The 57,671-nt window shown below is 66.1% G+C and carries 50 protein-coding genes and 4 tRNA genes (2 of these 54 only partly in view); 23 read left to right on the forward strand and 31 right to left on the reverse strand.

The window, feature by feature from the left end:
- From ACWDTD_RS12965 to ACWDTD_RS13010, 10 genes are all read right to left on the reverse strand, one after another.
- Window positions 1-294: the 5' end (the start) of an undecaprenyl-diphosphate phosphatase gene (locus ACWDTD_RS12965; protein WP_449747506.1), read on the reverse strand. The gene continues 591 nt to the left of window position 1, outside the view; 294 of the gene's 885 nt are visible here — the first part of the coding sequence; the start codon lies at window positions 292-294; its stop codon lies beyond the left edge, outside the window.
- Window positions 295-393: 99 nt separating this feature from the next.
- A complete protein-coding gene (locus ACWDTD_RS12970; RefSeq protein WP_449747507.1) occupies window positions 394-816 on the reverse strand; it encodes a DUF4233 domain-containing protein in 423 nt (140 codons plus the stop codon).
- The gene (folC, locus tag ACWDTD_RS12975) at window positions 813-2,264 is read right to left on the reverse strand and encodes a bifunctional tetrahydrofolate synthase/dihydrofolate synthase (protein ID WP_449747571.1); all 1,452 of its coding nucleotides are present in this window, start codon (window positions 2,262-2,264) and stop codon (window positions 813-815) included. The genes ACWDTD_RS12970 and folC overlap by 4 nt, the downstream gene beginning before the upstream one ends.
- A gap of 116 nt (window positions 2,265-2,380) precedes the next feature.
- On the reverse strand, window positions 2,381-5,026 hold the full coding sequence (locus tag ACWDTD_RS12980) for a valine--tRNA ligase (RefSeq protein WP_449747508.1): 2,646 nt from the start codon (window positions 5,024-5,026) through the stop codon (window positions 2,381-2,383).
- Window positions 5,023-5,655: a molybdenum cofactor guanylyltransferase gene (locus ACWDTD_RS12985; protein ID WP_449747509.1), complete on the reverse strand. Its 633-nt coding sequence runs from the start codon at window positions 5,653-5,655 to the stop codon at window positions 5,023-5,025. Before ACWDTD_RS12985 ends, ACWDTD_RS12980 begins: the two co-directional genes overlap by 4 nt.
- Before the next feature lie 66 nt (window positions 5,656-5,721).
- Complete coding sequence (clpX, locus tag ACWDTD_RS12990) at window positions 5,722-7,002, reverse strand: ATP-dependent Clp protease ATP-binding subunit ClpX (protein ID WP_449747510.1); 1,281 nt, start codon at window positions 7,000-7,002, stop codon at window positions 5,722-5,724.
- A gap of 190 nt (window positions 7,003-7,192) precedes the next feature.
- A complete protein-coding gene (locus ACWDTD_RS12995) occupies window positions 7,193-7,888 on the reverse strand; it encodes an ATP-dependent Clp protease proteolytic subunit (RefSeq protein WP_449747511.1) in 696 nt (231 codons plus the stop codon).
- A 59-nt stretch (window positions 7,889-7,947) separates the two neighbouring features.
- Complete coding sequence (locus ACWDTD_RS13000; RefSeq protein WP_449747512.1) at window positions 7,948-8,559, reverse strand: ATP-dependent Clp protease proteolytic subunit; 612 nt, start codon at window positions 8,557-8,559, stop codon at window positions 7,948-7,950.
- 163 nt (window positions 8,560-8,722) lie between these two features.
- Window positions 8,723-10,108, reverse strand: coding sequence for a trigger factor (tig, locus tag ACWDTD_RS13005; RefSeq protein WP_449747513.1), 1,386 nt, complete (start codon window positions 10,106-10,108; stop codon window positions 8,723-8,725).
- Window positions 10,109-10,211: 103 nt separating this feature from the next.
- Window positions 10,212-10,285: transfer RNA gene (locus tag ACWDTD_RS13010), tRNA-Pro, on the reverse strand.
- Between the two features lie 200 nt (window positions 10,286-10,485).
- Between ACWDTD_RS13010 and ACWDTD_RS13015 the strand changes: the two genes are divergently transcribed.
- Window positions 10,486-10,556, forward strand: a tRNA-Gly gene (locus tag ACWDTD_RS13015).
- 216 nt (window positions 10,557-10,772) lie between these two features.
- Window positions 10,773-11,375: a hypothetical protein gene (locus ACWDTD_RS13020; RefSeq protein WP_449747514.1), complete on the forward strand. Its 603-nt coding sequence runs from the start codon at window positions 10,773-10,775 to the stop codon at window positions 11,373-11,375.
- Window positions 11,376-11,438: 63 nt separating this feature from the next.
- On the opposite strand, the gene ACWDTD_RS13025 is transcribed toward ACWDTD_RS13020, so the two are convergent.
- A complete protein-coding gene (locus ACWDTD_RS13025; RefSeq protein ID WP_449747515.1) occupies window positions 11,439-11,654 on the reverse strand; it encodes a hypothetical protein in 216 nt (71 codons plus the stop codon).
- A 226-nt stretch (window positions 11,655-11,880) separates the two neighbouring features.
- Between ACWDTD_RS13025 and ACWDTD_RS13030 the strand changes: the two genes are divergently transcribed.
- Complete coding sequence (locus ACWDTD_RS13030) at window positions 11,881-12,588, forward strand: L,D-transpeptidase (protein WP_449747516.1); 708 nt, start codon at window positions 11,881-11,883, stop codon at window positions 12,586-12,588.
- Between the two features lie 231 nt (window positions 12,589-12,819).
- Window positions 12,820-15,333 (forward strand): glycogen/starch/alpha-glucan phosphorylase, encoded by a 2,514-nt coding sequence (locus ACWDTD_RS13035; RefSeq protein WP_449747517.1) that lies wholly within the window; start codon window positions 12,820-12,822, stop codon window positions 15,331-15,333.
- Between the two features lie 10 nt (window positions 15,334-15,343).
- Here ACWDTD_RS13035 and sthA read toward each other — a convergent pair whose 3' ends face one another.
- Window positions 15,344-16,789: a Si-specific NAD(P)(+) transhydrogenase gene (gene sthA, locus ACWDTD_RS13040; protein ID WP_449747518.1), complete on the reverse strand. Its 1,446-nt coding sequence runs from the start codon at window positions 16,787-16,789 to the stop codon at window positions 15,344-15,346.
- A gap of 60 nt (window positions 16,790-16,849) precedes the next feature.
- Window positions 16,850-17,752: a PE-PPE domain-containing protein gene (locus tag ACWDTD_RS13045; RefSeq protein ID WP_449747519.1), complete on the reverse strand. Its 903-nt coding sequence runs from the start codon at window positions 17,750-17,752 to the stop codon at window positions 16,850-16,852.
- Between the two features lie 224 nt (window positions 17,753-17,976).
- Here ACWDTD_RS13045 and ACWDTD_RS13050 point away from each other — a divergent pair, with 224 nt between their 5' ends.
- On the forward strand, window positions 17,977-18,117 hold the full coding sequence (locus ACWDTD_RS13050; RefSeq protein ID WP_449747520.1) for a hypothetical protein: 141 nt from the start codon (window positions 17,977-17,979) through the stop codon (window positions 18,115-18,117).
- Window positions 18,118-18,145: 28 nt separating this feature from the next.
- Here the strand turns inward: ACWDTD_RS13050 and ACWDTD_RS13055 are convergent, their stop codons facing one another.
- Together ACWDTD_RS13055 and ACWDTD_RS13060 are read right to left on the reverse strand one after the other, a co-directional pair.
- Entirely contained in the window at window positions 18,146-18,949 is an 804-nt protein-coding gene (locus tag ACWDTD_RS13055; protein ID WP_449747521.1) for an Fpg/Nei family DNA glycosylase, read from the reverse strand.
- Window positions 18,950-18,985: 36 nt separating this feature from the next.
- Window positions 18,986-19,459 carry a ribose-5-phosphate isomerase gene (locus ACWDTD_RS13060; RefSeq protein WP_449747522.1) on the reverse strand — a complete coding sequence of 158 codons (474 nt, stop codon included), beginning with the start codon at window positions 19,457-19,459 and terminating at the stop codon, window positions 18,986-18,988.
- Window positions 19,460-19,481: 22 nt separating this feature from the next.
- Between ACWDTD_RS13060 and ACWDTD_RS13065 the strand changes: the two genes are divergently transcribed.
- Window positions 19,482-20,489, forward strand: a complete 1,008-nt coding sequence (locus tag ACWDTD_RS13065; protein WP_449747523.1) for a M48 family metallopeptidase — start codon at window positions 19,482-19,484, stop codon at window positions 20,487-20,489.
- 48 nt (window positions 20,490-20,537) lie between these two features.
- Here ACWDTD_RS13065 and ACWDTD_RS13070 read toward each other — a convergent pair whose 3' ends face one another.
- Window positions 20,538-21,143, reverse strand: a complete 606-nt coding sequence (locus tag ACWDTD_RS13070) for a DsbA family oxidoreductase (protein ID WP_449747524.1) — start codon at window positions 21,141-21,143, stop codon at window positions 20,538-20,540.
- 150 nt (window positions 21,144-21,293) lie between these two features.
- Between ACWDTD_RS13070 and pepN the strand changes: the two genes are divergently transcribed.
- Window positions 21,294-23,867, forward strand: coding sequence for an aminopeptidase N (pepN, locus tag ACWDTD_RS13075; RefSeq protein ID WP_449747525.1), 2,574 nt, complete (start codon window positions 21,294-21,296; stop codon window positions 23,865-23,867).
- A 444-nt stretch (window positions 23,868-24,311) separates the two neighbouring features.
- Here pepN and ACWDTD_RS13080 read toward each other — a convergent pair whose 3' ends face one another.
- From ACWDTD_RS13080 to ACWDTD_RS13090, 3 genes are all read right to left on the reverse strand, one after another.
- Entirely contained in the window at window positions 24,312-24,809 is a 498-nt protein-coding gene (locus ACWDTD_RS13080) for a DUF5130 family protein (RefSeq protein ID WP_449747526.1), read from the reverse strand.
- Window positions 24,796-25,044, reverse strand: coding sequence for an aa3-type cytochrome oxidase subunit CtaJ (gene ctaJ / locus ACWDTD_RS13085; RefSeq protein WP_449747527.1), 249 nt, complete (start codon window positions 25,042-25,044; stop codon window positions 24,796-24,798). Before ctaJ ends, ACWDTD_RS13080 begins: the two co-directional genes overlap by 14 nt.
- Before the next feature lie 145 nt (window positions 25,045-25,189).
- Window positions 25,190-25,825, reverse strand: coding sequence for an HNH endonuclease (locus tag ACWDTD_RS13090; RefSeq protein ID WP_449747528.1), 636 nt, complete (start codon window positions 25,823-25,825; stop codon window positions 25,190-25,192).
- Window positions 25,826-26,033: 208 nt separating this feature from the next.
- Between ACWDTD_RS13090 and ACWDTD_RS13095 the strand changes: the two genes are divergently transcribed.
- Window positions 26,034-26,474 carry a globin gene (locus tag ACWDTD_RS13095; RefSeq protein WP_449747529.1) on the forward strand — a complete coding sequence of 147 codons (441 nt, stop codon included), beginning with the start codon at window positions 26,034-26,036 and terminating at the stop codon, window positions 26,472-26,474.
- A gap of 79 nt (window positions 26,475-26,553) precedes the next feature.
- Window positions 26,554-28,314 (forward strand): glycoside hydrolase family 13 protein, encoded by a 1,761-nt coding sequence (locus ACWDTD_RS13100; protein WP_449747572.1) that lies wholly within the window; start codon window positions 26,554-26,556, stop codon window positions 28,312-28,314.
- Window positions 28,315-28,342: 28 nt separating this feature from the next.
- Here the strand turns inward: ACWDTD_RS13100 and ACWDTD_RS13105 are convergent, their stop codons facing one another.
- The 4 genes from ACWDTD_RS13105 to ettA all read right to left on the reverse strand — a co-directional run bounded on the left by ACWDTD_RS13105 (window position 28,343) and on the right by ettA (window position 36,083).
- On the reverse strand, window positions 28,343-29,038 hold the full coding sequence (locus ACWDTD_RS13105; protein WP_449747530.1) for a hypothetical protein: 696 nt from the start codon (window positions 29,036-29,038) through the stop codon (window positions 28,343-28,345).
- A complete protein-coding gene (locus tag ACWDTD_RS13110) occupies window positions 29,035-29,499 on the reverse strand; it encodes an acyl-CoA thioesterase (protein ID WP_449747573.1) in 465 nt (154 codons plus the stop codon). The genes ACWDTD_RS13105 and ACWDTD_RS13110 overlap by 4 nt, the downstream gene beginning before the upstream one ends.
- A 28-nt stretch (window positions 29,500-29,527) precedes the next feature.
- Complete coding sequence (locus tag ACWDTD_RS13115; RefSeq protein ID WP_449747574.1) at window positions 29,528-34,288, reverse strand: NAD-glutamate dehydrogenase; 4,761 nt, start codon at window positions 34,286-34,288, stop codon at window positions 29,528-29,530.
- A 121-nt stretch (window positions 34,289-34,409) separates the two neighbouring features.
- Window positions 34,410-36,083 (reverse strand): energy-dependent translational throttle protein EttA, encoded by a 1,674-nt coding sequence (ettA, locus tag ACWDTD_RS13120; RefSeq protein WP_449747531.1) that lies wholly within the window; start codon window positions 36,081-36,083, stop codon window positions 34,410-34,412.
- Between the two features lie 198 nt (window positions 36,084-36,281).
- On the opposite strand from ettA, the gene ACWDTD_RS13125 reads away from it, so the two are divergent.
- Window positions 36,282-37,169, forward strand: a complete 888-nt coding sequence (locus ACWDTD_RS13125; RefSeq protein WP_449747532.1) for a formylglycine-generating enzyme family protein — start codon at window positions 36,282-36,284, stop codon at window positions 37,167-37,169.
- Window positions 37,170-37,201: 32 nt separating this feature from the next.
- On the opposite strand, the gene ACWDTD_RS13130 is transcribed toward ACWDTD_RS13125, so the two are convergent.
- The gene (locus tag ACWDTD_RS13130) at window positions 37,202-37,639 is read right to left on the reverse strand and encodes a single-stranded DNA-binding protein (RefSeq protein ID WP_449747533.1); all 438 of its coding nucleotides are present in this window, start codon (window positions 37,637-37,639) and stop codon (window positions 37,202-37,204) included.
- A 157-nt stretch (window positions 37,640-37,796) separates the two neighbouring features.
- On the opposite strand from ACWDTD_RS13130, the gene ACWDTD_RS13135 reads away from it, so the two are divergent.
- From ACWDTD_RS13135 to ACWDTD_RS13145, 3 genes are all read left to right on the forward strand, one after another.
- Window positions 37,797-37,870: transfer RNA gene (locus ACWDTD_RS13135), tRNA-Arg, on the forward strand.
- A gap of 271 nt (window positions 37,871-38,141) precedes the next feature.
- A complete protein-coding gene (locus ACWDTD_RS13140) occupies window positions 38,142-38,528 on the forward strand; it encodes a hypothetical protein (RefSeq protein ID WP_449747534.1) in 387 nt (128 codons plus the stop codon).
- Entirely contained in the window at window positions 38,528-40,381 is a 1,854-nt protein-coding gene (locus tag ACWDTD_RS13145; RefSeq protein ID WP_449747535.1) for a WXG100 family type VII secretion target, read from the forward strand. Before ACWDTD_RS13140 ends, ACWDTD_RS13145 begins: the two co-directional genes overlap by 1 nt.
- Here ACWDTD_RS13145 and ACWDTD_RS13150 read toward each other — a convergent pair.
- Entirely contained in the window at window positions 40,368-41,648 is a 1,281-nt protein-coding gene (locus ACWDTD_RS13150) for a uracil-xanthine permease family protein (RefSeq protein ID WP_449747536.1), read from the reverse strand. The genes ACWDTD_RS13145 and ACWDTD_RS13150 overlap by 14 nt on opposite strands.
- Window positions 41,649-42,061: 413 nt before the next feature.
- On the opposite strand from ACWDTD_RS13150, the gene ACWDTD_RS13155 reads away from it, so the two are divergent.
- The 3 genes from ACWDTD_RS13155 to cmrA all read left to right on the forward strand — a co-directional run bounded on the left by ACWDTD_RS13155 (window position 42,062) and on the right by cmrA (window position 45,621).
- A complete protein-coding gene (locus ACWDTD_RS13155) occupies window positions 42,062-42,616 on the forward strand; it encodes a PadR family transcriptional regulator (protein ID WP_449747537.1) in 555 nt (184 codons plus the stop codon).
- A gap of 73 nt (window positions 42,617-42,689) precedes the next feature.
- Entirely contained in the window at window positions 42,690-44,768 is a 2,079-nt protein-coding gene (locus ACWDTD_RS13160) for an oxidoreductase (protein WP_449747538.1), read from the forward strand.
- A gap of 43 nt (window positions 44,769-44,811) precedes the next feature.
- Window positions 44,812-45,621 (forward strand): mycolate reductase, encoded by an 810-nt coding sequence (gene cmrA / locus ACWDTD_RS13165; RefSeq protein WP_449747539.1) that lies wholly within the window; start codon window positions 44,812-44,814, stop codon window positions 45,619-45,621.
- A 15-nt stretch (window positions 45,622-45,636) separates the two neighbouring features.
- On the opposite strand, the gene ACWDTD_RS13170 is transcribed toward cmrA, so the two are convergent.
- Complete coding sequence (locus tag ACWDTD_RS13170) at window positions 45,637-47,184, reverse strand: helicase HerA-like domain-containing protein (RefSeq protein ID WP_449747540.1); 1,548 nt, start codon at window positions 47,182-47,184, stop codon at window positions 45,637-45,639.
- Window positions 47,185-47,229: 45 nt separating this feature from the next.
- Between ACWDTD_RS13170 and orn the strand changes: the two genes are divergently transcribed.
- From orn to ACWDTD_RS13185, 3 genes are all read left to right on the forward strand, one after another.
- A complete protein-coding gene (orn, locus tag ACWDTD_RS13175) occupies window positions 47,230-47,829 on the forward strand; it encodes an oligoribonuclease (protein ID WP_449747541.1) in 600 nt (199 codons plus the stop codon).
- Window positions 47,830-47,932: 103 nt separating this feature from the next.
- Window positions 47,933-48,005 (forward strand) — tRNA-His (locus ACWDTD_RS13180).
- Window positions 48,006-48,172: 167 nt separating this feature from the next.
- Window positions 48,173-48,334: a hypothetical protein gene (locus ACWDTD_RS13185; protein ID WP_449747542.1), complete on the forward strand. Its 162-nt coding sequence runs from the start codon at window positions 48,173-48,175 to the stop codon at window positions 48,332-48,334.
- Window positions 48,335-48,337: 3 nt separating this feature from the next.
- Here the strand turns inward: ACWDTD_RS13185 and ACWDTD_RS13190 are convergent, their stop codons facing one another.
- Window positions 48,338-49,081: an SDR family oxidoreductase gene (locus ACWDTD_RS13190; protein WP_449747543.1), complete on the reverse strand. Its 744-nt coding sequence runs from the start codon at window positions 49,079-49,081 to the stop codon at window positions 48,338-48,340.
- A gap of 188 nt (window positions 49,082-49,269) precedes the next feature.
- On the opposite strand from ACWDTD_RS13190, the gene ACWDTD_RS13195 reads away from it, so the two are divergent.
- Window positions 49,270-50,103, forward strand: a complete 834-nt coding sequence (locus ACWDTD_RS13195) for a helix-turn-helix transcriptional regulator (protein ID WP_449747544.1) — start codon at window positions 49,270-49,272, stop codon at window positions 50,101-50,103.
- A 46-nt stretch (window positions 50,104-50,149) separates the two neighbouring features.
- The gene (locus ACWDTD_RS13200; protein ID WP_449747545.1) at window positions 50,150-50,797 is read left to right on the forward strand and encodes a TetR/AcrR family transcriptional regulator; all 648 of its coding nucleotides are present in this window, start codon (window positions 50,150-50,152) and stop codon (window positions 50,795-50,797) included.
- Between the two features lie 20 nt (window positions 50,798-50,817).
- Here the strand turns inward: ACWDTD_RS13200 and ACWDTD_RS13205 are convergent, their stop codons facing one another.
- The 4 genes from ACWDTD_RS13205 to ACWDTD_RS13220 all read right to left on the reverse strand — a co-directional run bounded on the left by ACWDTD_RS13205 (window position 50,818) and on the right by ACWDTD_RS13220 (window position 56,521).
- Window positions 50,818-52,284: a DUF4185 domain-containing protein gene (locus ACWDTD_RS13205; RefSeq protein WP_449747575.1), complete on the reverse strand. Its 1,467-nt coding sequence runs from the start codon at window positions 52,282-52,284 to the stop codon at window positions 50,818-50,820.
- Window positions 52,285-52,392: 108 nt separating this feature from the next.
- Window positions 52,393-53,535, reverse strand: coding sequence for an acyl-CoA dehydrogenase family protein (locus ACWDTD_RS13210; protein ID WP_449747546.1), 1,143 nt, complete (start codon window positions 53,533-53,535; stop codon window positions 52,393-52,395).
- A 108-nt stretch (window positions 53,536-53,643) separates the two neighbouring features.
- Window positions 53,644-54,849, reverse strand: a complete 1,206-nt coding sequence (locus tag ACWDTD_RS13215) for a L,D-transpeptidase (protein ID WP_449747547.1) — start codon at window positions 54,847-54,849, stop codon at window positions 53,644-53,646.
- Window positions 54,850-55,231: 382 nt separating this feature from the next.
- A complete protein-coding gene (locus ACWDTD_RS13220) occupies window positions 55,232-56,521 on the reverse strand; it encodes a hypothetical protein (protein WP_449747548.1) in 1,290 nt (429 codons plus the stop codon).
- A gap of 323 nt (window positions 56,522-56,844) precedes the next feature.
- On the opposite strand from ACWDTD_RS13220, the gene ACWDTD_RS13225 reads away from it, so the two are divergent.
- Together ACWDTD_RS13225 and ACWDTD_RS13230 are read left to right on the forward strand one after the other, a co-directional pair.
- Window positions 56,845-57,081: a helix-turn-helix transcriptional regulator gene (locus ACWDTD_RS13225; RefSeq protein ID WP_449747549.1), complete on the forward strand. Its 237-nt coding sequence runs from the start codon at window positions 56,845-56,847 to the stop codon at window positions 57,079-57,081.
- Window positions 57,082-57,115: 34 nt separating this feature from the next.
- Window positions 57,116-57,671, forward strand: partial view of a hypothetical protein gene (locus ACWDTD_RS13230; RefSeq protein ID WP_449747550.1) — the start only. 2,522 nt of this gene lie beyond the right edge of the window; the window shows 556 of its 3,078 coding nt (coding positions 1-556); the start codon lies at window positions 57,116-57,118; its stop codon lies off the right edge, out of view.

Consider the following 57,671-nt stretch of genomic DNA (forward strand, 5'->3'; position numbering starts at 1 on the left):
GTCGGTGTCGACGCGCCGGCGGCGCACCGATGAGATCAGCCCGGTGACGATCCGCACCCAGTCGCGCCAGTAGAAGATGATCAGCGCAACGGCCGTGGCCACGTGCAACGCCACGACGAACGCCAGGAACGGCGTGTGACCGGCAGTGGCGGACTCGGTGACGAGTCGTTCCCAGTTCCCCCCGAGCCACGCCGGAACGAGAATCGAGTGACCGAGACTGGACACGGGGAACAGTTCGGTGACGCCCTGCAGCAGGCCCATCACCACCGCCTGCGGATAGGTGAGGTCACTCATACGGCTACTCGACTCGCGATCACGCCCGCCACTGTAGCGAATCCCGTTGTGCCGCATGAACTCCGACAAACCGCATGTTGCCGGGCAAAACCGGCACGCTCAGCCGTCGATGGGTTGCTGTCCGGGTAACTGGCCGCGCTCGATCCGCCGTTCCACGTCGATCTTGATGTAGCGGATGTAGAGCCAGACGAACAGGAAGATCACACCGATCACCGCGATGGACCAGTGGAACACTCCCCCGGCGATCACCAGGATCTGTAGGCCGAGGTCGAGTCGCAGCGCTCCCGGCCGGCCCTGCCGCCCGGCCGCGAGGATCAGCAGCACGGTCACCACGGCGAGGTAGCTTCCCGACACCCAGGTGATGCCGTTGCCCACCCGCGCCACGATGGGAAACGTCAGGATCATCACGATGACCTCGAGGATCAGGGTGCCGGCCATCACGCCGCGCAAACCTTTCCACGGGTCGTTGACCGGCGGGGTGAATCGCTGTGGCGCCGTGGCGTTCTCGTCGGGAGAGCTCATGCGGGGTCCTTCCCGAACAGGGTGCGCCCGGCACCGGCGGTCACCACCGAACCGGTGATCACCACGCCCGCACCCGACACCGGTTCGCCGTCGGATTCCTCGGCCAGGCCGATCGCGGTCGCCACCGCATCGGGCAGGAACGGTTCCACCGCGACCCGCTCCTCACCGAACACCTCTCGGGCGATCTCGGCCAGCGTCTCGGTGTCCAGTGCGCGCGGCGACCCGTTGTTGGTGATGACCACCTGGTCGAGCACCGGTTCGAGTTCGGCGAGCACGCCCTCGGCGTCCTTGTCGCCGAGTACACCGACCACCCCGACAAGCCGGCGGAAGTCGAATTCCTCCGCGAGTGCCCGCGCCAACGCGCGGGCACCGTGCGGATTGTGCGCGGCGTCGACGAACACCGACGGGGCGCTGCGCACCCGTTCGAGGCGCCCCGGACTGGTGACCGATGCAAATCCCGTGCGCACCGCATCGACGTCGAGTTGCCGGTCGGGTCCGGCGCCGAAGAACGCCTCCACCGCGGCCAGCGCGAGCGCGGCATTGGCCGCCTGGTGCTCGCCGTGCAACGGAAGGAAGATCTCGTCGTACACGCCGCCGAGTCCCTGGATGCGTAGCAGTTGTCCACCGACCGCGGTGATCGTGTCGAGAACCGCGAACTCCGAATCCGCGCGCGCGACGATGGTGCCCTTGTCGACGGTTTCGCGCAGCAGTACATCCATCACCTCGGGCGGCTGCGGCGCCAGGATGGTCACCGGGTCGGTCACCACCAGATCGTCCTTGGCGCGCTTGATGATCCCGGCCTTCTCCCCCGCGATGGCGGCCAGCGAATCACCCAGATAATCGGCGTGGTCCATGGCGATCGGGGTGATCACGGCCACCGTCGCGTCAACCACGTTGGTGGCGTCCCAGCGTCCACCCATCCCGGTCTCGACCACGGCCACGTCGACCGGGGCCTCGGCGAAGTAGGCGTAGGCGATCGCGGTGAGCACTTCGAACTTGCTCATCCGCGGTCCGCCCGCGGCCGTCGACGAATCGTCGACCATCGTGATGTACGGCTCGAGGTCACGATAGGTGTCGACGTAGGCCCGCGCGCCGATCGGATGGCCGTCCACCGCGATCCGCTCGGTGACGCGTTGCAGATGCGGACTGGTGTATCGGCCGGTGCGCCGATGCAGCGCGGTCAGCAGGGCGTCGATCATCCGGGTGACCGAGGTCTTGCCGTTGGTGCCGGCCACGTGAATGGCCGGGTAGGCGTGCTGCGGCGATCCGAGCAGATCCATGAGCGCCGAGATTCGGGTGAGTGACGGTTCGATGCGCGTCTCGGGCCACCGCGTGTCGAGTTCGGCCTCGAGGTCGGCGAGTTCGGCCAGATCGGCCGGACCGTCGGTCACCAGCAGGGGCGGCTCGCCTTGCGGGTCGTCGTCGGTCAGCAGCGAGGCCAGATCCATCGGATCGGGCTCCACGTCGTTGCCCTCGAACCCGGCGATGTCCTCGGCGGTGAAGATCGGCCCGTCGTCGTCGTCCGGATCGGAGAAGTCCCGATCGTTGTCGGTGTTGTCGTCGGTCACGATCCGCCCAACGCGGCCAGCTTGGCACCGAGCCGTTCGACCTCTTCGGTCGCGACCTGCTGGCGGTCACGAATCTTGGCGACCACCTGATCGGGCGCCTTGGCCAGGAACTGCTCGTTACCGAGCTTCGCGGTGGTCTGCGCGAGTTCCTTCTCCGCGGCGGCGAGATCCTTGGCGGCGCGTTTGCGTTCGGCCTCCACATCCACACTGCCGGAGGTGTCGATGCGGACGGTCACCGTCGCCGCCGACAACCGGACGTCGACGGTGGCGGTTGCCGCAAACCCCTCGCCCGCCGGGTCGAGGCGCGCCAGCGAATCCAGGTATGCCCTCGACGCGGTGAGTCCGGCGGCCTCGAGGCCGTCGATCTCGGCGCTGACCCGCTGGCCGGGACGCAGCCCCTGATCGCTGCGGAACCGGCGCACCTCGGTGACGAGCCGCTGCAGGTCGTCGATGTGGGTGACGGCGGCGGGATCGGCGCGCACACCCGAGGGTTGCGGCCAGGCGGCGATCACCAGCGACTCACCGCCGGTCAACGCCTTCCACAGCACCTCCGTGACGAACGGCATCACCGGCGAAAGCGCCCGCAGCAGCGGATCGAGCACCGCACCGAGAACGAGTCGTGTTGTGTGCGCACGTGTTTCGTCATCCTCGGCGAACTGCACCTTGGCCAGTTCGAGATACCAGTCACAGAACTCGTCCCAAGCGAAGTGGTAGAGCGCCTCGCATGCCTTGGAGAATTCGTAGGAGTCGAAACCCGCATCCACCTCGGCGAGCACCTCGTCGAGGCGCTGCAGAATCCAGCGGTCGGCCACGGTGAGTTCGGCCGCCTGCGGCAACTCCCCGGTGGTGGCGCCGTTCATCATCGCGAAGCGGGTGGCGTTGAACAGCTTGGTCGCGAAGTTGCGTGACGACGAGGCGTGGTCCTCGCCCACCGAGAGGTCGGCGCCCGGGTTCGCGCCGCGGGCCAGGGTGAAGCGCAACGCGTCGGCCCCGAAGCGCTCGACCCAGTCGAGCGGGTCGATGCCGTTGCCCCGCGATTTCGACATCTTGCGTCCGTGTTCGTCACGCACGAGGCCGTGCAGGAGCAAATTGTGGAACGGGACCTCATTGCCCGGTGCCATCCGCTTGCCGACGAAGGTGCCGAACATCATCATGCGCGCCACCCAGAAGAACAGGATGTCGTAGCCGGTGACGAGAACCGATGTGGGATAGAACTTTTCGAGGTCGGGGGTCTCATCCGGCCAGCCGAGCGTGGAGAACGGCCACAGTCCCGAGGAGAACCACGTGTCGAGCACGTCGGTTTCCTGCGTGTACCCGGCGGGCGCTTCCTCGCCGGGGCCCAGGCACACCACCTCACCGTCGGGGCCGTACCAGATGGGGATGCGGTGTCCCCACCACAACTGTCGCGAGATGCACCAGTCGTGCATGTCGTCGACCCACGCGAACCAGCGCGGTTCCATCGACGTGGGGTGGATGACGGTCGATCCGTCGCGCACCGCATCGCCTGCGGCCTTCGCCAGTGACTCCACCTGCACCCACCACTGCATCGAGAGGCGGGGTTCGATCGGTTCACCGGTGCGCTCGGAATGTCCGACGCTGTGCAGGTAGGGCCGGATCTCCTTGACGATCCGCCCCTGCTCGGCCAGCGCCTCACGGATCTTGACGCGCGCCTCGAAGCGGTCCATACCGTCGAACACGGTGCCGGTGCCGGCGATGCGCGCCGACTCGTCGAGGATCGTGGGCATCGCCAGTCCGTGCCGCTGACCGATCGCGAAGTCATTGGGGTCGTGGGCGGGCGTGATCTTGACCGCTCCGCTGCCGAACTCGGGGTCGACGTAGTCGTCGGCGATGACCGGGATCGTGCGGTCGACGAAGGGATGGTCGAGTTCGGTGCCGATCAGGTGCGCATAGCGCTCGTCGTCGGGGTGGACGGCGATCGCGGTGTCGCCGAGCATCGTCTCGAGCCGGGTGGTGGCCACCACGATGTGCGGTTGCGCGTCGTCGAGCGAACCGTAGCGGAAGCTGACCAGTTCACCTTCAACATCGGCGTAGCTGACCTCGATGTCGCTCACCGCCGTCTTCAGCACCGGCGACCAGTTGACGAGTCGTTCGGCCCGATAGATCAGGCCCTCGTCGTAGAGCTGTTTGAACACGGTCTGCACCGCACGGGAGAGGCCCTCGTCCATGGTGAAGCGTTCGCGGGTCCAGTCGACGCTGTCGCCGAGGCGCCGCATCTGTTCACCGATGTTGCCGCTGATCTCGGCCTTCTCGGTCCACACCCGCTCGATGAACACGTCACGGCCGAGGTCGTCGCGGGTGAGACCCTCGTCGGCCAGCTTGCGCTCCACCATCGTCTGCATCGCGATCGCGGCGTGGTCCATGCCGGGCAGCCACAGCACCTCGAATCCCCGCATGCGGGCGCGCCGGCTGAGGGTGTCCATCAGGACGTGCTCGTAGGCGTGCCCCATGTGCAGCGAACCGTTGACGTTCGGCGGCGGGATGACGATCGAGAATGCGGGTTTGTCGCTGGTGGCGTCGGCGGTGAAGTAACCCGCGTCCACCCAGTCCTGATACAACCGGGATTCGTGTTCGGCCGGATCCCAGGACTTCGGCAGCGACGAGGTCGAGTCGGGAGTGATCACCCCACAATCTTAGGGAACGCCGGTGCCGCGACCCGTAGCCGGTGGACGTCCTCGGGGGCGTTGACGTTGGTCAGCCAGTCCGGCTCACTCACCGCGACCCGGTGGGTGGCCAGCGCATCGAGTGCCGCGGTCATCCGGCGCTCGCCGGAGTCCACCAATCGCGTGACCACCGACGCATCCGAGGTGCGGTAGATGCCGGCCATCGGATGGTCCCGGCCGGCCTCACGTGCCACCACCACTCCGGTGGACTCGGTGACCCCGCGTGCGAGTTCGTCGATGAGTTCCGGGGAGATCAGCGGCATGTCGGTGGCGCAGACGAACGCCAGTGCCCGACCGGCACCGTGGGCCGCGTGCAGCCCCGCGGCGAGCCCGGCCAGCGGGCCGGCGCCCAGTTCCTCGTCGGTGACCCAGATCGCCTCGGGCCCACCGGTCCCCTTCAGCAATCGGTAGGCGGGTGACGATTCGGCAGCCACCACGAAGACGGGATCACAGCGCTGGGCGAGTACTCCGACGATTCGGGCGAGCATCGGTTCGCCGTCCCAGTCCATTGCCGCCTTGTCGGAACCCATGCGGCGCGAACGCCCGCCCGCCAGCACGATTCCCGCCATCTGCCCGTGTGTGTCAGTCATACGACCAGTGTCGGTGACAGCACCGCATTGGGGCGTCGGGTTGACGAAATCCGGCGTGGGCGCCGGTCAGGCGCTCTTGTCGCGGCGCTCGCTGGAACTGTCGGTGCGCGGCACGATGGTCGGCAACACATTGTCGTTGACGGTCTCGGCCGTCACGACGACCTTCTCGACGTCGTCGCGGCTCGGGATGTCGTACATCACCGGCAGCAGAACCTCTTCCATGATGGCGCGCAGCCCGCGTGCACCGGTACCGCGGTGGATGGCCTGATCGGCGATCGCCTCGAGTGCGTCGTGGGAGAACTCGAGTTCCACGTTGTCCATCTCGAACAGCTTGGTGTACTGCTTCACCAGCGCATTCTTGGGCGTGGACAGGATGCTGACCAGCGACTCCTTGTCCAGGTTGGTCACCGAGGCCACCACCGGCAGGCGGCCGATGAACTCGGGGATCAACCCGAACTTGATCAGGTCCTCGGGCATCACGTCGGCGAAGTGGTCGGTGGTGTCCACGTCGTCGCGGCTGGCGACCTCGTTGCCGAAACCGATGCCGCGCTTGCCGATTCGTTCGGAGATGATCTTCTCGAGGCCCGCGAACGCACCCGCCACGATGAACAGCACGTTGGTGGTGTCGATCTGGATGAACTCCTGATGCGGATGCTTGCGCCCACCCTGCGGCGGCACCGACGCCTGGGTGCCCTCGAGGATCTTCAGCAGCGCCTGCTGCACACCCTCGCCCGACACGTCGCGCGTGATCGACGGGTTCTCGCTCTTCCGGGCGATCTTGTCGACCTCGTCGATGTAGATGATGCCGGTCTCGGCGCGTTTCACGTCGTAGTCGGCGGCCTGGATCAGCTTCAGCAGGATGTTCTCCACATCCTCGCCGACGTAGCCGGCCTCGGTGAGGGCGGTGGCGTCGGCGATCGCGAACGGCACGTTGAGCATCTTCGCGAGGGTCTGCGCCAGGTAGGTCTTGCCGCAGCCGGTGGGGCCGAGCATCAGGATGTTCGACTTCGCGAGTTCGACCGTCTCGCCGGTCCGCGAGTCTTTCTTCTCCCCCGCCTGAATCCGCTTGTAGTGGTTGTAGACCGCCACCGCGAGTGTCCGCTTGGCGGTGTCCTGTCCGATCACGTAGTTCTCGAGGAAGTCGCGGATCTCCGCGGGCTTCGGGAGTTCGTCGAGTTTCACATCGCCGTTCTCGGCGAGCTCTTCCTCGATGATCTCGTTGCACAGGTCGATGCACTCGTCGCAGATGTACACGCCGGGACCGGCGATGAGCTTCTTGACCTGCTTCTGGCTCTTACCGCAGAACGAGCACTTGAGCAGATCGCCACCGTCTCCGATTCGCGCCATCTCGTGCTGTACCTACTTCCTCGTTGTGTCGTGTTTCCGTTGTGGTCACCCGGACGTCGCCGCAACAGAAGCCTTCGGCGGGCTGACGGACAAGGCGAACTCACCCGTATGTGACACGACCGATAGTCCGACGGTACCCGGGCGTCGGGAGAACTTCGACCGGTAAAGACAAATGTCGCGGGCGTGTCGCCTATTTCTTGAGCGACTTCTTCCGATACTCGAACACCTCGTCCACGATGCCGTATTCCTTGGCGGCGTCGGCGGTGAGAATGTTGTCGCGGTCGGTGTCCTTGCGGATCTTGTCCGGCGCCTGTCCCGTGTGATGGGCCAGGATCTCGTCGAGCCGATTGCGGATCCGCTCGATCTCGGCGGCCTGGATCTCCAGGTCGGACACCTGTCCCTGATAGGCCCCGCCGGTGCGCGGCTGATGGATCAGGATGGTGGCGTTGGGCAGCGCCGCACGCTTGCCCGGAGTGCCACCGGCCAGCAGGATCGCGGCGGCCGACGCGGCCCCACCCAGGCACACCGTGACGATGTCGCAGTGCACGTACTGCATCGTGTCGTAGATGGCGAGCATGTCGGGCACGCTGCCGCCGGGCGAGTTGATGTACATGGTGATGTCACGGTCGGGGTCCTGCGACTCGAGCACCAGCAGCTGCGCCATGACGTCGTTGGCGACGGTCTGATCGATCGGGGTGCCGACGAAGACGATGCGCTCTTCGAACAGCTTCGCGTACGGGTCGTACTGGCGCTGACCGTTCGGGGTGTGCTCGATGAATTGGGGAAGGATGTAGCGGGCCTCGATCCCCTTGACCGCGAGGGCGGCCGCGGGGATTCCGGCGGCGACGTCGGCGGGCAGCGAGTTGAGGAAGCTGGCGGGGGTCATGGCATGCTCCGTGAGGTTGGTGCGAGCGGGGACAACGGACGACCGGGCGGGTTCACGCATCACGCGGGGGTCACCGCCGTCGGACGTGTGATCACGTGATCGACGATCCCGTAGTCCTTCGCCTCGGCCGCGGTGAACCACTTGTCGCGGTCGGCGTCGGCCTCGATCTTCTCCAGCGGCTGGCCGGTGTGTTCGGCGTTGAGCCGGTTCATCTCCTTCTTGGTGGCCGCGAACTGCTCGGCCTGGATGGCGATGTCGGCTGCGGTGCCGCCGATACCCGCCGACGGCTGGTGCATCATGATGCGCGCGTGCGGCAACGCGTGACGCTTACCCGGGGCTCCGGCGGCCAGCAGGAACTGTCCCATCGACGCGGCCATGCCCATCGCGAAAGTCGCCACATCGCATTCGGCGAGTTCCATCGTGTCGAAGATGGCCATGCCCGCGGTGACCGATCCGCCCGGCGAGTTGATGTAGAGGTTGATGTCGCGGGTCGGGTCTTCGGCCGACAGCAGCAGGATCTGTGCGCACAGCCGGTTGGCGATGTCGTCGTCGACCTGGGTGCCGAGGAAGATGATGCGTTCACGCAGCAGCCGCTCGAACACCGAGTCGCTCAGGTTCAGCCCGGCGACTCCTGAACTCATCGAGGGTGTGTGGATGGTCGGCTTGCTCACGGTTCCCGCCTTGTCTGTGGTCGTCGTCTTGTCCTCACCGACACTAACCAATCGGTCGCGGCAGACACTCCCGAGGACACGCTGCTTCGCTGAGAGCAGAACAGCCGGACCCGGGACGGCCCGGATCCGGCTGTGCTGAGGTGTCCTTCGCGATGCCCCGGGGTCAGACGTCCTTGCTGTCGTCGGTGTCCGTGTCGGCCTCGGCGGCCTCGTCGGCGTCGACCTCGTCGGCGGTACCGAAGAACTCGGTGGTCGAGACGGGGTCACCGTTGGAGTCGGTGACGGTCACCTCGCCGACGATGCTCGCGAGCGCCTTGCCGCGCCGGACGTCGGCGTACACCGCGCCCACCTGATTGGCCTGGGTGAGCTGCTGGATGAACTCCTGCGGTGCCATCCCGTAGCGCTGCGCCTGGAACAGGATCTGCTGGGTGAGCTCATCCTGGCTGACCTCGGTGTCCTGCTGTTCGGCGATCGCATCGAGCAGCAGTTGGGTGCGTACCGACTTCTCCGCGGACTCGCGCGCATCGGCCTCGAACTTCTCGCGGGTGGTGCCCTGGGCCTCGAGGAGCTGGGCGAGCACGGCCTCGTCGTGGCCGATGCTGTGCAGCACCTGTTCGAGCTGACCGTCGACCTCGGCGGCGACGACGTTCTCGGGCAGCGGGATGTCGACGGTGTCGAGCAGCTTCTCGAGCACGGCGTCACGGATCGCGTTGGCCTGCTCGGCCTTCTTCGACTGCTCGACACGCTCGGCGATCGACTCGCGCAGTTCGTCGACGGTGTCGAACTCGCTGGCCATCTGGGCGAACTCGTCGTCGAGGTCGGGCAGCTCGCGCTCCTTGACCGAGTTCACCGTGACGGTGACGTCGGCGTCCTCGCCGGCGTGGTCCCCCGCGACGAGCTTGGTGCTGAACACCTTGGTGTCGCCGGTGGTCATGCCGACCAGCGCCTCATCGAGGCCGTCGATGAGCTGTCCGGAGCCCACCTCGTGCGACAACCCCTCGGTCGACGCCTCCTCGACGGGTTCGCCGTCGACGCTGGCGGCGAGGTCGATGGAGACATGGTCGCCGTCCTGCGCGCCGCGTTCGACACCGGTGAGGGTGCCGAACCGGGCGCGCAGCCCCTCGAGTTGCTCGTCGATGGCGGTCTCGTCATCGGCCAGCGCGTCCACCTCGACGGCGAGCGTCGAATAGTCGGGAAGCTCGATCTCGGGCCGGACGTCGACCTCTGCGGTGAAGGTGATGCTCTCGCCGTACTTGAGCTCGGAGAGGTCGATCTCGGGCTGACCGATCGCCTTGGTGTCGGTTTCGGCGACGGCCTCCGAGTACTTACCCGGCAGCGCCTCGTTGACAACCTGGGCGAGGATCGAATCGCGCCCCACCCGGGCCTCGATCAGTTTTGCCGGAGCCTTGCCCGGGCGGAAACCCGGAATCCGGATCTGCTGGGCCAGCGACCGGTACGCCCGGTCGAAATCGCCCGAAAGTTCGTCGAAGGGGACCTCGACATTGAGCTTCACCCGGGTCGGGCTCAGTTGCTCGACGGTGCTCTTCACGCCTGAATGCTCCTTATATCTGCTTGTCGTGACGTCTACGGTGTCCGAGTGTCGTCAGACGCCCGCGCGATCCCGTGACGTACGGACGGCTTTCCATCTCGAGTCGGGATGACAGGATTTGAACCTGCGACCCTCCGCTCCCAAAGCGGATGCGCTACCAAGCTGCGCCACATCCCGGCGGGCCCACCAGGTCTCCGAGCGCGTCGAGATCAGCGCACGAACAGGGCCAACGAACGATAGTACGTGGCGGCGCCCGTACCACCGAATTCGCCTCCGCCGTTTCACCGGCCCGATCCCGCGAAACGGCCGCGGCAGCGATTTCGGATCCGACGCACTCACCGGGTACAGTCACATGCGCTGCGCCGCGAGGCGCGCACGCGGGTGTAGCTCAATGGTAGAGCCCTAGTCTTCCAAACTAGCTACGCGGGTTCGATTCCCGTCACCCGCTCGCTCGGGACGCCAGGCCAGAGAATCCTTCTCGGCCTGGCGTTTTCGATTCCGGCCCCGGTTGCCGATCTTCTCCTCACCCGCCACGCGAGTACCGGACGCCGGCCTGCGGGCTCGCTCCGCGCCACATCGAGTAGAGATCCACTCGTGTATGAGACCGCCATCGGGGCCGACCATCGTGTCGAATCCGATTCGTCGAACACGCAAGGAGTCGATCATGAGCAGCGGGATCAAACGTCGTACCCGGGCACCACGGGTGCGCGCGTCGATGGAATTCGGCACGGGCCACGCCCTGCAACTCCTCGAGTTCGATTCGGGGATGCGGGCCACCGTGGAGATGGGGCAGGCCGTCGAACAGATCCCGGCACGGCCGAGCCAGATCGCCCCTCCGACAGACGTGGCATCCGAGGAGGCAGGCGAACGCACGGGCAGCGACGGTGACGGCATCGGCGTCTTCACTTCCGGCGAACAGCAGTGGTTTCGCAACACCTTCTGCAACGGTTCGCAGTCGTGCGTTCAGGGCTGGGACTGGGCTGTGTGCGGAACGCAGTGGGGGGTCAACGCCGCCACCGGTATCGCCATGGTCGGTTCGGAGGGAACACGGAACGCGACCTTCACCGTCAGCATGTGGGAGTGCGTGTGCGTGGGACCGTTCTGCATCGGCGGGCACGACTGCTACTGGGTTGAACAGTGGAAGGGCCTGGTCATCCCCGGCCATTGGCTCTCACTGCGTACCACCGCCTCGGATGCGTCCTACCTGCGGTGGGACCTGACCGGGGCGGGTGGCAACACACAGGTGAGCCTCTGCGCGCAGTACTGACGCGACCCACATCCCACGGTGGTGTGATCCAGGCCACAATCGGCGTAATCTCGGGTCATGTCGTCAAGTCACATCAAGAGTCAGCGCAAGTGCCCGACCTGCGGCGCCCACATGTTCGTCCGCAAGGACGTCGTGCGATCCGATGAAGGACACCAGCGGATCGACGTGATGCTCGTCTGTCGCGACGAGTCGTGCGCCGAACCCGCGGTCCACCTCCGCACGGAGCATCCGCAACCCGCATGAGTGGCGGTCACGCCGCGACGAGATCACCGGGTTCATCGATTCCACTGTGACGGTTGTCACATCAATTCGCGATACACGACGCCACCTTTGGTTTTGAGATTCCGCAGCGCCGATGTGCGACAGCGATCTCCGCGAGAGGACTCCCGGTCTTTGGACCGAAGGCAACGGTTGTGTAACGATGGGATCGCGGCGCAGCATGAGCGCGCGCCCGCTAATGTCCCGACAGCCTCCTTGTCCCGACAGCGAAGGTCCGAGAACTTCCGTGCTGAACATCAACCCGTCACACCGCAACCGTCGTGGGATCGCCCGTCGTTTCGTCGCGACCGTGATCAGCGTTGTGGCCGTCGCACTGGCGCTGCCCGCCATCGCCCAGGCCACTCCGGTCACCGTCATCCCGGGTCTGCCCCCCGTCGAGGTGCCCAACGTGCCGGGTCTGCCGACCCCGCCCACCCCGACCCCGCCGACGACCCCCAAGCCGACGCCGAAGCCGCAGCCGCCGGCCACCACCGAGGAGACCCCGGGCGTCCCGGCGATCCCGAACGTCAAGACCTCGACCGGCTGGATCGCGCTGGCCTCCGACAAGGACCACACCATCTACTGGTGGAAGGACGGCAAGTTCGTCAAGTCGATGCCGATCTCGATGGGCTCCGATGCGCATCCGACCCCCAACGGCGTCTACTACACCCGCGAGAAGTACCAGCACATCGTGATGGACTCCTCCACCTACGGCGTGCCGGTTGATTCCCCCGAGGGTTATCGCACCGACGTCTACTGGGCGACCCGCATGTCGTCGGACGGCATCTTCATCCATGCCGCACCGTGGTCGGTGGCCCAGCAGGGTAAGAGCAACGTGAGCCACGGCTGCATCAACGTCAGCACCGAGAACGGCCAGTGGGTGTACAACACCATCCCGCAGGGCAGCCCGATCGTGGTGCGCGGCACGGTCGGCGGTCGGTACGACGGCAACTGACGCCTCCGCACATTCGACGTCACCCCGTCGGCCGATTCGGCCGGCGGGGTGACGCCTTTCTGTCCCCTGTCCAGGGGTCGCACATCACCCCGGATTCACTGTGTGAGCTGCCGGTATCCACACATTCGGTTGCAGTTAACGTCGGCGACGCCGACCGCACGCCGCCTGTAATACGAGAGTGACAAACTTGCCTGTCCGCAGACCCACGTCGGGTCGGCCCGCGACCAGGAGATGCCAGTGACCGACACCGCTCGCCCCATTGCCGAGGACGCCACCGTGACCGGCCCGACCGGTCAGACGCGCACCGGAATGACGGTGGCGGCGCTCAAAGCCGCCGTTTCCGATCACCTCACCTACTCCATCGCCCGCCCCGCGGCGGTCCTCGGCCCCGAACACTATTACCGCGCTTTGTCACTCGCGGTTCGCGATCGCATGCAGCAGCGGTGGATGTCGACAACGCAGGACTGGCTCGACCTGTCGAACAAGGTGACCTGCTACCTGTCGGCGGAGTTCCTGATGGGTCCGCAGCTCGGCAACAACCTCCTCAACCTCAACATCGAGGACGAAGCCCGGGCGGCGCTGGCCGATCTCGGCCAGGACCTCGACGAGGTGATCGCCTGCGAACCCGAGCCCGGGCTGGGTAACGGCGGCCTCGGTCGGCTGGCCGCCTGCTATCTCGATTCACTGGCCACGCTGGAACGGCCGTCCATCGGCTACGGCATCCGCTATGAGTTCGGCATCTTCAAGCAGGAGATCAGCGACGGCTGGCAGATCGAGAAGACCGACAACTGGCTGGCGCACGGTAACCCCTGGGAGATCGAGAAACCCGATGCCAGCTACTTCGTCAACTGGGGTGGGCACACCGAGCAGTACGAAGATGTGTCGGGCAAGCTCCGGGTGCGCTGGGTGCCCGGGCGCGTGCTCAAAGGCACTTCGTTCGACACTCCGGTACAGGGCTACGGCGTCAACACGTGCAACACCCTCACCCTGTGGAGTGCCCGCGCCGTCGAATCCTTCGCCCTCGACGCCTTCAACACCGGCGACTTCTACAAGGCCGTCGACGACGAGGTGGTGTCGGAGACCGTCTCGAAGGTGCTCTACCCCAACGACGAACCCGAGGCGGGTAAACGGCTCCGGCTGTTGCAGCAGTACTTCTTCGTGACGTGCTCGCTGCAGGACATTCTGCGCATCCACATCGAACGTGCTCACCTCACCCTCGCCGACCTTCCGAACAAGTGGGCCATCCAGCTCAACGACACCCACCCGTCGATCGCGGTGGCCGAGCTGATGCGACTGCTCATCGATGAGCACAAACTGCCGTGGGACGAGGCCTGGGATCTGACCGTCGCCACCTTCGGCTACACCAACCACACGCTGTTGCCGGAGGCATTGGAAACCTGGTCGCTGCGGATCTTCGCCGAGGCGTTGCCGCGACATCTGGAACTGATCTACGAGATCAACGACCGGTTCCTCGCCGAGGTCCGCGAGAGGTTCCCCGACGACGAGGACAGGGTCCGCCGGATGTCGCTGATCGGCGAAGAGGGCGGCAAGAGCGTCCGGATGGCGCATCTGGCCACCGTCGGCAGTCATGCGGTCAACGGGGTCGCAGAGTTGCATTCGGAGCTGCTCAAGCAGAGCGTTCTTCACGACTTCTACGAGATGTGGCCCGAGCGGTTCGGCAACGTCACCAACGGCGTGACGCCGCGGCGATTCCTGGCCCTGTCGAACCCGGGTCTGCGTGAACTGCTCGACGAGACCATCGGCGAGGGCTGGCTGACCGACCTGGATCGGCTGCGCGGTCTCGAAACCCATGCCGACGATCCGTCGTTCCGCGAGCGTTGGCGTGCGGTGAAGCGCGACAACAAGGGGCGGCTGGCCGAGTACGTCCACGGTGTCACCGGCATCGAGCTCGATCCCACCTGGATGTTCGACGTCCAGGTCAAGCGCATCCACGAGTACAAACGACAGCACCTCAACGCGCTGCACATCGTCAGCATGTATCAGCAGCTCAAGAACAACCCGGGCATGACGATCCCGCCGCGGGTGTACATCTTCGGCGGCAAAGCGGCACCGGGATACTTCTTCGCGAAGCGGATGATCAAGTTGATCACCGCCATCGGCGACACCGTGAACTCCGATCCGGTGGTGAACAGGTACATGAAGGTGGTGTTCCTACCCAACTTCAACGTGCAGAACGCCCACCTCGTCTACCCGGCCGCCAACCTGTCCGAACAGATCTCCACGGCAGGTAAGGAGGCCTCGGGCACCGGCAACATGAAGTTCATGATCAACGGCGCACTGACCATCGGCACGCTCGACGGTGCCAACGTGGAGATCCGTGAGGAAGCCGGCGCGGAGAACTTCTTCCTGTTCGGGCTGACCGAGGATCAGGTGGAGAGCGTCAAGCGCGACGGGTATCGGCCGATGTCGTACATCGAGAGCGATCCCGAACTGGCGTCGGTACTCGAGTTGATCGCCTCGGGTCACTTCACCCACGGCGACACCGAGATCCTGCGCCCCGTCGTCGACAACCTCGTCTTCGACGACCCGTTCCTGGTGCTCGCCGACTACCGCTCCTACATGGAGTCCCAGGCCGCGGTCGGCGAGGCCTGGCTCGACCACGACCGCTGGTCGAGGATGTCGATCCTCAATTCGGCGCGCAGCGGCAAGTTCTCGTCGGATCGTGCCATCGCCGAGTACTGCACGGACATCTGGAATGTCACTCCGATGAACGTGACCCTGTAGAACAGGGCCGCTAGACCGGCGCCCCGGCGTCGAGACCCAGTTGCTTGCCCTCGGCGCGTACCCGCGCGATCGCCCGCATCTTGTTCGACGCGTCGAGGGCGGCCACCTTGTAGCCCTCGGCCAGGGTGGGATAGTTGAACACCGCATCCACCAGGTAGTCGACGGTGCCGCCCAGGCCCATCACGGTCTGACCGATGTGGACGAGTTCGGCGGCATTGCTGCCGAAGGCGTGCACACCGAGGAGCGTGCGGTCTTCGGCGTGCACGAGCAGCTTGAGCATGCCGTAGGAGTCGCCCATGATCGCGCCGCGGGCAAGTTCACGGTAGCGGGCGACGCCCACCTCGAACGGGATGTTGTCGGCGGTGAGCTGATCCTCGGTGCGGCCGACGAAACTGATCTCGGGGATCGCGTAGATGCCGATCGGCTGCATCGTCATGTCGGTGTCCCCCACCGGTTCGCCGAAGGCATGGTAGGCGGCGCGCCGCCCCTGTTCCATCGACGTCGCCGCCAGCGCCGGAAAACCGATGATGTCGCCGACGGCATAGATGTGCTCCACGTCGGTGCGGAAGTTCTCGTCGACGCTGAGCCGACCGCGCTTGTCGGCCACCAGACCGGCAGCCTCGACCTTGAGTTCGTCGGAAACACCTTGTCGCCCAGCCGAATACAGCACCGTGTCGGCGGGGATCTTCTTGCCCGACGCCAAGATGGTCAGCGTCCCGGAGGGATGGGTCTCCACGGTGTTGACCTGCTCGCCGAAGCGGAAGGTCACCCCGCGCTCACGTAGCTGATACTGCAGCGCCTCCACGATCTCCCGGTCGCAGAAGTCGAGCATTGCCGGACGCTGTTCGATCACGGTCACCTTGGTGCCCAGTGCGGCAAACATGGAGGCGTATTCGATGCCGATCACACCGGCCCCCACCACCACCATCGAACTCGGTACGCGGTCGAGATCGAGAATCTGGTCGGAATCGACCACCGTGACACCGTCGAACTCGACGGTCGAGGGCCGGGCGGGCCGGGTTCCCACCGCCACGACGAACTTGTCGGCTCGGACACGTTTGAGGTCGCCGGTCGCGTCCTCGATCGCGATCTCGTGCGGATCGACGAAGAACGCACTGCCGATGAGCATGGTGACGTTGTTGCGCGCCAACTGATTCTGGATGATGTCGATTTCCTTGCCGACCACGTGCATGGTCCGCGCCGACAGGTCACCGACCGTGATGTCGGACTTCACCCGGTACGACTGCCCGTACATATCCCGCTGATTGAGGCCGGTCAGATACAGTACGGCCTCCCGGAGCGTCTTCGACGGGATGGTGCCGGTATTGATACACACCCCGCCCACCATGTCGCGACGTTCCACGATCGCCGCCCTCTTGCCGAGCTTCGCGGCAGCGATGGCCGCCTTCTGCCCGGCCGGTCCGGACCCGATGACAACGATGTCGAAATGATCCACGTGCACGTCTTTCCGCTGGAGTTCACCGATGGCCGCCCATCGGGCCTAGATCAGTGTCGCTCAGCGGGGAGTTTCGCACGACTCGAGACGCGAATATCCGTCGAACGTCGCGATCACCTGCAACCAGCGCGCAAGCGCCTGACAGCCCGTGGTGTCGGGATCGGTCACCGACCGCCGATACGGCTCGGACCGATAGGAGGTGTGCCGTCCGCCGGACGGATTGCGTATCACCAGACTGCGCCAGACGATCAGCGCGGGCAGATACCGGCGCGCGGACCAATAGGCCGCACGCAGTCTGGTGGCGTCGCGACGCCACTGGGCCGGCGAGATCGAGGTTCGAGCGGCGTTCTGAAAAGCGTTGTCGCGCAGCGTCTGCCACATGTGGCGAAGCCACGCGACCGGACTGTGGAATTCCATTGCCCCGGTCAGATCGGCGACGTCGCGGATGAGTGAGTCGGGTTCTGCATTGCAGATCATGTCGTCGGCGGTACCCACCCACCAGGCCGGCACCGACGACGGGAGCGACGGTCCCGCGCCGGCCACGCCCCATCCATCACATCCCGGTACCACGCCCGGGGGCTGGTGGGGGTCGGCCACGAATCCGAAGGCGCACAGCCTGTGCAGGCCAGGGTCGGCACGTGCGGACAGGTTGTGCGCGAAGGTGCGCACCACCACCGCGCCCTGGGAGTATCCGATCAGCACCACCGGCCCCTCGGTCGCGGCGAAGGCATCCGCCAGCCGACTCACGCCGATCTCGACGCTGCGTGCGTAACTGATCCCGATGCGTTGCGGCGCCGGCCCGTAACTGGCGGGGTATCCGACCCAGCGCGCGACGAACCGCTCATCGAGGTCGGCGGTCACCGACTCGAGCATGCCGGTCACCTCGGTGCGGGTGTCCCCGTCGAACGACTCGCCGGTGCCGCCCACGGCAAGCACGGTGATCGGGGCGGAGTCCGTGGGCATGAGCCCATTGTGGGTGGGCGCGGATGAGAGCGCCTGCGCACAACGCTGAACGTTGGCTGTGATCTGCGCCGAATGCGCGCTCAGCACGCAACAAAACGTTGGCCGAATCACATCCGACCAGGTTGATTAACACAAATGTAACGCGAACAATGGATTGAGACGGGGTTCCACTGAGCGGACCTCGACACAGCAAGACGAACGAAACCGAGAAAGCAGCAGTACCCATGTCTTTCGCACGCATCCGTGCACGCCTCATTCCCTCCGCACTCCAGCGCCGCCACCTCTACAGCCGCATCAACCGTCTCCCGGCCGGCACTCAGCGCGACGAGTTGCTCATCATGGCGCAGCGCGCCGAGAGCCACTGACCTCACCTTCGGCGCAACGGCGCCGCGTTCATCGCTGGCAGACCGGGCACCAGTACAGGTTGCGCCCCTCGAGATCGGCGACGGCCACGGGCGTGCCGCAGATGCGGCACGGCTCCCCCGCCCTCCGGTACACGTAGGTACGCGGCCGGTTCGGCGCATACGAACCCGGGCCGTGGTCGTCCTCGGGTCGCACCACATGAATGCGTCCGCGACGCACGCCCACCCGCATGAGTTCGACGAGATCGCACCAGATCGCATCGAACTCGTCGCGGGCGATTGTGCGGCCCGGTCGCATCGGGTCGATACCCGCGCGGAAGAGCACCTCGGCGCGGTAGACGTTGCCGACGCCGGCGATCACCTTCTGATCCATCAGCAGCGCACCCACCGGACGTCGTGACCGGGCGATCGCCTGCCAGGCGCGCTCCGGGTCCGCGTCGCTGCGCAACGGGTCGGGTCCCAGGCGCGCGGTGAGTGCGTCGAGGTCGGCGGGCGTGTAGAGCTCGCAGGCGGTCGGGCCCCGCAGGTCGACGCCGTACTCATCTCCCTCGATGCGTAGCCGCACCGCACCGACGGGCTCGGGCATCGGCACCGGCAGCTCCGTGAACGTGCCGTACAGACCGAGGTGCACGTGCACCAACTGGTGCCGGCGCCCGTCCCGGTAACGCTGCACGAGGTGCTTGCCCCACGCATCAGCGCCGGCGAAGATCATCCCGTCGATGAGGGCGGCGCCGTCGGCGAACCGTCCCTGAGGGCTGCTCGTGCGCACCCGTCGACCCCCGAACAACCGCTGCTGGCGCCGCGCGATGCGGTGCAGGGTGTGACCTTCGGGCACGGTGGCGGATCAAACCAGGACGGATTAGACCGCCGGTCAGGATTCCGGAAGGGCGGGTGCGACCCCGGTCTTCTCGTAATCGGCGAGGATGTCGATGCGCCGCTGGTGACGCGCCTCCCCCGACCACGGCGTGGTCACGAAGGCATCGACGATGGCGAGCGCCTCCTCGGTGGTGTGCATACGGCCGCCGATGCCGATCAGCTGTGCGTTGTTGTGCTGGCGCGCAAGCTGTGCGGTCTCCACGCTCCACGCGAGTGCGCAGCGCGCACCCTTGACCTTGTTGGCCGCGATCTGTTCACCATTCCCGCTGCCGCCCAGCACGATTCCCAGACTGCCCGGATCGTCGACAGTCCGTTGTGCGGCCGCGATGCAGAACGCCGGATAGTCGTCGAGGGCGTCGTAGACGTGGGCACCGCAGTCGATCACCTCGTGACCCGAACGGGTGAGATGGTCGGCGATCTGGGCCTTGAGTTCGAAACCGGCATGATCTCCACCGAGATAGACGCGCATGGCGTCACTATAGATTGGTGGCGTGGACGCCTCCTCGCCGATCCCCAATGTTCCCGGTGTGGCCGACGCCGACGACCCGGCCGCGCCGCCGTTCGACCCGAACCGACGGTGGCTCGCACCGGCCCGCTACGCGTCGAAACCGCGGTTGCACCCGTGGGAGATCCCGCTGCTGGTGCTGTTGATCCTGTTGACCGTCGTGGGATACGCGGTGATCGTGTTGCTGGTCATGCAGGGCAGCCTCAGTCAGTACGTGCTGCTGGTGCTGGCCCTGCCGCTGCTGTTGTTCCTCATCCGTGGCATCACCTACGCCTCGCCGCGGGTCAACGGCGTGCAGATGACTCCGACGCAGTTCCCCGAGGGCTACCGCATGGTGGTCGACGCGGCTGCGCGCTACGGACTCGAGTACGTACCCGACGCCTACGTGGTGCTCGGCAACGGCGCGATCAACGCATTCGCCTCCGGGCACGGTTTCCGCCGGTTCGTGGTGGTGAACTCCGACCTGTTCGAGATCGGCGGGCGATCCCGTGATCCCGACGCGCTGCGTTTCGTCATCGGACACGAGGTGGGCCATATCGCCGCCGGCCACGTGTCCTATTGGCGACTGCTGGCCACCGGCGTGGCCATGCGCATCCCCGTGCTCGGATCGGCGCTCTCACGCGCCCAGGAGTACACCGCCGACAATTTCGGGTACTACACCCAGCCGTCGGGAGCGCCGGGTGCCATCGGTGTGCTCTCGGCGGGCAAGTACATGCTCTCGGCCGTGGACTTCGATGAGTTCGCCGACCGCGCCACCCACGAGAAGGGCCCCTTCGTGTGGGTGGTGAATCTGTTGTCGACGCATCCGGTGCTCACGTGGCGGGCCGCGGCGCTGCGCGACCGCACTCGCGCCGGCGCCCTCTTCTTCCGGCCCCGCACGGTCGTGCGCGGTGCGGGCAGCGGCAACACCACACCGATCACCACGCCGCCGCCCCCGTCGGCGGTGCCGGCGGGATGGCTGCCCAACGGACTCGAACCACCCCCACGGATCTGACCCGGCGCGCCGGCACCGCGCGGTGCCGGCCGCCCGGATCGGTTGGCATCAGTCGAATGCGGGGTCTTCGTCGCGGCCGCGCTTGAGCTCGAAGAAGTGCGGGTAGGAGGCCATCGCCACCGCGCCGTCCCACACCATGCCCGCGGTCTCCCCGCGCGGAATCCGGGAGAGCACCGGACCGAAGAAGGCGACGCCGTTGACGTGGATGGTCGGGGTACCGACGTCCTCGCCCACCTTGTCCATACCTTCGTGATGGCTGCGGCGGATCTCCTCGTCGAATTCGGTGCTGTCGGCGGCCTTCGCCAGCGCGGGGTCGAGACCCACCTCGGCCAGTGCGGCGGCGATAACGTCGTCGAAATCCTTGTTGCCCTGGTTGTGAATACGCGTGCCCATCGCGGTGTAGAGGGGAAGCAGGATGTCATCGCCCTTCTGCGCTGCGGCCGCAGCCAGCACGCGCACGGGACGCCACGCATCCTTGAGGCCTTCCCGATAGTCGTCAGGGATGTCCTTGCCCTCGTTGAGCACGGCCAGACTCATGATGTGGAAGTTGACGTCGATGTCGCGGACCTGTTCGGCCTCGAGGATCCAACGAGACGTGATCCAGCACCAGGGGCAGAGCGGGTCGAACCAGAAGTCCACGCGATTTCCCGACATGTGTTCATCCTCTCGGTAGTCCGGCGCGTCGGGGTCACAATCGACTCTCGCGCCGCAACGGATCGGGACTCTGTTCGTCCCCTTCGGCTCATTCAACCAGCGCCGCCATCAAAGGATTCCGCCTCATCGTGCGGCGTTAAGCTGGCAACTGTGACTGCTCCGAACCTCACCAGAGACCAGGCCGCCCAACGCGCGGCGACCGTAAACGTGTCCCACTACGACATCGAGCTCGACCTGACCGACGGCAATGGCGCCGCGGGCGTCAAGACGTTCCGGTCGGCCACCACCGTGACCTTCACCGCCACCCCGGGCACCGAGACCTTCATCGATCTCGTCGCGCCGACCCTGACCTCGGCGACTCTCAACGGCACCGAACTCGACGTCACCGGTTTCGACGAGTCGGTCGGTATCGCCCTGCCGGATCTGGCCGCGGAGAACACCTTGACCGTGGTGGCCGACTGCGCGTACTCCAACAGCGGCGAGGGGCTGCACCGCTTCGTCGATCCCACCGACGACTCGGTCTACCTATACTCGCAGTTCGAGACGGCCGACGCCAAGCGGATGTTCGCGTGCTTCGACCAGCCCGATCTCAAGGCCACCTATGCCCTCACCGTCACCGCGCCGGAGGACTGGAAGGTGATCTCGAACGCGCCCACCGAGTCGATCACCGACGGTGTGCACCGATTCGAGACGACCCCGGTGATGAGCACGTACCTCGTGGCGCTGATCGCCGGCCCGTACGCCGAGTGGACCGATTCCTACTCCGACGATCACGGCACGATTCCCCTCGGCATCTACTGCCGTGCGTCGCTGGCCGAGTTCATGGATGCCGACCGGCTCTTCACCGAGACCAAACAGGGTTTTGGCTTCTATCACGAGAACTTCGGCATCCCCTACGCTTTCGGCAAGTACGACCAGCTGTTCGTGCCGGAGTTCAACGCGGGCGCCATGGAGAACGCGGGCGCGGTCACCTTCCTCGAGGACTACGTGTTCCGCTCGCGCGTCACCAAGTACAACTACGAACGCCGCGCCGAGACGGTGCTGCACGAGATGGCACACATGTGGTTCGGTGATCTGGTCACCATGAAGTGGTGGGATGACCTGTGGCTCAACGAATCCTTCGCCACCTTCGCATCGGTGCTGTGCCAGTCGGAGGCCACCGAATACACCACCGCGTGGACCACCTTCGCCAATGTCGAGAAGTCGTGGGCCTACCGGCAGGATCAGCTGCCCTCGACCCATCCGGTGGCCGCCGACATCCCCGACATCGCCGCAGTCGAAGTGAATTTCGACGGCATCACCTACGCCAAGGGTGCGTCCGTTCTCAAGCAGTTGGTCGCCTACGTCGGCCTCGAGGACTTTCTCTCAGGCCTGCGCGACTACTTCGAATCGCACCGTTTCGGTAATGCCACATTCTCCGATCTGCTTGCCGCGCTGGAGAAGTCGTCTGGCCGCGACCTGTCGGACTGGGGCAGCCAGTGGCTCAAGACCACCGGCATCAACGTGTTGCGGCCTGATTTCGACCTCGACGATTCGGGCGCGTTCACCCGTTTCACGATCGTGCAGGAGGGCGCGACACCGGGCGCCGGCGACACCCGTGTCCACCGGTTGCGGGTGGGTGTCTACGACGACGACGATTCCGGGAAGCTGACTCGCACGCACACCGTGGAACTCGACGTCTCCGGTGACCGCACCGATGTCGCCGACCTGGTCGGCGTCGCACGTGGCAAGCTCATCCTGATCAACGACGACGACCTCACCTACGCCTCGGTCCGGCTCGATCCCGATTCGCTGTCGACGGCCACCACACGGCTCGGCGATATCACCGAATCGATGCCACGCACCCTGGTGTGGTCGGCGGCCTGGGAGATGACGCGCCAAGCCGAGATGAAGGCCCGCGACTTCGTGGAACTGGTGTCGCGCGGCATCGCCGCCGAAACCGAAATCGGTGTGGTGCAACGAGTTCTGCTGCAGGCCACCACCGCGATCAACGCCTACGCCGACCCGGTGTGGGCGGCGAGCACCGGCCGGCCCGCGTTCAGCGCACGCCTGCTCGAGCTCGCACAGCAGGCCGATGAGGGCTCCGATCACCAGCTCGCGTTCGTCAGCACCCTGCTCTCGGGCGCGGTCAACGAGGATCAGACCCAGATGCTGCAGTCGATCCTGGACGGCGACGATCCGGCCGACTACGGTCTGGGCGGCCTGACCGTCGACACCGACCTGCGGTGGAAGCTGGTGCAGGCGTTGGCCACCGCGGGCGCGATCGATCGCGACGCCGACGACACACCGGTGATCGACGCGGAGGCCAAACGCGACAACACGGCCGCGGGCGCACGGCAGGCGGCGACGGCCCGGGCCGCGCGACCGCTGGCGGAGGCCAAGGCCGATGCCTGGGCGCAGGCCGTGGAGGACGACACCCGCTCGAACATCTACACCCGCGCGGTGGTGGCCGGCTTCGATCGCCCCGGTCAGGGCGAACTGCTCGCGCCCTACGTCGACAAGTATTTCGACGCGGTGCCCGGCATTTGGGCGCGCCGCTCCAGCGAGGTCGCCCAGACCGTGGTGGTGGGGCTGTACCCCTCGTGGGATATCAGCAGCGAGGCGTTGACGAAGGCCGACGAGTTCCTGGATGGTGACCACGCCCCCGCCCTCAAACGATTGATCTCCGAAGGCCGAGCCGGAGTGGAAAGGTCGCTGGCCGCACGCGAGTTCGACGCGAGCTGAACCCGGCGGGCTGCTGGATGGAGCGGCGTCGCGCGGGGAACCTCATCCCGCGCGGCGCCGCTCCGTCGCGTCGAGCGTGCCCAAAATCGCGTCGAGCGTGCCCGGTGGTTTCGACAAGCTCAACCAGCGGGGCGGACGCGCTCGACCAGCGAGCGCAGATCCCTGTCGAGCGTGCCCAAAATCGCGTCGAGCGTGCCCGGGTGGTTTCGACAAGCTCAACCAGCGGGGCGGACGCGCTCAACCAGCGGTGGTTTCGACAAGCTCAACCAGCGGGTGGACGGCTCAACCAGCGGTGGTTTCGACAAGCTCAACCAGCGGGCGGAGGCGCTCAACCAGCGGTGGTTTCGACAAGCTCAACCAGCGGGTGGACGCGCTCAACCAGCGGGCGGATGGCTCGACCAGCGAGCGGAGGGGCTCAACCGGGGAGCGGAGAGGTTGAGCGGTTCAGATCGCGGCGGCGGCGGTGGCCATCACGTGCAGCGCGGACACCAGTCCGTCGATGAGCTCGCCCTGGCGGATGCTGGAGATGGCAGCGGTGACGCCGAGACCGGCAACCCGGTCGTTGACTCGATCGGCCACGGCGCTACCCGACACCACGACGACGTCGTGCGTATTCGGCGACACCGCGATGAGGGCACCGTGGGCCGGCTCGGGCGCCTTGGCCAGCACGGCTCGCGCGTCGGCCACCGGATCGGCACCGAGATCGCCGATGTAAACCGAGAACCGGACGAGCGCCTTCTCGCTGGCCGCGGTCAGTGCCTCGTCCAACTCGACGAGTTCGTCCCGACTGAACGGCGGCGTGGTGGGGGTCTGTCCCGGGAATCGCGTCGCCGAGACGCGTCCACTGTTGGTGACGACCGTGCCGACGGGCAGAGCCGAGGCCGTGGTGGCCTCCAGGGTCGAACCGGAATCTGTCACATGAGAAACGTCACCACTTGGCACTGGCCGAGCCTCCATCCACATCAGTCGGTTCCGCGTGACCCGCGAGCGCCATCGGCTCGATATCCGTGGCACTGAAAAGCAAGGGGGCTCGATCCCACGGCTGATCGAGGCTGTATTCCTGCAGCTTCGGATACTTCAGACCCGACGAAAACGCCATCGACACCACACACGCCAAGGCGGCGATGACCACCAGGATCGTGACGGGCACTCCGATGTAGACGATCAGGTTGTCCATGTCACCCTTTCGTTCGTTCGCCGCAATCTCTTGCGTTCACTCCTCGTCGCCGACGCGGACGCGCCTGCCGAAGAGCTGGTGTGATCAATCTAGCTCACCGAACCGCCGTTCGGGCACTGACCCCTACAGTGCGTCGTAGACCGGCTCAGGCAGCTCCGGCGTCGATATACCGGCGCCACGCCGGATCAATCTCCTTGACCGACGCCAACAGGCGCCAGTGCGTGCCCCGCGGGATCGCGGGCTTCACGCGCAGCGCCCAACCGAGCTCGCTGAGTAGACGATCTGCCTTGCGATGGTTGCAGCTCGCACAGCAGGCGACGCAGTTCTCCCAACGGTGCTCCCCGCCCCGGCTGCGTGGGAGCACGTGATCGATCGTGTTGGCCTTGGCCCCGCAGTATCCGCAGCGGAACCGATCACGATGCATCAGCGCGGCCCGCGTCATCGGTATCGACGCCCGGTAGGGCACCCGCACAAAGCTGCGGAGCCGGATCACCGAGGGGATCGGCACCGCTATCCCGGCCGAGTGCACGGCCGACCCTGTGGTGTCGGCGTCGATGACGTCGGCACGCTCGCGCAGCACGAGGACGATCGCGCGTCGGATCGAGATGGCCGTCAGCGGTTCGTAGGTGGCGTTGAGGAGCAACACCCTCCGGCGCCCCCACAACGTGGTGTCGCGCGACGGCGTCGATTCCCGGGACGGTGTCGATACCCGGGACGGTGTCGATACCCGCGAAGGTGCCGATTCACGCGGCACGCCGATGTGATGTGCACTGCGTGTCATCGCGCCTCCCGCCCACGTCGAACGCCTCAAGCCCACGTCGAACACCGTCAAGTGGATCACGGAAGTCGACGTCACGCACGAGAACACTGCGTGTACATGCAGGTCAGCCAGATGAACGGCCCGTTGCCCGCAGACCCCGACCACCACTCGCGCCGCACCGTCGCCTCTGCCGATCACTTGGTTGAGACCACCTCCCCGTGCGGGGACAATGGAATGCGTGAGTGGTGAGATCCCGGCGGCAGGCCGGCAAACGGAGACGCAACCTGCGCGTTCCTTCTACGACGAGGTGGGTGGGGCCGCGACCTTCGACACCATCACCCGTGTGTTCTATGAAGGGGTTGCCCGCGACGAGGTGCTGCGCCCGATGTATCCGGAGGAGGACCTCGGGCCCGCCGAACGTCGGCTGAGGATGTTTCTCGAGCAGTACTGGGGCGGGCCCCGCACCTACTCCGAGGAGCGCGGACACCCGCGACTGCGGATGCGCCACCATCCCTATCGCATCGGCCCGATCGAGCGGGACGCCTGGCTGCGCTGCATGCACACGGCCATCGCGGCCGTCGACGACACCACGCTCGATCCGCCGCACCGGCAGGCACTGATCGACTACATGGAGATGGCGGCCCAGTCGATGATGAACTCCCCCTTCTGAGCCCTGCAGCCCCCGTTGACTGCCGAGCCGACGCGCCGATCCGACCAGCGTTTCTGCGCGAAAACTCAGGTAGGGCAGAATTACTACGGTGAGCGATGAGACACCGGATGTTGTTCCCGTCGACCCCGACACTCTCGATGAGACCGACGTCGAGGCCGAGCCCGCTGCGGCCCCAGTGGTCTCGCAGTTGGACCCGGGCGACGACAGCTGGTGGCGATCGGCCATCTTCTACCAGATCTATCCCCGGTCGTTCTCCGACCTGAACGGCGACGGGGTGGGCGATCTGGCCGGTGTCATCGACAAGCTCGGCTACCTCGAACTCCTCGGCGTCGACGCCGTCTGGCTCAGCCCGATCATGCGCTCGCCGATGGCTGATCACGGCTACGACGTCTCGGACCCCCGCGACATCGATCCGATCTTCGGTGATCTCGCCGAGTTCGACGAGTTGGTGGCCGAAGCCCATGACCGCGGCATCCGCATCACCATGGACCTGGTCCCCAACCACACCAGCGATCAGCATCCGTGGTTCGTCGAGGCCGTCGCCGCGGGACCTGGCAGCCCCGAACGGGCGCGATACATCTTCCGCGACGGCACCGGGGAGGACGGAAACGATCCGCCCAACAACTGGCACAGCGTGTTCGGCGGTTCGGCGTGGCGGCGGGTCACCGAGGCAGACGGTTCACCGGGCCAATGGTATCTGCACATCTTCGCGCCCGAGCAACCCGATCTGAACTGGGAGAATCCCGAGGTGTTCGACGACCTCGAACGTACCTTGCGGTTCTGGCTCGACCGCGGGATCGACGGTTTCCGCATCGACGTCGCGCACGGCATGGCCAAGCCCGCCGAGCTACCCGACATGGACCTCGAAACCGTTGGACTCCTGCAGAACAGCGACGACGACCCGCGGTTCAACAACTATGCGGTCCACGACATCCACCGCAAGATCCGCAAGGTGATCGACGAGTATCCGGGGGCGGCCAACGTCGGCGAGATCTGGGTGGACGACAACGAACGTTTCGCCGAGTACCTGCGTCCGGACGAACTCCACATGGGCTTCAACTTCCGTCTGGCCAAGGCGCCCTTCGAGGTCGACGCGATCCGCGACGCGATCGAGAACTCTCTGGACGCTGTGCTCTCGGTCGGCGGGGTACCCACCTGGACCCTGTCGAATCACGATGTCGACCGCGAGGTGACCCGCTACGGAACCATAGAGCCTCCCACCGACGCCGAAGCCGACTCCGAATCCGAATCCGACGCGAAGTCCGGCCCCGAACACGTGGTCGACATCGACCTGGGCCTGGCGCGCGCGCGGGCGATGATCCTGGTCGAATTGGCTCTTCCCGGAACGGTATTCATCTACAACGGCGCCGAACTCGGCTTACCCAACGCCGACCTCCCCGACGAAGTGCTGCAGGATCCGGTGTGGAAACGGTCCGGACACACCGAACGTGGCCGCGACGGATGCCGGGTTCCGTTGCCCTGGGAGGGATTCGAGCCGCCGTTCGGATTCTCCAGCAACCCCGACACATGGCTCCCGATCCCCGCATCGTGGGTGCGGTTCACCGTCGAGAGCGAACTCGAAGACGTCGGCTCGATGCTGTCGCTGTACCGGCAGGCACTCGAAATGCGTTATACGCGGCCCGAATTCAATGGTGAAACAGTCGAGTGGTACGGGGCGCCGGAAGGTTGCCTGGCGTTCCGAAGGTCCGAGGGTGAGCTGATCTGTGCGTTGAACACCACCGACGAACCGGTGGCACTGCCCGCTGGTGAGCTGCTGCTCACCAGCTCGCCGCTGATCGACGGTCACCTCGCACCGAACTCGTCGGCATGGCTGGTCTGACCCGATCGACCTCCGACGCACGGCACCGTCAGAGCACCGTCACCCCGAGATCGCGGTGGCGGCGCTGATACACCGATCCGAACCGCGCATCGATCCGGATCCACGCCGCCGACAGGCGGATTCGCACCGGCTCGGACGCTGCAATGGCGTCGGTCGGCGACGTCTCGGTGACCTCGTGTCCGTCGCCATCACGCACGAATCCCATTGCGGTGAGCGCAAACAGCGATCGCAATGACACCGTCGCCGACAGCCCACCCTCGGCCGTCGACACCTCGAGGATTCCCTGATCGAGCAGTCCGGTGGCCGGACCGAAGTTGCTGCCCTCCTCGCGCGCCAGGCGTGCCCCCTCACGCGTGACGTCGACGACGGTGCGGGCGGGCACGTCGTCGAGGTGGCGATAGCCCACCCGGGCCGGAAGCGCCCCGCGCCATGCGGAGTCCAACGGCATTCCCGGGTCGGCGGGCTCGCTGCCGTCGCCGCGGGCCAGCGCGGATCGGATGGTGGCGGCGTCGCACACGACGTCGTCGGGTGCGAGCGTCCCGAACACCGACCGGGTCACCAGCACGTCGAATCCGGTGTGTGCCCACAGCGCCACCAGCCCGTCGGCGCGCGCCGACAGGCGGATCACGGCAGCCTCGTCGAGGCGCATCGCACGGGATAGGAACGCCACCGCATCGGCACGATCGTCTGCGCCTGCGGGCGCCAGAAACCGCTCCGGACTCATGTCTTGTCGGCGGCCACCGGTCGCCGGAAGCTTTCCAGGTAGGCGCGTTCGTCGGGGGCCAGGCGTCGCAACCGCTGGGCGTCGACGTCGAACGCGACCAGTTGGGTGGTGGCGGTGACCGCCGGTTTGTCGGTGGCCGCCGCCGTGCGCGGCCGCACCTCGTAGCCCACCACGAAATCGACCGCGCGGACCTTTTCGACGAACATGGTGACCGCGATCGGACCCTCGTCGTGGCGGACCTGCGCGCGGTAACGCACATGGAGATCGGCCACCACGCAGCCCTCCCGCAGCGAGGCGGTGGGACGCTCGTCGTAGAAGAGCCACGGGATGCGCGCCTCCTCCAGGAGGGTCACCATCCGCGCATGGTTGATGTGCGCGAACACATCCATGTCCGACCACCGCACGGGAACCTTGACGACGTAACCGTTCTCGGTCACCGTGCCCTCATCCTCGAACAGCACACTCATCCTTCCGTCGGGTGGGCACGTCTCATCGGATCACGCTGCGCAGCTGGCGCGCCGCCACCGACAACGTGGCCAGGTCGAGGTTGCCCGACTGCTCGATGTCGGTGAGCATCGCACGCACCCGCGCCAGCCGCGAGGAATGCGACGACTCCCACTCGTAGATCTTGTCGTCGGCCGATTCGTCGGGTTCGGTGATCTCCAGGATCTTGAGCGTCAACGCACGCAGCGCGCCGTGCATGTCGTCGCGAAGGGCCAGCCGCGCCAGCGCGTGCCACCGGTCGCCGTACTCGAGGGTCGACACGGCGGTGAGCAACTCCTCGAGACCGTAGTGCTCCATCACCGCGAAGTAGAGTTCACCGACCTCCACCGGGTCGCGGTCGGAGATCTCGGCCGCATCGATGATGTCGAGCAGACAGAACCGGTGCAGGCTGATGGCCACGTCGTGGGCCAGATCGGGTGCGACACCGAGCTCCTGGTAGTGCGCGACGCGCTCGTCGACGTCGGCGGCCGAACTCGTGCCGAACCAGCTGTCCACCAGCGCCGACAGTTCGGTGATGCGACCGGTGTAGCGGGTGACCTCGGCGGCCATCGCCAGCGGCTGGGGGCGGAACGCCAGCAACCACCGCGACGCCCGGAACAGCAGCCGTCGTGCGTAGAGGGTCATCTCGTCGATCGCGGTCACCGGTGCCGCCGCGTGACGGATACGGTCGAACAGGTCGGACATCCCGAAGACCTGATCGGCCACCACGTAGGCGCGCACCCCCTCCTCGGTGGTCGACCCGGTGCTCTCCCCGAGCCGGAACAGATGCGTGATGCCTGCCCGGTCGACGACGTCGTTGACCAACACCGTGGTGACGATCTCCCGCCGCAGCCGATGTGCGTGCAGCGCGTCGGGGAACCGTTCCCGCAGCGGCACAGGGAAATAGGACGACAGCCGGGGGTCGAATACATCGTTGTCGGGCAGGTCGGTGGCCAGCAGGTCGTCCTTGGCGGCCAGCTTCACGTGTGCCATGAGGGTCGCCAGTTCGGGCGACGTCAGACCGCGATGCAACTCCGAACGCTCCCGCTTGAGCAGCTCCTGCGGCGATGGGAGCGCCTCGAGGCGCAGATCCACTCCGCGAGAGGAAAATTCACGAAGCAGCCGGGAGCCCACGTCCACCCGGTCGAGTGCGTATGCCCGCGCGAAGCCGAGTTCTGAATTCTGCGAGACGTTGTCGGCGAGGACGAGGTCACCGACCTCGACGGTCATCGATTCCAGCAGCGGGTCACGCGCAGCGGGCTCGAGTTCACCGCCGGACACGGCGGCGTCGAGCAGAATCTTGATGTTGACCTCGTGGTCGGAGCAGTCGACGCCGGCCGAATTGTCCATCGCGTCGGTGTTCACCCGGCCACCCGCGAGATCGAACTCGATCCGGCCGCGTTCAGTGGCGCCGAGGTTGCCACCCTCGCCGATCACCTTGGCGCGCAATTGGTTTCCGTCAACCCGGATGGCGTCGTTCGCCTTGTCACCGACCTGTGCGTCGGATTCGGTGGAGGCCTTGATGTAGGTGCCGATGCCGCCGTTCCACAGCAGGTCGACCGGTGCGACGAGGATCGCCCGGATCAGCTCGGGCGGCGACAGCTGCGTGACCCCGGCGTCGAGACCGAGTGCGTCGCGCATCTGTTCACTGACCGGGATGGATTTCTGCTCGCGTGACCACACGCCACCACCGGCACTGATGAGGGAGGTGTCGTAGTCTGCCCACGACGAGCGCGGTACGTCGAACAGTCGGCGGCGTTCGGCGAACGATGTCGCCGCATCGGGGGCCGGGTCGACGAACACGTGCCGATGGTCGAAGGCCGCGACGAGTCGGATGTGTTCGGAGAGCAGCATGCCGTTGCCGAACACGTCGCCGCTCATGTCGCCGATTCCGACCACGGTGAAGTCCTGTGACTGTGTGTCGATTCCCATCTCGCGGAAATGGCGCTTCACCGACTCCCACGCACCGCGTGCGGTGATACCCATCGCCTTGTGGTCGTAACCGGCCGAGCCACCGGAGGCAAACGCGTCGCCGAGCCAGAACCCGTATCCGATCGCCACCTCGTTGGCGATGTCGGAGAAGGTCGCGGTGCCCTTGTCGGCGGCCACCACGAGGTACGGATCGTCGCCGTCGCGACGCACCACCGATGCCGCCGGGATGACCGCACCGGAGGAACGGTCGAGATTGTCGGTGACGTCGAGCAGACCGGAGATGAACTGCCGGTAGCAGGCAATGCCCTCGGCGCGCAACGCATCTCGGTCGGCCGCCGGATCACCGGTGGATGACGGCGTTCGTTTCACCACGAACCCGCCCTTGGCACCCACCGGCACGATCACCGCATTCTTGACCGCCTGCGCCTTGACCAGACCCAGGATCTCGGTCCGGAAGTCCTCGCGCCGATCCGACCAGCGCAACCCGCCACGGGCCACCGAGCCGAAGCGCAGATGCACGCCCTCGATGCGCGGCGAGTAGACGAAGATCTCGTGCGCCGGGCGGGGTTCGGGAGTCTGTGGGATCTCGCGTGGCCGCAGCTTGAACGACATGACCGGGCGCAAATCCGTGCCGGCCGGTGGGGTGTCGGGCAAGGTTCCGGGCGCCGACGCCGGCACGTAGAAATTCGTGCGCACGGTGGCGGTGACCACCGCGCTGAACGCCGACAGCACACGGTCGGCGTCGAGACTGAGAACCTGGCCGACGTCGTCGCGCAGGCGGGCGAGGATCTCGTCGCGGGCGGTGTCGTCGGCGTGTTCGGGATCGAAGGACGCCTCGAACAGATCCACCAGGCCACGGGTCACCGAGCGGTACTGACCGAGTGTCTGCGCGATGTGAGCGGGACTGTAGGAGAAGCCGCACTGACGCAGATACGCACCGTAGGCGCGCAACACCGCGGCCTCGCGCCAGTCCAGGCCGCAGCGGATGACGAGTTCGTTGTAGGCGTCCACCTCGGCGTTGCGCCGCCAGATCTGGGTGAACGCGGTGGTGAACCTATCCCCGAGGTCGTCGATGTGCTCGGTATCGACCGTCATCTGATCGGCCAGCGTCACCCCGAACTCGTAGACGTGGCACACCTGCCCGTCGGGGCGCACCACGCGGTAGGGATGTTCGTCGACGACGTCGAGGCCGAGACTGTGCAGCACGGGTAGTACGTCGGTCAGGGTGGCCGAACCCCCGCACAGATACAGCGTGAAGGCCCAGCGCAGCGGCCTCGCCGGCTCGTCGGCACCTGTCGCTGTCTCGGTGGCGCTCTGGTTGAGGGTGACGGCGATGTCGCCGTCGGACAGGTCGGCGACATGGGCGAGATCGGCGACGGCGGCGGCCGGGGCCCGCTGATCCTTGTAATCGTCGGGCACACCCGCGATGAGCCGGAGCAACGCGTCGGTGCCGCCCCGTGGCGGTGTCACGCCTGCGGGCAGCCCGCTGACGGCCATCTCCCGGACGCGTTCGTCCCAGGTACGGATGACGCCGGCCAGCGCTTGCTGCAACTCCTGCAGGGCGGGGGTCCCGATATCGAAGGAATCGAACTCGGCTGCCCCGGCCGCGTCGACGCGGACCATCACCTGCAACTGGGCCAGCGGCATCTCGCTGACCCGGGCCGAGTACTCCAGATCGGTTGCATCGAGGCGCTCGGATACGGTGCGCTGCAACGCGAGTCGCGTCTGGGTGTTGTAACGGTCGCGCGGCAGATAGATCAGCGCGGTGGCAGTGCGTCCCGGCGGATTGATCCGCAGAAATGCGCGCAGCGAACGGGTGGCCACCGCGTCGAGCATCTCCTCGACACGCCGGCTGAGTTCGGCGTCGGAGTCGGCGAACATCTCCACGAGCGGATAGTTCTGCAGGAGTTCGATCATCGACTGCCCGGCGAAGGAGTCGTCCTCCACACCTGCCCGGCGCACCACCTCGTGAACCTTGGTGCGCAGCACCGGAACATCGAGGATCGTCTGGTGCAGCCCCGACGAGGTGAAGGTGCCGAGGAACCGGTGTTCGCCGGCGTGCGATCCGGACTCGTCGAATGCCGGCATCTGAATGAGAATCGGATAGTTGGATCGCTGGATGCCCGTCGGCAGGTAGACGCGGGACACACGCGGCAGCAGCGGCGCGGTGGTCAGGGACGGAAAGTCGGTGTCCACTGCGTCGCCGCGCCACACACCGAGGCTGTCGCCGACCTCACCGGTGCCCGACACCCGCGTATACCCCAGCGGCACAAAATGATTGCCCGCAAACCACTCCAGCAGCCGCGAGTACTCATAGCGCTCGGTGGCACGGATACCCGACTCGGGGGTGGTCGGTGCCGCCGCACAATCGGCCGCACATGTCGACAACTGCCCCCGCATCGCGACCGCGTCGGCATCGACGATGCCGACCCGCCCGATCACCCGTGTCAACGAGTCCCGCAGGTCGCTGGCATCTACACCCGTGCGCCCCGACAGTGCGCTCACGTAAATCCACGACTCCATCGGGCCGTCATGACCGCGGCCGACGGCGGTGAGCTGTCCGGAGTCGTCGCGCGACACCGCGAGCACCGGGTGGTCGATGCGACCGACCGTCAGGTCGTGGCTTTCCAGGGTGGTCAGCACCGCCTCCACGAGGAGCGGCATGTCGTCGTTGACGACGATGATCTCGGTGCCGCCACCGTCGGAGTCGATGACGTCGACCAGCGATTGCCCGTCTGCTCGGGTCTGCGCGAACTCCAGGTGCCTGCTGATCCGCTCGAGATCGGCGGGGTCGACAGCCGCAGAGTTCTCCGACGAGGTGTCGTCACCCCCCACCGTCAGATAGCAGGGAACCACTTGCGACAGCAACGATGCCGCCTGAGACAACGCACTCACCTTCGTTCCTGGGTACGGCCACCGGCCGTGAACAGATCCGACCCGATGGTACGGACCGCGGTCAGTCCCGGGTCAGTTTCCGGTGGGTAACCCGGTGCGGGCGGGCGGCGTCGGGACCGAGCCGGTCCACCTTGTTGGCCTCGTAGGCCTCGAAGTTGCCCTCGAACCAGAACCACTTGCCCTCTTCGACGTTGCCCTCCCAGGCCAGGATGTGGGTACAGGTGCGGTCGAGGAACCAGCGGTCGTGGCTGATCACCACGGCACAGCCGGGGAACTGCTCCAGCGCGTTCTCCAGCGAACCCAGGGTCTCCACGTCGAGGTCGTTGGTAGGCTCGTCGAGCAGGATCAGGTTGCCGCCCTCCTTGAGGGTGAGCGCCAGGTTGAGACGGTTGCGTTCACCACCGGAGAGCACCTCCGAACGCTTCTGCTGGTCGGGGCCCTTGAACCCGAACGCGCTCACGTAGGCACGCGACGGCATTTCGTTCTGACCCACTTCGATGTAGTCGTTGCCGTCGGAGACGACCTCCCACACCGTCTTCTTGGGATCGATGTTCGCGCGCCCCTGGTCGACGTAGCTGAGCTTGACCGTCTCACCCACCTTGACGGTGCCCGAATCCGGTTTCTCCAAACCGACGACGGTCTTGAACAGCGTGGTCTTACCGACGCCGTTGGGGCCGATCACACCGACGATCCCGTTGCGCGGCAGGGTAAAGCTGAGGTCCTTGATGAGTACCCGACCGTCGAAGCCCTTGTCGAGGTGGGAGACCTCCACCACCACATCGCCCAGTCGCGGCGGTGTGGGGATCTGGATCTCCTCGAAGTCGAGCTTGCGCGTCTTCTCCGCCTCGGTCGCCATCTCCTCGTAGCGCGCCAGTCGGGCCTTGTTCTTCGTTTGGCGGGCCTTGGCGCCCGAACGCACCCAGGCGAGCTCTTCCTTGAGCCGCTTCTGCAGCTTCTGGTCCTTCTTGCCCTGGACCTCGAGCCGCTCGGCCTTCTTCTCCAGGTAGGTGGAGTAGTTGCCCTGGTACGGGATCAGCTTGCCGCGGTCGACCTCGCAGATCCACTCCGCGACGTGGTCGAGGAAGTAGCGGTCGTGGGTGACGGCGAGGACGGCACCGGGGTAGGCGGCCAGGAACTGCTCGAGCCACAGCACGCTCTCGGCGTCGAGGTGGTTGGTGGGCTCGTCGAGCAGCAGCAGGTCGGGCTTGGAGAGCAGCAGTTTGCACAGGGCGACACGGCGTCGCTCACCACCGGAGAGGTGGGTGACCGGGGAGTCGCCGGGCGGGCACCGCAGCGCGTCCATCGCCTGATCGAGCTGGGAATCGAGGTCCCAGGCGTCGGCGTTGTCGAGATCCTCCTGGAGTTTGCCCATCTCCTCCATGAGTTCGTCGGAGTAGTCGGTGGCCAGCAGTTCGGCGATCTCGTTGAAGCGATCGAGCTTCTGTTTGATCTCGCCCATGCCCTCTTCGACGTTCTGCTTGACCGTCTTCTCCTCGTTGAGGGGCGGCTCCTGCAGAAGGATTCCGACGGTGGCATCGGGGTCGAGGAACGCTTCGCCGTTCGACGGCTGGTCGATCCCCGCCATGATCTTGAGGATCGACGACTTACCCGCACCGTTGGGTCCCACGACGCCGATCTTGGCGCCGGGGAAGAACGACATCGTGACATCGTCGAGGATGACCTTGTCGCCGTGCGCCTTGCGCACCTTCTTCATGGTGTAGATGAATTCGCTCACGCATCTGCCTTCCTGTGCGCTGATCAGGGCCACAGCTCCCGCCGCATGAGACGGCTTCGGCGCCCATGGCACAACGGTCTGACAGTCTAGTCGCCTCAACCGGGCACAACCGAAAGACCACCTCACGCTGCCGGGCAGACTGGACCGGTACAGCGCGCAACGCGACCGAACGAGACTGCCGGCCCGGAGGAGGAGTCGATGCCACTGACCGAACTTGTGCGGTTGTCGGCGGCCACATTCCGGATGGGATCGAACCGGTTCTACCCCGAGGAGCGGCCCGAGCACGATCGCGAGGTGGGTGCATTTGCCGTCGAACGCCATCCGGTGACCAACGCGCAGTTCGCCGCCTTCGTCTCCGACACCGGCTACGTGACCGTGGCCGAGCGCGCCATCGACCCGGCCGACTTCCCCGGAGCCGATCCCGCCGACCTCGTCCCCGGCGCGTTGGTGTTCACGCCGACCGATGGTCCGGTGGATCTGCGCGACTGGAGGCAATGGTGGCGGTGGCAGCCGGGGGCAAATTGGCGGCATCCGCGGGGACCGGGGTCGTCGCTCGCCGGGGTCGACGATCATCCGGTGGTGCAGATCGCGTACGCCGACGCCGTCGCCTACGCGAACTGGGCGGGCCGACGGTTGCCCACCGAGGTCGAGTGGGAGTATGCGGCCCGCGGGGGCGCCGACGGTCACGAATACGCCTGGGGCGACGAGCTGCATCCAGACGGAAAAGTGCTGGCCAACACATGGATCGGCGATTTCCCGTACCGCAACGAAGGATGGGGCTCCACGTCGCCGGTCGGATCGTATCCGCCCAACGGGTTCGGACTGGTCGACATGATCGGCAACGTGTGGGAGCGAACCTCGGACGTCTTCACACCGCGTCATGTCCCCCCGGACCTGACCACGGTCTCCCCCGACGGGCGTACCGATCTGCTCGCTCCCACCACGTCACCGCAAGTACTGCGGGTCACCAAAGGCGGATCGCATCTGTGTTCGCCGCAGTACTGCCGCCGCTACCGTCCGGCTGCGCGTTCGCCCCAGTCCGACGACTCGGCGACCTCGCACCTCGGCTTCCGCTGCGTGGTCTGAGCGCTCCCCTCCGGCGCTCGGACCCGTCGGCGTCACGCGGCAGCACCCCCGTCGACCGTGCCCGGATTCGCGTCGACCGTGCCCGGATTCGGGTCGACCGTGCCCACCCCGTCGGGTCCGCGGTACTCGACCACGCATCGCGCAAGATCGAGGCCTACCGACTCGGCAACCATCTCCAACTCCTGACGGTTCTCGCCGTCTGCGGTGGTGTAGGCATTCGTCCGGATCGGGCCGTGGACGATGACCGGCCGGCCCTTCTCGATCGCCCCCGACACGCCCGCAGCGAGCCGACGCCAGCAGCTGACCGTCAGATACAGCGTGTGGCCGTCGACCCACTCACCCGTGTTGCGGTCACGTCGACGGGCGTTGCTCACCATGCGGAAACTCACCACCTCGTCGCCTCCGGCGGTTCGGTTGTGCCGCGGCTCGGAGATCACCCTCCCGACGACGGTCGAATAGGTTTCATACATTCGCGGGTCCTCCTCCTCTGATGCCGCGTGAGTACGCGACCAGATCAGCATCACCCGAAATCGACGCGGCACACGACGCCCGCGATCGCCTGTGGATAACTCGATTCGACGGCTGCGGGCTATACTCGCCACGCTCGGCGGACTCACCGCCGGGCACGCCTCCGTAGCTCAGATGGATAGAGCAAGGGCCTTCTAATCCCTAGGTCGCAGGTTCGAATCCTGCCGGGGGCACTGTGATGGTTCGTCCGGCCGATGCCACACCCGGCGGAAGTTGGGTCGAATCGGAGAACTTGGGTGCTGCGGCACCCAAGTTCGCCGGCATCACCCAACTCCGTGGAACGCACGCGCGGTCATTCTCCTGCCTACCGGCGCGGTGTCGCGTGACCTGGCAGTGCGACGCGGCACGCGCCCTGTGGGAAACGGCGGAACCAGATGGCGATCGATGCGTCGGACTTACACCCGGCACCCCGCCCGGGGCCGTCATCCACGCATCGGAGATGTCATGTCGCCACCGCTACCGCTTCCGCTGTCGGGAGTGTTCCCGTTCCCCGTACTGCCCTTTGTGCCCGGTCCCACCCGACCCACCAACCCCCAGTTCAACACCGTGTTCGACGTCACCCCGTCCGAGCTCGATCAGGTGGTGCGCACGTGGCGTGAGCAGGGGCGAACTGTCGGATCACTGGAGTTCGCCGGGATGCGCGACGTGCACGGCGACGCCAGCGATGTGATGGCCGCGTTGCGTGGGTGCGCCACACCCGCGCACGACGCGACCACGTCCATTCGCGACCGCATCGACGACATGGCGACCGTGCTCTCCCACTTCGTCTCGAGCAGCGTCGACAGTGACACCGCCTCCGCGGGCCGCTTCGACCGGATGGCCGAACGCTGATGCGCCCCACCATCACACAGCTCCGCGACTGGGATACACACTCCATTTCCGGCGCCGGAGACACGGCGCAAACCGCTGCCAACACACTCGACAGCGCCCTGACGTCTGTCACCACGGCGATGGACCAGCCGGATACCTGGAAGGGCCAGACCCACAGCGCGGCGCAACTCAAGGTCACGCAGGAACACGATCACGCCGACGAGGTCCGCAATGTGCTCCAGCAGATCGCCGACGAAGCCAAGGATGCCGGCGCCGACCTCACGTTCGCTCGCGATTATGTTCTGCGCGAAGTGGATTCGGCCACACTCGCTGGATTCACCGTCTCCGACACGGGCACCGTGACCCACACCGACGCCGCCAAGAACGAGGACGCCGACACACTGGAGACGCGGATTCAGGCCGGCCTCGACACCATCGAGGAGTTCGATCGGCTCTACGGCGACCGCCTCGAGGCACTGCGCACCGACCTCGCCGCGATGATCAACGGCCAGCCCGACGTGACGCTCCCGGATGGGCGCAAGGCCGATCCCGACGACGTGGTCCGCATGCTGACGGGCATGACGCCCGACGAACGACGGGCATATCTCGAGCAACTCAGCGAGCAGGACCAGCGTCGGGTGATGCAAGCCGATCCCGACGCAATCGGGAATATGGACGGGGTGCCGTTCACGCTGCGCATCGACGCGAACGAGATCAACATCCGCAACGCGCTGCACGACGAGGAGAGCAAACACACGCCTGCGGGCGACCGACGTGCGGCGGTGTTGCGAGACATGTTGCGGCAGCGCAGCGATCCCCATCGCACGCCCCAGGCCGACCGTCCAGGCCAGATCCCTGGCACCGACAGCGCCGACGACCTTCTGGTGGAACGGACCTTCATCAGCTTCCGCAACACCACCAACGGACGGTGGGTGGAGATGATCGGCAGGATCGATCGCAACACCAAGAACGCTGCCGTCTACATCCCCGGCACGGGCACCAACCTCGACGGCAGTAACCAGAACTACGAGGCCGGCTGGAACCTCGCCCATTTGTCGGGCGCACCCGTGTTCGTCTTTGCCGACGGCGACTTGCCACAGAACATCGGGTGGGAAGAACCGCTGCGGCGGCTTGATCCGCGGTCATTCGGAGACCAGAGCGGCGAACAGCATGCGCTATCGGACTCCGCGTTCAACACGCGCTTCGCCCTCGACCTCGCACCGAAACTCGTCGCATTCGGCCACGAACTCGACACCGAGCTGGACGAGAACGCGCCCGACGCGAAAACCACCTACATCGGTCATTCGTACGGCGGATCGGCGTTGGGCACGGCCGAGCAACTCGGGTTGCGAGCCGACCGCGTGGTGTACGCATCGTCGGCGGGTACCGGCATCTTTGACGCCCCCTGGAACGACGCCAACCCGCACGTCGAGCGGTACTCGCTGACGCCTCCCGGCGACATCATCCAGGGCGTGCAGTCATTTCCCTACAACCCGCACGGGGGCGATCCCGACAACACACCCGGGGTCACCCGGCTCGACACCGGGTTCTACAGCGGCGAGTCGCCCGAACACCGCGGACTCGTGGCCGGCGCCGGCTCGCACGGTGAGTACTTCAACGACCGCAACTCCACCGCATTCCGGAATATCGTCGAGGTCATCCAGGGCGATCGGCCGACACCGTATGTCCATCGGATCAGCGACGACCCGGTGACGGTCAACGGCGGTCGGTTCGTCAGGGATCACCTCACCCCGGAGCAGTTGGGGAAAACCGCCGAGGAACTCGCCAAGGAGGCAGCCGAACAGTTGCGTGATCAACTGCTACGTCGGAGATATCCCTTTCCCATCCCCGACCTGCCACTCAGCCTTCCCTGACCCCCGCGGTACCGCGCCACCCGCCGATCAGCCGGATCGAGTGGTAGATGAGCAACGCCGCGATGGCACCGAGCGCGATACCGCCGAAGCTGAGATCGCCGATGGTCCAGGAGAAGTCGGCGATACCGATCACCAGCGGTATCGCCGCGGTGAACTGGTTGATCGGCTTGGCGAAGTCGACGCGATTGGTCACCCAGATGTGCACGCCGATGATGCCGACCAGACCGTACAGCGCGGTGGTCACCCCACCGAGCACGCCCGCGGGCACCGCCGCGATCACCGCACCGACCTTCGGACACAGCCCGAGCAGGATCGCGGCCAGCGCAGCAACCCAGTAGGCGGCGGTGGAGTAGACCTTGGTGGCCGCCATCACGCCGATGTTCTCGGCGTAGGTGGTGGTCGCCGACCCGCCGCCGCTACCGGCGAGCGTGGTGGCGATGCCATCGGCGGCCAGCGCGCGACCGATACGCCTGTCGTAGTCGACGCCGGTCATCATGCTCACCGATTTCACGTGCCCGATGTTCTCCACCAGCAGCACCAACACCACCGGGAGAAACGTCGGGATCACCGACAGATGAAACGACGGCGCGTGAAAGGTGGGCAGCCCCACCCAGCCCGCCGAGCCGATCGCGCTGGTGTCCACGTCGCCCAACGCGAGCGCCAGCAGATAGCCCACGACGACACTGAACACGATGGCCAGACGGCCGAGCAGGCCACGGAACAGCGCAATCGAGAGAACGAGGAGCACCAGCACCACGGTCGCGATCACCGGCTGCTTCTCGAAGTTCGTCTTGGCCGTCGGAGCGAGGTTGAGTCCGATCAGCGCGACGATCGTGCCGGTGACGATGGGCGGCATCAGCGCCTCGATCCACCCGATACCGGCAAAGTGCACGATCACGCCGATCACGACGAGCAGTGCGCCCACCACCACGATGCCGCCCAGCGCCGAGGACATGCCGTGCGACGCGGTGGCGGCCAGAACCGGAGCGATGATCGCAAAACTGGAACCGAGGTAGCTCGGTAACCGGTTGCCGGTGATGATCAGGAACAACACCGTGCCGATGCCGGAGAACAGCAGCGTCGTGGCGGGCGGGAACCCGGTCAGCACCGGAACGAGGAAAGTGGCGCCGAACATCGCGACCACGTGCTGCAACCCGATCCCTATGGTCTTCGGCCACGACAGCCGCTCGCCGGGTCCGATCACCGTGTTCTCGCCGACCAAGGTCCACGACAGCGGACCGCGAGGCTTCTCGACTGGTGTTCCCATCACCACAGTGTGCGATACGTCGGCCGCTCGCGCGTGCCGCCGACCCGGGTTGCGACCTCACCGGACGATCGAAACCTTTTCTCGGCCTGAACCTTTGCGCTGACAGGCAGCACGCAGATTCAGTCCAGCCGCCACCAAGGTGCGGTCCCTAGCGTTCATCGTGTCGGCAACGAGGTCGGCCATCACCGAAGGAGACTCAGATGCAACCCGGACAGCAGCCGAACGGCCAGCAAGGGCCCAAGCCACCCCAGGGACCTGCACAGCCGCCCCGCCTGCGCCGCCGCCGGCGTGTCTGGAATCCCCGCCTGCGGCGATGGGAATGGGGCTGGAGCTACTGACCAGCACCTCCGAGAACCCGACAACGCACTATGCACACTGTTGCATAGTGCGTGGTTGCATTGTACGTTTCGGTGGTGGCTTTGGAGCACGCGATCATGGTCTCGTTGTCGGAACGTCCCGGCACCGGTTATGAGATCGGCCGTCAGTTCGACAGGTCCATCGGCTACTTCTGGTCGGCTACCCATCAGCAGATCTATCGCACCCTCGGGAAACTGCACGCCGACGGCTTGGTGAGCTACGAGCCGGTCGCTCAGGAGGGCAGACCCGACAAGAAGGTCTACACACTGTCCGCCGCCGGTCGCGACGCACTGCGTCACTGGGTCAACTCCCCCACCCCGATTCAGCAATTGCGCGACGACCTCGGGGTCAAGATCCGCGCCGCGGCGCTCGGCGATCTCCCCGACCTCATCACCGAGATGCGCCGACACCGCGACCTCCATCGCGCCCGCCTGGACCTGTATCGATCCTTCGAGCGGGACGACTTTCCCGATCCCGAGGCGCTGACCGGTCGCCGCCTGCACCGCTACCTCGTGTTGCGCGGTGGAGTCCGCATCGAACAAGGCTTCATCGACTGGTGCGACGAGGTCATCGCCGCCCTGACCGGCGAACTCCAGACAGGCACGAGCTGAACAGACCACAGCGACCTCACGGATCGCTGCGACACCCCGACCACCAACCCTTCGATCAGCAAGGAGTGCCCCGATGCCAGCCCCATCCGCGCATTCGCCTTCGGCACAACCCAATCCGCACTACCCCCACATCTTCGAGCCGCTGCGGATCGGCGGGATGACGCTGCCGAATCGACTCGTGATGGGGTCGATGCACACCGGTCTCGAAGACAGGATCTGGGACACCGACAAACTTGCCGCGTACTACGCCGAGCGCGCCCGCGGCGGTGTCGGGCTGATCGTGACCGGCGGCTTCGCACCCAGCCGCAGCGGTCTACTCCTGCCCTTCGCGGGCAAGATGACCAATCTCGTCGACGTGAAACGCCATCAGCGCATCACCCGTTCGGTCCACCGGGCGCACGGCAGGATCGCCCTGCAACTCCTGCACGCCGGGCGCTACGGCTATACGCCGATCAAGGTGGCCCCGGGAAGCGCCCCCTCACCGATCCACCCGTTCAAACACCTGCGGATGACCGAACCCGTCATCCGGCACGTCATCGCCTCCTATGGTCGTGCGGCACACCTTGCACGCCGCGCGGGCTACGACGCGATCGAGATCATGGGCGGGGAGGGCTATCTGATCAATCAGTTCCTCTGCCCACACACCAACGACCGCACCGACCGTTGGGGTGGCAGCACCGAGAACCGGCAGCGATTCCTCGTCGAGGTGATCACCGAGATCCGCCGCCGGGTGCCTCGCGACTACCCCGTGATCCTGCGTCAGTCGATCGCCGATTTCGTCAAGGACGGCCAGACCTTTGACGAGATCGCACTGATGGCCCGCAAGGCCGAAGAACTCGGTGTGAACGCCATCAACACCGACATCGGCTGGCACGAGGCCACGATCCCCACCATCGTCACATCGGTACCGCGCGGCGCGTTCGTCAAGTTCACCGAACGACTGCGCGACGAGGTGTCGATACCGCTGATCGCCAGCAACCGCATCAACACCCCGGAACTCGCCGAGACGATCCTGCAACGTGGTCGGGTGGACGCCATCTCGATGGCCCGACCGCTGCTCTCCGACCCCGATTTCGCCGCCAAGGCGCAAACCGGGCGGGCCGACGAGATCAACACGTGCATCGGCTGCAATCAGGCCTGCCTCGACCATGCCTTCGTCGGGAAGAAGGTCTCGTGCCTGCTCAATCCGCGGGCCGGTCGCGAAACCACCCTCACCCTCGGTGCGACCCGCCGTGCGCGCTCCGTGGCGGTGGTGGGCGCCGGTCCGGCGGGACTGTCGGCGGCGGTGGCCGCGGCGCAACGCGGGCATCGGGTGGACCTCTACGAGGCAGGCCCGAGCATCGGCGGCCAATTCTCCATCGCGGCAAGGATTCCCGGCAAGGAGGAGTTCGCCGAGACGCTGCGCTACTACACCCGCCAGCTCGAGATCCACGGCGTGCGCGTGCACCCCGACACCCGGGTCGATGCGGCGACACTCGTCGACGCAGGCTACGACGACGTGGTCATCGCCACCGGCGTGGCCCCCCGCATTCCGGTGATCCCCGGGATCGAACACCCGATGGTCATGACCTACGCCGACGCCGTGCTCGGTCGCCGCGAGATCGGCAAGCGGGTCGCGGTGATCGGCGCGGGCGGCATCGGCTTCGACGTCACCGAATTCCTCACCGTCGACGAGTCGCCGACCCTGAATCTCAAAGAATGGGAACAGGAATGGGGTGTCAGCGAGGATCTGGACAAGCCCGGTTTCGTCACCAAGCCGCGACCGCTCCCACCGGTGCGCGAGGTCTACCTCGTGCAACGCAAGCCCGGCGGGCAGGGTAAGGGTCTGGGCAAGACGACCGGCTGGGTGCACCGGGCCAGCGTGAAGATGAAGGGCGTCCACCAGATCTCGGGCGCCACCTACGATCTGATCGACGACCGCGGGCTACATCTGAGCTTCCACGACGCCGACGGTGCGGTCACCGAGACGCGACTCCTCGAGGTCGACAACATCGTGCTGTGCGCGGGGCAGGAGTCGGTGCGCGACCTCGTCGATCCGCTGACCCTGGCCGGAGTGCGGACCCATGTCATCGGCGGCGCCGACCTCGCCGCCGAGTTGGATGCGAAACGCGCGATCAGGCAGGGCACCGAGGTGGCCGCCGGCCTCGTCTGACGGCACGGCGGGCGGGCTCGGCTCCCGGTTTACGATGTCTGGCATGGCAGTTCCCGCACCGTCGCCCTCTGCCCGTGCCGTGGTCACGGGCGCCTCCTCCGGCATCGGCATGGCCCTGGCCACAGAACTCGCCCGGCGCGGTCACTCGCTGGTCCTGGTGGCACGGCGCGGCGAGATCCTCGAGGATCTCGCCGCCGATCTGCGTACCGCACATCAGGTCACCGCGGAGGTGCGGCCCACCGACCTCTCCGACCTGACGGCGGTGGCGGTCCTTGCCGCCGAACTGGAATCGCGCGAGATCTCGATCCTGTGCAACAACGCGGGCATCGCGACCTTCGGCCCCGTCGCCGACCTCGATGCCGACTACGAACGCGCTCAGGTGAGACTGAACGTCAACGCCGTGCACGACCTGACGCTGGCCGTGTTGCCGCAGATGGTGGCGCGCGGCTCGGGCGGCATCCTCATGGTCGGTTCGGCCGCGGGCAACATGCCGATCCCCCACAACGCCACGTACGCCGCCACCAAGGCGTTCGTCAACACCTTCAGCGAGTCGCTCCGCGGCGAGGTCGGCGGGCAGGGCGTGCACGTCACGCTGCTCGCCCCGGGTCCGGTCCGCACCGGGACGCCGTCGGCCGAGGACGCCTCGGTGGTGGACAGGATGGTTCCCGGATTTCTGTGGCACGACAGCGACAAGGTTGCACAGATGAGCCTGGATGCGTTGCAGCACAACAAGATGCGCGTGGTTCCGGGTCCGCTGTCGAAGGCCATGTCGGTGGCCGGTGGGTACACCCCGCGCGCGGTGCTCGCACCCATCGTCGGCACCTTCTACCGGAAGCTGGGTGAAGGCTCGTAAGACGAGCGCCTCTACTCAGCGGCGCCGGCGGCCGGTGCCGAACATCGCCCGGCTGAACTGGCGGCCCGCCTCACCCGCCGCGTTCCGCAGGAATCGCTGCATGGGTTCGCTCGTCAGGATCTCGGTCACCATGCCCGGCTCTTCGGGCGGGGGCGGCGGTGTGGGTGCCGGCATCGGCGGGGGCGGCGCGTCGGGGGACTCCTGAGGTGCGAGCGTTTTCTCGATGAGCTTTTCGTAGGCCGATTCACGATCGATCCGCTCGCCGTACTTGCGGTAGAGGTCACTGCCTCTTGCGTGGTCAGTGATGTCGGCCGACGGAACGGCGTCCATCGACGACCGGGGCGCACGCACCAGCGTCCAGGCCACCGGGGTGGGCGCCCCCTTCTCGGAGAGCACGGTCACGATGGCCTCACCGGTACCCAGCGAGGTGAGGGCCTGGTCGAGCTTGTAGACGTCGGAGACCGGATAGGTTTTGACCGTCTTGGTCAGCGCCTTCTGGTCGTTGGGGGTGAAGGCGCGCAGGGCATGCTGGATGCGCGCGCCGAGCTGGGAGAGCACCTCGTCGGGGATGTCGGTCGGCAGCTGCGAGCAGAAGAACACCCCGACGCCCTTCGACCGGATCAACTTCACCGTCTGCACCACCTGGGCGACGAACGCCTTGGAGGCGTCGTTGAACAGCAGATGCGATTCGTCGAAGATGAACACCAGTTTCGGCTTGTCGACGTCGCCCACCTCGGGGAGGAACTGGAACAGGTCGGCGAGAATCCACATCAGGAACGTCGAGAACAGCACCGGATTGGCCGCCTGTGCGCCGAGTTCGAACAGTGTCACGATGCCCCTGCCGTCGGAGGCCAACCGCAACAGGTCGGCGGGGTCGAGTTCGGGTTCACCGAAGAAGGTGTCGCCGCCGGCGGCGGAGAGATTCGTCACGGCGCGCAGGATGACCCCGGCGGTCTGTGTCGACACCCCGCCGATGCCCTTGAGTTCGGGTTTTCCCTCGTCGCCGGTCAGGTAGGTGATCACCTGGCGCAGATCCTTGAGGTCGAGGAGCGCGTACCCCTTGGAATCGGCCCAGTGGAAGATCAGCCCCAGCGTCGACTCCTGGGTGTCGTTGAGTCCGAGCACCTTACTGAGCAGGATCGGGCCGAACGAGGTGATCGTGGCCCGGACCGGGACCCCGATCCCGCCGTCGCCGAGCGACACGAATTCGACCGGAAACGCGGTGGGCGCCCAGTCGTCGCCGGTCTGCTGCGCGCGCGAGGTGATCTTGTCGTTGACCTCACCCGGACGGCTGATCCCCGACACGTCACCCTTGATGTCGGCCATCACCACCGGTACACCGTTGGCCGAGAGCTGTTCGGCGATCAGCTGCAGGGTCTTGGTCTTACCGGTACCTGTGGCCCCGGCGACCAATCCGTGGCGATTCATCATCGCGAGCGGAATCCGCACCTTGGCCGATGGATCGACCTGACCATCCACCGAGACGGTGCCCAATTCCAGTGACGGTGTTGTGAACTCATAGCCGGCGGCAATCGTCGCAGCGGCATCCTTGGGATCTGTCACAGAGCAGAGAATAGTCCCACGTCACCCGTTGGCTAAGGTTGACGGGTGCAAGACAAACTGGTGTGGATCGACTGCGAGATGACCGGACTCGATCTCGACAAGGACAAGCTGATCGAGATCGCGGCGCTGGTCACCGACGGTGACCTGAACATCCTCGGCGACGGCGTCGACGTGGTGATCCATGCCGATGACGACGCCTTGGACTCCATGCCCGATGTGGTGACCAAGATGCACGCCGACTCTGGCCTGACCGAGGAGGTCCGCCGGTCGACGGTCACGGTGGCCGAAGCGGAGAAGATGGTGCTCGACTACATCCGTGCGCACGTCACCACTCCGGGCGCGGTACCCCTCGCGGGGAACTCGATCGCCACCGACCGCGGTTTCATCGCCCGCGACATGCCCGAACTCGATACCTATCTGCACTATCGGATGGTCGACGTCAGTTCCATCAAGGAGTTGTGTCGCCGCTGGTATCCGCGCATCTACTTCAACCAGCCGGAGAAGGGCCTCTCACACCGCGCGCTCGCCGACATCCGTGAGTCGATTCGCGAACTCCGTTATTACCGGGCCGCCGCGTTCGTCGCCTCCCCCGGCCCCGACGTCGACGCGCTCGGCAAGATCGTCGAAGAGCTCGGACCCGCCTGACCCGCCGGTCAGACAATCGATTGGAGTTCGACGGTCCAGACCGGCTAGAGTATGTCCTTGGCTCGCGAGCCCGGTGAACAACCCCGGGTTTTCGACGCCGATGGTGAGCGTAGTTCAGTTGGTAGAGCACCAGGTTGTGATCCTGGCTGTCGCGGGTTCGAGTCCCGTCGCTCACCCCGAGAGGGAAATGGTGCCCCACCTGCGAAAAGCAGGTGGGGCACCATCCGTTTGAGCCGTCGAGTTTCCTCCCCATCCGGCGACTTGCCCTCTCGCTGTAGCCGCGACCGTGGACTCGCTCGTGCAGAAAACTGCTGTTCACCTTGATGCTCTACTATCTGCAGCCGTGCTCGAAGAACTCAACAAGGCAGCCAAGAAAGTGGATCTTCACGTGGCGCCGGGTAAGAAGAAGGGCCAGTATTCGGTCCGTAAGTCGAAGTCCGGCAAACTCGTCGCAAAGAACGTGGATGCGGACGAGGTCAAGAAGATCATCAAGGACCGCAAGTAACAGTCATCCGAGGTGCGCGAGAGTGCCCATCAGCTCGTCGTGATCGCCGGAGACCTCGGAGTATCGCAGCGGCTTGACGCGTTCGACGAGGATTTCCCGGTCGGCCGACGGCAGCAGCGACATGACCTCGTCGAGGAAGTCGTCGAGCGGCATCGCCCATTGCGCCTCGGCCTGACCCGGCATCAGGTGGGTCTGTACGGCCGGGGGCACCAGTTCGAGAACGGTGACGCCGCTCCCCGACAGCTGCATGCGCAGACTCTCGGTGAACGTGTGGATCGCCGCCTTGGTGGCGCAGTAGGTCGGGGTGCCGGCCATCGGTGTGAACGCCAGACCCGACGACACCGTGATGATCGTCGCCTCCGGCGTGGCGGCGAGATGTTCGGTGAAGGCCGCGATCAGTCGCAGCGGCCCCAGGATGTTGGTCTCGACCTCCGCGACCGCCGTATCGAGGAAGCCCGGGTCGGTGAGGTCCTCACCGCGCATGATCCCTGCCATCGCGATCAGCACGTTGACCTCCGGAAACCGCTCGATCACCGAGCGACTCACCCGCGCCACGTCCTCGGCGTCGGTGGTGTCGATGCGGACCGTCTCGAGTCCCGGGTTCTCTTCTGCGATCTGACCGAGCAACTCCGCACGCCGACCACCGACGATGACCGTGTTGCCCTGCGCGTGCAGTCTCCGGGCCAGGCCGAGTCCGATGCCCGACGTCGCACCCGGGATGAAGATGGTGTTCCCGCTCATGTTCATGATGTTCTCCCTGTGTCGGCTGACTTCTGTCTGTGTTTCCAGTAGACGGCCGCGGCGCGGCGTCTACCAGGCAGTCCTTATCCACGGACCGGCGATCCCTGGTTCGTGCGGACAACATCGGCCACAGTGGAGGCCATGACACCCCACACATCGCGGCCAGTGCTGTTGTCGCTCTCCAGTAGCTGCCGGTGAGGGCGGACCGATCCGGGCTCGCCGACTTTCTCCGCAGACGTCGCGAGGCACTGCAGCCCGCGGACGTCGGGTTGCCCGCCGGAGCGCGCCGGAGAACCAGCGGGCTGCGACGCGAGGAAGTGGCGATGCTGGCCGGGATGTCGACCGACTACTACAGTCGGCTCGAACAACAGCGCGGACCGCATCCGTCCGAGTCGATGCTGGCGGCGATCGCGCAGGCGCTGCATCTGGGCCTCGACGAACGTGATCACCTCTTCCGGCTGGCCGGTCAGAACACTCCCGACCGCAAGGGCCGCGACGACCATGTCAGCCCCGGCATGATGCGTATCCTCGACCGGCTGCGCGACACCCCGGCGATGGTCGTCAACGGTGCGGGCGAAACCCTCATGCAAACGCCCATGGCCGTCGCCCTCGTCGGTGACGAACTCTCGCTGACGGGTCTGCGGCGCAGCATCGCCTACCGCTGGTTCACCGAGGAGACCACGCGCGCCAGGTTCCTCCCCGAGGATCACGACCTGCACTCGCGGGCCCACACCTCGCGCCTGCGTGCCGCCGCCACCCGCGACGGCCAAGGGTCACGGGCCGCCGAGATCGCCGAGGCGCTGATGACTCGAAGCGAGGAGTTCAGGCGGCTGTGGCTGCGCCACGACGTCGCCACGGCCCTCACCGACACCGAGAAACGGATCCTGCACCCCGAGTTGGGTGTCATCGAGGTGCAATGCCAGCTGCTGCAGGATCCGGCGTCGGCTCACTCGCTGCTGGTGTACACCGCCGTGCCGGGCACCGACAGCCACGAGAAGCTCGCACTGCTCAGCGCCGTCGCCCAATAGCTTCCCGGGTACCCTTGGGAGACAGGCGAGATCGATGAAAGGGCCCATGAGCAGAATGCCGGTGGCAGACCGCCGCCAATTCCTCCTCGACGCCGCGTTCACCGTGATCGCGCACAACGGCGTCGATGGTGCCACCACCCGGGCCATCTGCGCTGAGGCCGGGATGACCCTGTCGACGTTTCACTACGTGTTCGAGTCGCGCGACGCGTTGCTCGCAGCTCTCGTCGAGTACGGCATCGCTCGTGAGTTCGATTCCGTGAGTGCCGCTTTCGACGTCGCCGGTCACGACGACGCACACGGACTCGACGGTGTCGAAAGGATCCTGCGAACCTCGTTCGCCGGCTACATCGACGGGATCGCCGCCGACCCCGAACGCACGCAGGCCCTGATCTCGCTGAACCAATACGCCCGGCAAACCACGGGTCTGGCCCGGCTCGGTGCGGAGATGTACTACCGCTACTACGAGGGGATCGCCGAGGCACTTGCGCTCGCCGCAGCGCAATGCGAGGTTCAATGGCAGTCGCCGGTCGAAGAACTCTCACCGCTCATCGTGGCTGCGGTCGACGGAATCACCCTGTCGTACTTGAATATCCGGAATCGTGCGATCTGCGACAGGATCGCGCAGGCAACCGTGGGGCTCCTGCTGGCGAATGCCACCGAAACTGCTTCGCCACCCGAACTCGACGGGACGTGAACCCCTGCGGGGCTGAGGTCTCAGTACAGGCGGACGTGCATCAGTGACACGTTGTACTGCGCCCACGTGGACATCGTGAAATAGAGGTCACGGTCGGTCGACCACGGGTGCAGGAATCCACCGTAGAGCTGGTTGTAGCGACCCGACTGGGCCAATTCGGCCGGTTCGGACCACAGTCCCTGCGGCGAACGCGCCGTGCGTAACACGATCGCACCGCGAAGCGAGTCCAGGTAGCTCAGCTGCCAGAGTTTCGAGGCCTCGTCGTAGCGCGCCGACAGTTCGCCGGTCGGACCGGCGAAGAGCACGGAGGCCGCATTGCCGTCGCGCGCCGGCACCCACTGTCCGTCCCGCCAGTACTGATAGGCCGTCTTGTTCAGCACGTCCGCCTTGGGCACCCGGGCCAGACCGACGGAGCCGATCCGCGAGTTGGGGGTTCCGAACATGTACACGTAGTCACCCTGCGGGACCATCGACGACACCTGGAATTGGCTGGTGCCGAAGAGGTTGTCCCATCGCGCCCAGGGGTCCTTGGTCCACGTCGAACCGCCGTCGTCGGAGTAGGCCAGGCCGCCGTAGTTGGTCAGCCATACCCCGGGGATCGGACCCCAGGTGCGCACCGACATGTAGCTCATGTACTGGCGGTCGCCGATCGCGAAACCCGAGGTGGGGATGGTCGTCATCTCGTATCGCTCGACGTGCCGTGCCGAGAGCACCTCCGCGGCGTGACACCGGCTGTCCTGCACCATCGTGTCGATGGACAGGCCGTCGGAAAGCTTCTTGTCGGAGCTGAATCCCAGCACATTGCTGCGCCAGTCGCCGCCGTTTGCGCCCGGCGGACGGAAGTTGCGGCCAAAACTGTCGCCGAAGGCGATGGCGATCTGACCGGGTTTGGATTCCCACATGATGCCCAGGTCGGTGCCTTGGACCTGCCAGCGTTTGTCGGTCCGGCTCGTCGATCCCCGTCCGGTGACGGTCGACACCCAGGACACGGGCCCCACCCGCGGCGGCGCTGGTTTCGCCGAGACCGGTCCCGGATCGATGCCCGGTGTCGCCGCGGGCGGCGGTGGCGGAATCGGGGCGGGATTCGGGTTGGGAACCGGCACCGGGATCACGATCGGACTCGGATCGAAGGTGATCTTCGGGAACTCGATGCTCAACGCGGGTCCGCCGGCACCGGGCTTCGGCTTGGGCGGATCGGTCAGGTCGGGACACGGATCGGTGCACGGATTCTTCGGCGGCAACTCCGACGGAATCCGTACCGGCGGCTTGGGCGCCGACTCGGGCTCGGGTACCGGAACGATCTTGGGATACGGCAGCGGAATGCCGATCCGGTCGGGCACCGTGGGGATGAGGTCCCGCGGGTCGACCGGACCCGGCTTGAGGCGGGGCGCACCGTCAGCGATACACCCCGAACTGGGCAGGTCGTCGGCGGACGGTGCGGCGTGCGCCGGCCCGACGAGCGCCACGGAACCGGCGATCAGCAGCATGGTGACCGCAACGGCGGGGACTACGCTGCCCAGTCTGCGGCTACCCACGATCTGCTCCTCGGTGATCTCCATGCCCGTCGGCACGATCACAAGGAATGTACCGAACCCTCACAGGGAACGGGCAATGATCTCCTTCATGATCTCGTTGGTCCCGGCGTAGATCTTCTGCACGCGGTTGTCCGCCCACATCCGCGCGATCGGATACTCGTTCATGTAGCCGTACCCGCCGAAGAGTTGCAGGCACTCGTCGGCGACGACCATCGCGCGGTCGCTGGTCCACCACTTGGCCATGGCCACCGTCGGGATGTCGAGTTCGCCTTTGAGGTGTTTGGTGAGGCAGTCGTCGACGAAGACCCGCGCGATGCGGGTTTCGGTGGCGGCCTCGGCGAGTTTGAATTTGGTGTTCTGGAACGCGAAGATCGGCCGGCCGAAGGCTTCGCGCTCCTTGGTGTAAGCGATCGTCTGCGCCAGTGCGGTCTCCATCCCCGCCACCGAGGCCACCGCGATGATCAGCCGTTCCTGCGGGAGTTGCTGCATGAGCTGGATGAAGCCCTGCCCCTCCTCGGCGCCGAGGAGGTTCGTCACGGGTACCCGCACACCGTCGAAGAACAGTTCCGAGGTGTCCTGACCGCGCTGACCGACCTTGTCGAGCACCCGTCCACGACGGAATCCCGGGCGGTCGGCTTCGACGAGCACCAGCGAGATGCCCTTGGCGCCTTCGCTGACATCGGTCTTCGCCACGACGATGATGAGATCGGCCTGGCCGCCGTTGGTGATGAAGGTTTTCGAGCCGTCGATCACGTACTCGTCACCCTCGCGGATCGCCTTGGTCTTGACGCTTTGCAGATCCGAACCCGTGCCCGGTTCGGTCATGGCGATGGCGCCGACCACCTCACCCGAGGCCATCTTGGGCAGCCAGGTGTTCTTCTGCTCCTCCGACCCGTAGGCGAGCAGGTAGTGGGCGATGATCCCGTTGTGCAGGCTGGCGCCCCACGACGAATCGGCGATACGCGCCTGCTCCTCGATCAGTACCGCCTCGTGCGCGAAGGTACCGCCCCCGCCCCCGTACTCCTCCGGGATCGACATGCACAGCAGCCCGAGGTCGCCGGCCTTGGTCCACAGGTCACGGTCGACGTGGTGCTGCGCGATGAACTTCTCGGTGTTGGGCGCGATCTCCTTCTCGCAGAAACTGCGGGCGAGATCACGCAGGGCCGTCAGTTCGTCGGTTTCCCAGGAAGGTCGCTCGGCCATGAATCACACACCTTGATCGTCGTGGAGATCTGAATCACTGGCGATCGTAACAGTGGCCGGTGACATGATCCCGGCGGCGGCAGCGTGGGCATCGCCGCCTCGGCGGTGTCAGGCGTTGCCCTTCGACCACACCGCCCAGGGGACGTTCCAGTCACCGAGCCCGTCGGTCCCCGAGAGAGTGCCCCCGACGGTGTTCTTGACCACCACCGGATCACCACGCAGCGTGGTCTGCATGACCCACAGCGCGTTCTCCGGACTCAGATTCAGGCACCCGTGGCTGGTGTTGGTGTTGCCTTGTGCCCACACCGACCATGGCGCGGAGTGGAAGAAGATGCCGCTGTAGGACATTCGTGTCGCGTAGTCGACCGGAGTGCGGTAGCCGTCGGCCGAACCGACCGGCACGCCATAGGTGGACGAGTCCATGATGATGTTGTCGTGCTTGTCGGAGACGAGATACACGCCGTTATCGGTTGGTGTCGCGTCCTTACCCATCGAGGTGGGCATGGTGCGGATCACCGTGCCGTCGCGCTCGAAAGTGACCTGCTTGGTGCGGTCGTCAGCGGTGATGATCATCGACCGACCGACGGTGAAGTTCGACTTGACGTTCTCCTGGCCGAAGAGCCCGTTCCCGAGATCGATTCCGTAGGTGTTGACGGCCACCGACACCTTGGTGCCCGGCTTCCAGTACTCCTTGGGGCGCCAGCGGACCTCGGTATCGCTGATCCAGTAGAAGGCGCCCTCGGTGGGCGGGTTGGCCGTGACGCTGATGGCCTGCTGCGCCGCCGTGCGGTTGGGGATCGGCTCGTCGAACTTGACCGCCACCGGCTGCCCGACGCCGACGGTCTCACCGTTGCTCGGGGTCAGGTAGGCCTGGGCGAGATTGTTCGGCGACCGGGTGGTGAACGACACCCGCTTGGTGCTGGCGCCGCCGATTCCCTTCGCGTCGGCCTGCAGCGTGTAGGTGCGGCCATATCCGAGGGGCTCGGTGCTCGTCCAGGTGGTGCCGTCGTCGTTGAGCGCACCGGCGACGGTGGTGCCATCGGCCTTTCCGATGCGGACTCCGGTCAGCGATCCCTCGGTGGACCGCACGGTGATCGGCGCACCCGGCTGAATGCCCACCGCCTGATCGGGCAGCGGCCGGTTGGCCCACTCGGTGATCTCCATGCCCGGCATCAGCAGATCGCCGAAAAGGCTCGAACTCTGCACGTTCTCGGAGTAGGTCGGCTTCGCCGAGCACGACGACAGCAGCGCGACGAGCGCCAACATGCCGACGGCAAGCATCGCTCCGATACGCCGGCCACCACCGATCCGCATATGTCTCCCACCTCTGCACCCGACTGATTCTGTCGATCCGACAGCACACGGCCACAGGGATCTCTCCCGGGCTCCGCGTGGATGTCCCAAGTGTACGAGATCTTCTAAATGCCCGAGTCGTCCGGTGGATCGACTCCGGCGGTATCGACCGGTGAGAACGAAAAACCCCCGCCACCTGCCTGTGCAGGTGGCGGGGGTCGTGTTGTGCGCCATCAGGGACTCGAACCCCGAACCCGCTGAATTTGATCCGCTTTCTTGATGGGCCCCTGGTTGAACCATCATTTACGCAGGTAAAGCCGTCCTTTTGGCTGCACAGCCTGTCCCGCGGCGTCCCGCTGGATACCCGCTTTGTCCCGGCATTAGAGAGTAGATAAGAGAGTATCTACTCTCCAATGCCTTCCTCGCTCTCGACGTCGTCAGTAACGGTGTGTGCACCGTCGGTCTCGTCGCGGCGTGCGCGGCGCTCTCGCGCCGCGGTCACCATCGGCGACAGGTCCATCTGTTCGGCGATGTAGTGGGCCTCGTTGACTGATTCGCTGTGTCCGAACCAGTCGGCGCGCACGTGCGGTGGTAGCCAGTAGTAGATGCTGTTGAGCGTCGTCCGCCACCCGTGGCTGCGCACGTCGTGCTCTAGCTCGGTTATCCCCAACGTTTCGGCCATCTCGGTGTAGAAGCGTTCGATCGCCCGCGTGCAGTTGCGGCGATCCCACAGGCCGGTGGGATCGGCGGGCGACCCGAACAGGTAGGCGCCCTGGGGCGTCGCGTCCCGTCGCTCGCGGATCCTCTTGGCGGCGCGTTCGTCGAGAACGGTGAACGTCTTCGGCCGTCTGTTGCGGGCCTCGCCGCCTTTGAGCTTGTGCCGGGGGACGAAGACGTTCAGTCCGCCGTCCCGGTTGTCGATGACCTCGTGGGGCTCGATCTGTCGGGCGCTGCCCAACCTGATCCCTGTCGTCATCTGCAGCAGTGTCAGGTCGATGACGGCTTGCCGCTTGTCCGTCGATGTGTCGCGGCTGCGTGGCTTGCGGGGTTCGGTCGACGGGTCGATCCCGAGGAGGTGGGTCAGCAGGAGGTCGTAGTCGGCTTCGCTGAGCGCGACGTCGTTGGCGGGCTTGGCGGTGGTCTTGACCTCGCCGTACTCGATGTCGGCCCCGACCAAGGGTGATTGCGCGATGATCCGGCTCCTGACCATCCGCCCGTAGACCCAGCGGCTCAACACGTTTCGGGCGGTGCGCCCGGATTCGGCGCCGTGCTTGGCCGCGATGCCCTCGATGATCCTGACGGCGGTGTCGGGGTTGCTGGCTTCGTTGATCGTGATTGCGCCGGCCTGGGCGCTGATGTTCGCCAGGGCGCGGTAGTACACCGGCTTCGAGGACTCGGCCAGTCGGGTCGATTTCTCGATCGCCGGGCGCGAGACGCCGTCGATGTAGGCGCTCAGCTTGCTCGCCTTGGTCCATGGCCCCGTTGCGGCCAGGCCTGCTCGCAGCTCTGCCGCCTTGGCGAGGGCCTTTGCGCGGGCCTCGCCTTTGGTCTTGCCCTGGTGGCGGTGAGGCACCGACTTGCTGCCGTCGTAAGGCCACCACCGCCAGCGAATCATCCACACGTCGCCGTGCTTCTTGGGCTCGACCTCGGCGATCGAGTCGTCTCCGGGCTTGTGCTGCACCGTCTTTGCCATGATTAGAGAGTAGCTCCGGACTCGGACACGAACTGGGGTTCTAGTTGCCAGGGATCGGCCGGGACAGGTAGGGTTTGTTTCAGGCGGACTAAAGACCCGCTGGTGAGAGGTTCTCGCGGCCTCACTGAATAGCTCCAGGGCGTCCATCCCGTAGCTGCGTACCGGTGACGGTGCAACGCGGAGCTGGTAACTGGTCGACGGTGGGGCAGCCTAGCTGCGGAAGTCCCCGCCTGGATGAACACGCGGTGCACATGACGCACCGAAAGCGCGGGGTGTGACTCCTGGGAGTACGGCACAACTGTGCCCTGCTGCCAGGAGTCTTTGTGTCTTCAGTGACGCTCCCGAAGGACCGGTACCTTCTGAAAACCGCCGAGTTCGCCAAAGCGATCGGCTCCTCCCCCAAAACCGTCCGCAACTGGCGTCTTGCCGGTCTCGGGCCCCGCCCCACGCGCCTGTCGGCCAGCGACGTGCGGTACACGCCCGAGGACATCGAGGCGTGGGTCCGCGCTGTCAAGAAGGCTGGCTCGGTCCAGGCCGTCCCGTTCGGCCGTGCCAAGTGATCCTCGCTGCCGGTTATGAGGCGGTCGATGTCTGATGACCGCAAGCGAAAACCCCGGAGCCAATGACTCCGGGGCCTCCGAGATTGCTACGTCTCGCTCAGATCAGACGGTCCCCGCGGCGGGTACCGCTACTGACGTCGTTCTTGACCGCCCGGACGTCGACATTCTGGATGTCGACAGCTGGTCGGTCCGGGAGCTTCAGGACGCCGACGCGGGCGGTTCGGGAGCCCCGTTTCTGGTCCTGTCCAAGCGGGTGCCGCGAGTGGGTGAATCGGCCCCGGATTTGGAGCAGATTTCAAATCTGCTCCAAAAACGTGCCGCAAAACCGCAGGTCAGCGATAGGGGTCATAAGCGCCCATGGGAGAGCAACAGTGACCCCGACCCCGCCGGGGCCTCAGAGGTTGCTTCCGGGGGCCACGCGGGCGCCTCGCTGGCATTCGGCGACCTGCCGACGATTCGAGCCGCCGGAACCGGCATGGCGGCGATTCCGGTGTCGTTCGACACCGAGTTCGTCCAGACTGCCGACGGGCGCAGGGTGCTCGTCAGCTACCAGTTCGCGACGCCGGACCCGGTCGACCCGTCGGCGATGG

It is taken from the genome of Gordonia sp. NPDC003425 (assembly GCF_053588635.1).

Bases quoted from the DNA above. Each gene is read 5' to 3' on its own strand.
- ACWDTD_RS12970 (WP_449747507.1), bottom strand. From the start codon at position 816: ATGAGCTCTCCCGACGAGAACGCCACGGCGCCACAGCGATTCACCCCG.
- folC (WP_449747571.1), bottom strand. From the start codon at position 2,264: ATGGATCTGGCCTCGCTGCTGACCGACGACGACCCGCAAGGCGAGCCG.
- ACWDTD_RS12985 (WP_449747509.1), bottom strand. From the start codon at position 5,655: ATGACTGACACACACGGGCAGATGGCGGGAATCGTGCTGGCGGGCGGG.
- clpX (WP_449747510.1), bottom strand. From the start codon at position 7,002: ATGGCGCGAATCGGAGACGGTGGCGATCTGCTCAAGTGCTCGTTCTGC.
- ACWDTD_RS12995 (WP_449747511.1), bottom strand. From the start codon at position 7,888: ATGACCCCCGCCAGCTTCCTCAACTCGCTGCCCGCCGACGTCGCCGCC.
- ACWDTD_RS13020 (WP_449747514.1), top strand. From the start codon at position 10,773: ATGAGCAGCGGGATCAAACGTCGTACCCGGGCACCACGGGTGCGCGCG.
- ACWDTD_RS13025 (WP_449747515.1), bottom strand. From the start codon at position 11,654: ATGAACCCGGTGATCTCGTCGCGGCGTGACCGCCACTCATGCGGGTTG.
- ACWDTD_RS13035 (WP_449747517.1), top strand. From the start codon at position 12,820: ATGCCAGTGACCGACACCGCTCGCCCCATTGCCGAGGACGCCACCGTG.
- ACWDTD_RS13045 (WP_449747519.1), bottom strand. From the start codon at position 17,752: ATGCCCACGGACTCCGCCCCGATCACCGTGCTTGCCGTGGGCGGCACC.
- ACWDTD_RS13050 (WP_449747520.1), top strand. From the start codon at position 17,977: ATGTCTTTCGCACGCATCCGTGCACGCCTCATTCCCTCCGCACTCCAG.
- ACWDTD_RS13060 (WP_449747522.1), bottom strand. From the start codon at position 19,459: ATGCGCGTCTATCTCGGTGGAGATCATGCCGGTTTCGAACTCAAGGCC.
- ACWDTD_RS13070 (WP_449747524.1), bottom strand. From the start codon at position 21,143: ATGTCGGGAAATCGCGTGGACTTCTGGTTCGACCCGCTCTGCCCCTGG.
- ctaJ (WP_449747527.1), bottom strand. From the start codon at position 25,044: ATGGACAACCTGATCGTCTACATCGGAGTGCCCGTCACGATCCTGGTG.
- ACWDTD_RS13090 (WP_449747528.1), bottom strand. From the start codon at position 25,825: ATGACACGCAGTGCACATCACATCGGCGTGCCGCGTGAATCGGCACCT.
- ACWDTD_RS13095 (WP_449747529.1), top strand. From the start codon at position 26,034: ATGGAATGCGTGAGTGGTGAGATCCCGGCGGCAGGCCGGCAAACGGAG.
- ACWDTD_RS13105 (WP_449747530.1), bottom strand. From the start codon at position 29,038: ATGAGTCCGGAGCGGTTTCTGGCGCCCGCAGGCGCAGACGATCGTGCC.
- ACWDTD_RS13125 (WP_449747532.1), top strand. From the start codon at position 36,282: ATGCCACTGACCGAACTTGTGCGGTTGTCGGCGGCCACATTCCGGATG.
- ACWDTD_RS13130 (WP_449747533.1), bottom strand. From the start codon at position 37,639: ATGTATGAAACCTATTCGACCGTCGTCGGGAGGGTGATCTCCGAGCCG.
- ACWDTD_RS13140 (WP_449747534.1), top strand. From the start codon at position 38,142: ATGTCGCCACCGCTACCGCTTCCGCTGTCGGGAGTGTTCCCGTTCCCC.
- ACWDTD_RS13145 (WP_449747535.1), top strand. From the start codon at position 38,528: ATGCGCCCCACCATCACACAGCTCCGCGACTGGGATACACACTCCATT.
- ACWDTD_RS13150 (WP_449747536.1), bottom strand. From the start codon at position 41,648: ATGGGAACACCAGTCGAGAAGCCTCGCGGTCCGCTGTCGTGGACCTTG.
- ACWDTD_RS13160 (WP_449747538.1), top strand. From the start codon at position 42,690: ATGCCAGCCCCATCCGCGCATTCGCCTTCGGCACAACCCAATCCGCAC.
- cmrA (WP_449747539.1), top strand. From the start codon at position 44,812: ATGGCAGTTCCCGCACCGTCGCCCTCTGCCCGTGCCGTGGTCACGGGC.
- ACWDTD_RS13190 (WP_449747543.1), bottom strand. From the start codon at position 49,081: ATGAACATGAGCGGGAACACCATCTTCATCCCGGGTGCGACGTCGGGC.
- ACWDTD_RS13200 (WP_449747545.1), top strand. From the start codon at position 50,150: ATGAGCAGAATGCCGGTGGCAGACCGCCGCCAATTCCTCCTCGACGCC.
- ACWDTD_RS13205 (WP_449747575.1), bottom strand. From the start codon at position 52,284: ATGCTGCTGATCGCCGGTTCCGTGGCGCTCGTCGGGCCGGCGCACGCC.
- ACWDTD_RS13210 (WP_449747546.1), bottom strand. From the start codon at position 53,535: ATGGCCGAGCGACCTTCCTGGGAAACCGACGAACTGACGGCCCTGCGT.
- ACWDTD_RS13215 (WP_449747547.1), bottom strand. From the start codon at position 54,849: ATGCGGATCGGTGGTGGCCGGCGTATCGGAGCGATGCTTGCCGTCGGC.
- ACWDTD_RS13220 (WP_449747548.1), bottom strand. From the start codon at position 56,521: ATGGCAAAGACGGTGCAGCACAAGCCCGGAGACGACTCGATCGCCGAG.